Annotated in this window: 54 protein-coding genes and 2 tRNA genes (2 of these 56 cut by a window edge); 25 read left to right on the top strand and 31 right to left on the bottom strand. The window is 39.0% G+C overall.

The window, feature by feature from the left end; all coding sequences use genetic code 11:
• Positions 1-284, bottom strand: partial view of a SanA/YdcF family protein gene (locus CVP05_RS10520; protein WP_243389239.1) — the beginning only. Its footprint begins 427 nt before the window's first position; 284 of the gene's 711 nt are visible here — the first part of the coding sequence; it begins with the start codon at positions 282-284; its stop codon lies off the left edge, out of view.
• Between the two features lie 168 nt (positions 285-452).
• Here CVP05_RS10520 and metX point away from each other — a divergent pair, with 168 nt between their 5' ends.
• Positions 453-1,547: a homoserine O-acetyltransferase MetX gene (gene metX / locus CVP05_RS10515; protein ID WP_100289524.1), complete on the top strand. Its 1,095-nt coding sequence runs from the start codon at positions 453-455 to the stop codon at positions 1,545-1,547.
• A 103-nt stretch (positions 1,548-1,650) separates the two neighbouring features.
• Positions 1,651-2,940 carry a serine--tRNA ligase gene (gene serS / locus CVP05_RS10510; protein ID WP_100289523.1) on the top strand — a complete coding sequence of 430 codons (1,290 nt, stop codon included), beginning with the start codon at positions 1,651-1,653 and terminating at the stop codon, positions 2,938-2,940.
• 88 nt (positions 2,941-3,028) lie between these two features.
• Here serS and CVP05_RS10505 read toward each other — a convergent pair whose 3' ends face one another.
• A complete protein-coding gene (locus CVP05_RS10505; protein WP_100289522.1) occupies positions 3,029-3,751 on the bottom strand; it encodes a 3-deoxy-D-manno-octulosonic acid kinase in 723 nt (240 codons plus the stop codon).
• Positions 3,752-3,984: 233 nt separating this feature from the next.
• Here CVP05_RS10505 and CVP05_RS10500 point away from each other — a divergent pair, with 233 nt between their 5' ends.
• From CVP05_RS10500 to CVP05_RS10475, 6 genes are all read left to right on the top strand, one after another.
• Complete coding sequence (locus CVP05_RS10500) at positions 3,985-4,944, top strand: RodZ domain-containing protein (protein ID WP_100289521.1); 960 nt, start codon at positions 3,985-3,987, stop codon at positions 4,942-4,944.
• 12 nt (positions 4,945-4,956) lie between these two features.
• Complete coding sequence (ispG, locus tag CVP05_RS10495) at positions 4,957-6,060, top strand: flavodoxin-dependent (E)-4-hydroxy-3-methylbut-2-enyl-diphosphate synthase (RefSeq protein ID WP_207761367.1); 1,104 nt, start codon at positions 4,957-4,959, stop codon at positions 6,058-6,060.
• A gap of 52 nt (positions 6,061-6,112) precedes the next feature.
• Entirely contained in the window at positions 6,113-7,390 is a 1,278-nt protein-coding gene (gene hisS / locus CVP05_RS10490) for a histidine--tRNA ligase (RefSeq protein WP_100289519.1), read from the top strand.
• 16 nt (positions 7,391-7,406) lie between these two features.
• Positions 7,407-8,018: a YfgM family protein gene (locus CVP05_RS10485; RefSeq protein ID WP_100289518.1), complete on the top strand. Its 612-nt coding sequence runs from the start codon at positions 7,407-7,409 to the stop codon at positions 8,016-8,018.
• Between the two features lie 335 nt (positions 8,019-8,353).
• Positions 8,354-11,746: an exo-alpha-sialidase gene (locus tag CVP05_RS10480; protein WP_100289517.1), complete on the top strand. Its 3,393-nt coding sequence runs from the start codon at positions 8,354-8,356 to the stop codon at positions 11,744-11,746.
• Positions 11,747-13,051 (top strand): autotransporter outer membrane beta-barrel domain-containing protein, encoded by a 1,305-nt coding sequence (locus CVP05_RS10475; protein ID WP_100289516.1) that lies wholly within the window; start codon positions 11,747-11,749, stop codon positions 13,049-13,051.
• A gap of 82 nt (positions 13,052-13,133) precedes the next feature.
• On the opposite strand, the gene sodA is transcribed toward CVP05_RS10475, so the two are convergent.
• Both sodA and CVP05_RS10465 read right to left on the bottom strand, forming a co-directional pair.
• A complete protein-coding gene (gene sodA, locus CVP05_RS10470; RefSeq protein ID WP_100289515.1) occupies positions 13,134-13,769 on the bottom strand; it encodes a superoxide dismutase [Mn] in 636 nt (211 codons plus the stop codon).
• A 155-nt stretch (positions 13,770-13,924) separates the two neighbouring features.
• Positions 13,925-16,195, bottom strand: coding sequence for an NADP-dependent malic enzyme (locus CVP05_RS10465; protein ID WP_100289514.1), 2,271 nt, complete (start codon positions 16,193-16,195; stop codon positions 13,925-13,927).
• Positions 16,196-16,350: 155 nt separating this feature from the next.
• Here CVP05_RS10465 and rsuA point away from each other — a divergent pair, with 155 nt between their 5' ends.
• The gene (rsuA, locus tag CVP05_RS10460; protein WP_100289513.1) at positions 16,351-17,043 is read left to right on the top strand and encodes a 16S rRNA pseudouridine(516) synthase RsuA; all 693 of its coding nucleotides are present in this window, start codon (positions 16,351-16,353) and stop codon (positions 17,041-17,043) included.
• Positions 17,044-17,052: 9 nt separating this feature from the next.
• Positions 17,053-17,289 (top strand): zinc ribbon domain-containing protein, encoded by a 237-nt coding sequence (locus CVP05_RS10455; protein WP_100289512.1) that lies wholly within the window; start codon positions 17,053-17,055, stop codon positions 17,287-17,289.
• Positions 17,290-17,305: 16 nt separating this feature from the next.
• Here CVP05_RS10455 and rhaM read toward each other — a convergent pair whose 3' ends face one another.
• From rhaM to rhaB, 5 genes are all read right to left on the bottom strand, one after another.
• Positions 17,306-17,623, bottom strand: a complete 318-nt coding sequence (gene rhaM / locus CVP05_RS10450) for an L-rhamnose mutarotase (RefSeq protein ID WP_243389238.1) — start codon at positions 17,621-17,623, stop codon at positions 17,306-17,308.
• A 7-nt stretch (positions 17,624-17,630) separates the two neighbouring features.
• A complete protein-coding gene (gene rhaT / locus CVP05_RS10445) occupies positions 17,631-18,665 on the bottom strand; it encodes an L-rhamnose/proton symporter RhaT (protein WP_100289510.1) in 1,035 nt (344 codons plus the stop codon).
• 97 nt (positions 18,666-18,762) lie between these two features.
• Positions 18,763-19,581: a rhamnulose-1-phosphate aldolase gene (gene rhaD / locus CVP05_RS10440; protein WP_100289509.1), complete on the bottom strand. Its 819-nt coding sequence runs from the start codon at positions 19,579-19,581 to the stop codon at positions 18,763-18,765.
• A gap of 10 nt (positions 19,582-19,591) precedes the next feature.
• Entirely contained in the window at positions 19,592-20,842 is a 1,251-nt protein-coding gene (locus CVP05_RS10435; protein ID WP_100289508.1) for an L-rhamnose isomerase, read from the bottom strand.
• An 18-nt stretch (positions 20,843-20,860) separates the two neighbouring features.
• Positions 20,861-22,324 carry a rhamnulokinase gene (rhaB, locus tag CVP05_RS10430; protein WP_243389237.1) on the bottom strand — a complete coding sequence of 488 codons (1,464 nt, stop codon included), beginning with the start codon at positions 22,322-22,324 and terminating at the stop codon, positions 20,861-20,863.
• 220 nt (positions 22,325-22,544) lie between these two features.
• Here rhaB and rhaS point away from each other — a divergent pair, with 220 nt between their 5' ends.
• Complete coding sequence (rhaS, locus tag CVP05_RS10425) at positions 22,545-23,354, top strand: HTH-type transcriptional activator RhaS (RefSeq protein ID WP_165773153.1); 810 nt, start codon at positions 22,545-22,547, stop codon at positions 23,352-23,354.
• A gap of 162 nt (positions 23,355-23,516) precedes the next feature.
• Here the strand turns inward: rhaS and CVP05_RS10420 are convergent, their stop codons facing one another.
• The 8 genes from CVP05_RS10420 to ung all read right to left on the bottom strand — a co-directional run bounded on the left by CVP05_RS10420 (position 23,517) and on the right by ung (position 32,204).
• Positions 23,517-24,608 carry a metallophosphoesterase gene (locus tag CVP05_RS10420; RefSeq protein WP_100289505.1) on the bottom strand — a complete coding sequence of 364 codons (1,092 nt, stop codon included), beginning with the start codon at positions 24,606-24,608 and terminating at the stop codon, positions 23,517-23,519.
• A gap of 108 nt (positions 24,609-24,716) precedes the next feature.
• On the bottom strand, positions 24,717-27,323 hold the full coding sequence (acnB, locus tag CVP05_RS10415) for a bifunctional aconitate hydratase 2/2-methylisocitrate dehydratase (RefSeq protein ID WP_100289504.1): 2,607 nt from the start codon (positions 27,321-27,323) through the stop codon (positions 24,717-24,719).
• A gap of 192 nt (positions 27,324-27,515) precedes the next feature.
• Complete coding sequence (gene nanQ, locus CVP05_RS10410; protein ID WP_100289503.1) at positions 27,516-27,989, bottom strand: N-acetylneuraminate anomerase; 474 nt, start codon at positions 27,987-27,989, stop codon at positions 27,516-27,518.
• 166 nt (positions 27,990-28,155) lie between these two features.
• Entirely contained in the window at positions 28,156-29,121 is a 966-nt protein-coding gene (pfkA, locus tag CVP05_RS10405; protein ID WP_100289502.1) for a 6-phosphofructokinase, read from the bottom strand.
• Between the two features lie 89 nt (positions 29,122-29,210).
• Positions 29,211-30,146: a cation diffusion facilitator family transporter gene (locus tag CVP05_RS10400; RefSeq protein ID WP_100289501.1), complete on the bottom strand. Its 936-nt coding sequence runs from the start codon at positions 30,144-30,146 to the stop codon at positions 29,211-29,213.
• The gene (locus CVP05_RS10395) at positions 30,143-30,745 is read right to left on the bottom strand and encodes a hypothetical protein (RefSeq protein WP_243389236.1); all 603 of its coding nucleotides are present in this window, start codon (positions 30,743-30,745) and stop codon (positions 30,143-30,145) included. Before CVP05_RS10395 ends, CVP05_RS10400 begins: the two co-directional genes overlap by 4 nt.
• Before the next feature lie 3 nt (positions 30,746-30,748).
• A complete protein-coding gene (gene yaaA, locus CVP05_RS10390) occupies positions 30,749-31,525 on the bottom strand; it encodes a peroxide stress protein YaaA (RefSeq protein ID WP_100289500.1) in 777 nt (258 codons plus the stop codon).
• A gap of 10 nt (positions 31,526-31,535) precedes the next feature.
• A complete protein-coding gene (ung, locus tag CVP05_RS10385) occupies positions 31,536-32,204 on the bottom strand; it encodes a uracil-DNA glycosylase (protein ID WP_100289499.1) in 669 nt (222 codons plus the stop codon).
• Positions 32,205-32,512: 308 nt separating this feature from the next.
• On the opposite strand from ung, the gene grcA reads away from it, so the two are divergent.
• Positions 32,513-32,896 (top strand): autonomous glycyl radical cofactor GrcA, encoded by a 384-nt coding sequence (gene grcA, locus CVP05_RS10380; protein ID WP_100289498.1) that lies wholly within the window; start codon positions 32,513-32,515, stop codon positions 32,894-32,896.
• 34 nt (positions 32,897-32,930) lie between these two features.
• On the opposite strand, the gene cpxA is transcribed toward grcA, so the two are convergent.
• The 4 genes from cpxA to ampD form a co-directional block, all read right to left on the bottom strand.
• Positions 32,931-34,349 (bottom strand): envelope stress sensor histidine kinase CpxA, encoded by a 1,419-nt coding sequence (gene cpxA, locus CVP05_RS10375; protein WP_100289497.1) that lies wholly within the window; start codon positions 34,347-34,349, stop codon positions 32,931-32,933.
• Positions 34,350-34,447: 98 nt separating this feature from the next.
• Positions 34,448-35,155, bottom strand: a complete 708-nt coding sequence (cpxR, locus tag CVP05_RS10370; protein ID WP_100289496.1) for an envelope stress response regulator transcription factor CpxR — start codon at positions 35,153-35,155, stop codon at positions 34,448-34,450.
• A gap of 362 nt (positions 35,156-35,517) precedes the next feature.
• A tRNA-Ser gene (locus CVP05_RS10365) sits at positions 35,518-35,607 on the bottom strand.
• Positions 35,608-35,667: 60 nt separating this feature from the next.
• A complete protein-coding gene (gene ampD, locus CVP05_RS10360; protein WP_100289495.1) occupies positions 35,668-36,243 on the bottom strand; it encodes a 1,6-anhydro-N-acetylmuramyl-L-alanine amidase AmpD in 576 nt (191 codons plus the stop codon).
• 133 nt (positions 36,244-36,376) lie between these two features.
• Here ampD and CVP05_RS10355 point away from each other — a divergent pair, with 133 nt between their 5' ends.
• Genes CVP05_RS10355 through CVP05_RS10340 form a run of 4 tightly spaced genes read left to right on the top strand, consistent with a single transcriptional unit; the run spans position 36,377 to position 40,195 of the window.
• The gene (locus CVP05_RS10355; RefSeq protein WP_100289494.1) at positions 36,377-36,838 is read left to right on the top strand and encodes a pilin; all 462 of its coding nucleotides are present in this window, start codon (positions 36,377-36,379) and stop codon (positions 36,836-36,838) included.
• Positions 36,839-38,269, top strand: a complete 1,431-nt coding sequence (locus CVP05_RS10350) for a GspE/PulE family protein (protein ID WP_100289493.1) — start codon at positions 36,839-36,841, stop codon at positions 38,267-38,269.
• Positions 38,259-39,488: a type II secretion system F family protein gene (locus tag CVP05_RS10345; RefSeq protein ID WP_100289492.1), complete on the top strand. Its 1,230-nt coding sequence runs from the start codon at positions 38,259-38,261 to the stop codon at positions 39,486-39,488. Before CVP05_RS10350 ends, CVP05_RS10345 begins: the two co-directional genes overlap by 11 nt.
• Positions 39,489-39,544: 56 nt before the next feature.
• Positions 39,545-40,195, top strand: a complete 651-nt coding sequence (locus CVP05_RS10340) for a prepilin peptidase (protein ID WP_165773152.1) — start codon at positions 39,545-39,547, stop codon at positions 40,193-40,195.
• On the opposite strand, the gene CVP05_RS10335 is transcribed toward CVP05_RS10340, so the two are convergent.
• The 4 genes from CVP05_RS10335 to gloA all read right to left on the bottom strand — a co-directional run bounded on the left by CVP05_RS10335 (position 40,172) and on the right by gloA (position 43,761).
• Positions 40,172-41,131, bottom strand: coding sequence for an AEC family transporter (locus tag CVP05_RS10335; protein ID WP_100289490.1), 960 nt, complete (start codon positions 41,129-41,131; stop codon positions 40,172-40,174). The two genes, CVP05_RS10340 and CVP05_RS10335, sit on opposite strands and share 24 nt — an antisense overlap.
• Before the next feature lie 51 nt (positions 41,132-41,182).
• Entirely contained in the window at positions 41,183-42,541 is a 1,359-nt protein-coding gene (locus CVP05_RS10330; RefSeq protein WP_100289489.1) for a Na+/H+ antiporter family protein, read from the bottom strand.
• Between the two features lie 118 nt (positions 42,542-42,659).
• On the bottom strand, positions 42,660-43,298 hold the full coding sequence (gene rnt / locus CVP05_RS10325) for a ribonuclease T (protein ID WP_100289488.1): 639 nt from the start codon (positions 43,296-43,298) through the stop codon (positions 42,660-42,662).
• 55 nt (positions 43,299-43,353) lie between these two features.
• Positions 43,354-43,761, bottom strand: coding sequence for a lactoylglutathione lyase (gloA, locus tag CVP05_RS10320; RefSeq protein WP_100289487.1), 408 nt, complete (start codon positions 43,759-43,761; stop codon positions 43,354-43,356).
• 313 nt (positions 43,762-44,074) lie between these two features.
• On the opposite strand from gloA, the gene CVP05_RS10315 reads away from it, so the two are divergent.
• The 8 genes from CVP05_RS10315 to yciH all read left to right on the top strand — a co-directional run bounded on the left by CVP05_RS10315 (position 44,075) and on the right by yciH (position 50,295).
• Positions 44,075-44,875 (top strand): hypothetical protein, encoded by an 801-nt coding sequence (locus CVP05_RS10315; RefSeq protein WP_100289486.1) that lies wholly within the window; start codon positions 44,075-44,077, stop codon positions 44,873-44,875.
• 10 nt (positions 44,876-44,885) lie between these two features.
• Positions 44,886-45,560, top strand: coding sequence for a (d)CMP kinase (gene cmk / locus CVP05_RS10310; RefSeq protein WP_100289485.1), 675 nt, complete (start codon positions 44,886-44,888; stop codon positions 45,558-45,560).
• Between the two features lie 101 nt (positions 45,561-45,661).
• Positions 45,662-47,311: a 30S ribosomal protein S1 gene (rpsA, locus tag CVP05_RS10305; protein WP_100289484.1), complete on the top strand. Its 1,650-nt coding sequence runs from the start codon at positions 45,662-45,664 to the stop codon at positions 47,309-47,311.
• Positions 47,312-47,361: 50 nt separating this feature from the next.
• The gene (locus CVP05_RS10300) at positions 47,362-47,646 is read left to right on the top strand and encodes an integration host factor subunit beta (RefSeq protein WP_100289483.1); all 285 of its coding nucleotides are present in this window, start codon (positions 47,362-47,364) and stop codon (positions 47,644-47,646) included.
• 129 nt (positions 47,647-47,775) lie between these two features.
• On the top strand, positions 47,776-48,066 hold the full coding sequence (locus tag CVP05_RS10295) for a LapA family protein (protein WP_100289482.1): 291 nt from the start codon (positions 47,776-47,778) through the stop codon (positions 48,064-48,066).
• A 2-nt stretch (positions 48,067-48,068) separates the two neighbouring features.
• Positions 48,069-49,256, top strand: coding sequence for a lipopolysaccharide assembly protein LapB (gene lapB / locus CVP05_RS10290; RefSeq protein ID WP_100289481.1), 1,188 nt, complete (start codon positions 48,069-48,071; stop codon positions 49,254-49,256).
• 14 nt (positions 49,257-49,270) lie between these two features.
• A complete protein-coding gene (gene pyrF / locus CVP05_RS10285) occupies positions 49,271-49,969 on the top strand; it encodes an orotidine-5'-phosphate decarboxylase (protein WP_100289480.1) in 699 nt (232 codons plus the stop codon).
• An 8-nt stretch (positions 49,970-49,977) separates the two neighbouring features.
• On the top strand, positions 49,978-50,295 hold the full coding sequence (yciH, locus tag CVP05_RS10280; protein WP_100289479.1) for a stress response translation initiation inhibitor YciH: 318 nt from the start codon (positions 49,978-49,980) through the stop codon (positions 50,293-50,295).
• Positions 50,296-50,388: 93 nt separating this feature from the next.
• Here the strand turns inward: yciH and CVP05_RS10275 are convergent.
• From CVP05_RS10275 to folX, 4 genes are all read right to left on the bottom strand, one after another.
• Positions 50,389-50,465: transfer RNA gene (locus tag CVP05_RS10275), tRNA-Ile, on the bottom strand.
• A 201-nt stretch (positions 50,466-50,666) separates the two neighbouring features.
• Positions 50,667-52,034 (bottom strand): prephenate-dependent tRNA uridine(34) hydroxylase TrhP, encoded by a 1,368-nt coding sequence (trhP, locus tag CVP05_RS10270; protein ID WP_100289478.1) that lies wholly within the window; start codon positions 52,032-52,034, stop codon positions 50,667-50,669.
• 145 nt (positions 52,035-52,179) lie between these two features.
• On the bottom strand, positions 52,180-54,207 hold the full coding sequence (locus tag CVP05_RS10265; protein WP_100289477.1) for a hypothetical protein: 2,028 nt from the start codon (positions 54,205-54,207) through the stop codon (positions 52,180-52,182).
• Between the two features lie 12 nt (positions 54,208-54,219).
• Entirely contained in the window at positions 54,220-54,591 is a 372-nt protein-coding gene (gene folX / locus CVP05_RS10260; RefSeq protein WP_100289476.1) for a dihydroneopterin triphosphate 2'-epimerase, read from the bottom strand.
• Between the two features lie 171 nt (positions 54,592-54,762).
• On the opposite strand from folX, the gene xerD reads away from it, so the two are divergent.
• A complete protein-coding gene (xerD, locus tag CVP05_RS10255; RefSeq protein WP_100289475.1) occupies positions 54,763-55,656 on the top strand; it encodes a site-specific tyrosine recombinase XerD in 894 nt (297 codons plus the stop codon).
• 5 nt (positions 55,657-55,661) lie between these two features.
• On the opposite strand, the gene arcA is transcribed toward xerD, so the two are convergent.
• Together arcA and prfC are read right to left on the bottom strand one after the other, a co-directional pair.
• Complete coding sequence (gene arcA, locus CVP05_RS10250; protein WP_100289474.1) at positions 55,662-56,372, bottom strand: two-component system response regulator ArcA; 711 nt, start codon at positions 56,370-56,372, stop codon at positions 55,662-55,664.
• 190 nt (positions 56,373-56,562) lie between these two features.
• On the bottom strand, positions 56,563-57,671 hold the 3' portion of the coding sequence (gene prfC / locus CVP05_RS10245; protein ID WP_100289473.1) for a peptide chain release factor 3. Its footprint extends 472 nt past the window's final position; only the last 1,109 of its 1,581 coding nucleotides appear in the window; its start codon lies off the right edge, out of view; the stop codon is at positions 56,563-56,565.

Genomic DNA, 57,671 nt, shown 5'->3' with positions numbered 1-57,671 from the left:
GCGGCCTCTAAGCGGTGTTGATAAAACAAATTGGGGGTATTTTTAGCAAAATACTTTGAAGTACCAAGTACAAGACCATATGGCCGATAGGGTATGGTTTTGCTATCAGTATAAATCCCTTGTCGAACGTAAAAACCAATGGCTTGGTCAATGAGAATAAGTAAGAAAAAACAAATAAATCCCAGTCCAATAACGCAGCGTAATAGGCCTTTGTAGCGAATAAAAATAGCTGTAAAGTGTTTTATCATAGCGCGTGTTGGAGCAAGGAACAATCTTTTCATCATGATGATTACAATAATGAAAAAGTGCGGTAAATACAAGTGATAATTTTTAAAAGCAGTGGAGAAGTATAGAAGTTTAAAAATCTAGAAGTTTAGATGGCTAAAATTGCTTGACAAGAATATAGGTGCGCGCTAGTTTATACACATAAAAATAACAAGATAGGGAAGCCCATGGCAGTAAAGCACGTCACTCTTTTTACCGAAGAACCATTATATTTGGTATTTGGTGGGCAGCTACAGAATTTAGAAGTTGCTTATCAAACCTATGGAAAACTGAATCAAGCAAGAGATAATATTGTGTTGATTTGTCATGCTTTAACGGGAGATGCGGAACCTTATTTTGATAAAGCTAGCGGTCAAGAAGGGTGGTGGCAACACTTTATGGGCGATGACTTAGCCCTTGATACAACAAAATATTTTTTTATTTGTTCGAATGTACTCGGCGGGTGTAAAGGCACAACAGGGCCGGCATCAATTAATCCAGATACAGCGCAACCCTATGGCAGTTTATTTCCTAAAATTACGGTACAAGATATTGTAAAAGTGCAAAAAGCATTATTGGATAATTTAGGCATTCACCATTTACGTGCCGTTATCGGCGGCTCTTTTGGTGGGATGCAAGCAACCCAATGGGCGATTGATCACCCTGATTTTGTGGATAATGTGATCAATTTATGCTCTTCGCTATCTTTGAGTGCAGAGGCGATTGGTTTTAATCATGTGATGCGACAAGCCATTATTAACGATCCGAATTTTGCGGGGGGCGATTATTATGACGGGCAACCGCCTCATCAAGGGTTGTCGATTGCAAGAATGCTTGGAATGTTGACTTATCGCACGGATATCCAGTTGGCTAAAGCCTTTGGTCGTGTAACGAAATCAGAAGGGCAATTTTGGGGAGATTATTTTCAAGTTGAGTCTTATCTTAGCTATCAAGGAAAAAAATTTTTGACACGCTTTGATGCAAATAGCTATTTACATTTAATTCGCGCGTTGGATCTGTATGAGCCGAGTTTAGGCTATGCGGATACAAAGTCAGCACTTGCGCGTATTAAAGCGAATTATACATTAGTATCGGTGATTAATGATCAATTGTTTAAGCAAACAGATTTACGTAAAAGTAAATTATTACTTGAGCAAAGCGGGGTTAGCCTAACGTATTATGAATTTGCTTCTGATTATGGTCATGATGCCTTTTTAGTGGACTATGCAATTTTTGAGAAGCCAATTATAGAAGGTTTAGCGCGAAAGGCTAAAAATCACTAGGCTATTTTTTTAATCCGATCTAGAATAAAGTCATTCCAAATAAGGTGAGTCAAATCACCTATTCACTAAAAAATCAAATAATAAATATCTAAGTAGGTAAACCATGATTGATCCTAATTTATTGCGTAATAATCTTGCGGAAGTGGCTGAACAGTTAAAAACTAAACGTAATTTTGAGCTTGATGTAGCGAAAATTAGCCAATTGGAAGAAAAACGTAAAGCATTACAGATTAAAACAGAAAATCTGCAAGCTGAACGTAATTCACGTTCAAAGGCGATAGGCGCAGCAAAAGCGCGAGGTGAAGATATTCAATCGTTGTTAGCTGAAGTGGATAATATGGGCGTTGAGTTAACATTGGCAAAAACCCATTTAGATGATGTGCTTGCAGAGTTAAATGAGATTGCACTGAATATTCCAAATATACCGGCGAATGAAGTTCCTTTGGGCAAAGATGATTCAGAAAATAAAGAAATTTTACGTTGGGGAACACCAAGAACCTTTGATTTCGAAGTTCAGGATCATGTGGCATTAGGGGAAAGGTTAGACGGTCTTGATTTTGCCGCAGGTGCAAAATTAAGTGGCGCGCGCTTTGCGGTCATGAAAGGTGCGATTGCCAAAATGCATCGTGCATTGTCGCAATTTATGTTAGACCTTCATACTGAACAACATGGCTATGTAGAAACTTATGTGCCGTATTTAGTGAATCATGCTACGCTGTATGGTACTGGTCAGTTACCAAAATTTGGTGAAGATCTGTTTCACACTAAACCATTAGAGGGTGAGGTACCGTTTGCGTTAATTCCAACAGCGGAAGTGCCGGTTACAAACTTGGTTCGTGATGAAATTATTGACACAGATGAACTGCCAATTAAAATGACCGCACATACACCTTGTTTCCGTTCTGAAGCGGGTTCTTATGGGCGTGATACGCGTGGTTTAATTCGTATGCATCAATTTGATAAAGTGGAAATGGTTCAAATTGTCGATCCTGATAAATCTATGGAAGCATTAGAAGAGTTAACAGGGCATGCGGAAAAAGTATTGCAGTTATTAGACTTACCTTATCGTAAAGTGCTTTTATGTACTGGCGATATGGGATTTGGTTCATGCAAAACCTATGATTTAGAGGTTTGGGTCCCTGCGCAAAACACGTATCGTGAAATTTCCTCTTGTTCAAATATGTGGGATTTCCAAGCGCGTCGCATGCAAGCGCGTTGCCGGAGTAAAGGAGATAAGAAAACGCGTTTAGTGCATACCTTAAATGGATCTGGTCTCGCGGTTGGACGTACGCTAGTCGCGGTGCTTGAAAATTATCAGCAAGCCGATGGCTCCATTATTGTGCCAGAAGTACTAAGACCATATATGGGTGGCGTTAGTGTAATCGGGCAGTAAAAGCAAGGATTTGTATGTTATATGGCGCGCTAACCAAAGGGCATAATCCCCTATTGGTTGGCGCGTTTGCTTTTCGGTTTTGGTTATTTTATGCATAATAGCCAGTTAATAGCTGTGCCCAATCTTGTTCGCCGAATTGAATATGCATACGTGTTTTTTCTTTTTGAAAAGAGCGGTGCAATCTGTTTAAGTTTTCCTGTTTCCAAGAATTTCCTGATTTTTGACCGCACTTATCAAAATCAATTAACCAATATTTTTCATTTACGGAATTGTGCTGCACTAGGATATTGTGTGCGTTTAAATCAGAATGGTGGATTTGTAAATCATGTAATTGACGAATTAAAGCGCCAATGTGTTGCCATGCTTTTTCTGATAGGGAGCGGTGTTGTAAAAGTGCGGTGAGATCTTGGGCATTTTCGATTTTCTCAATTAATATATCGGCGCTATAAAAACCAAAAGGTGTTTTTTTTACGCGTGCGCCAATAGGTTTAGGCACTGGAAAATTAGCGAGATATAGTTGGTTTAACAATGAAAACTCTGCAAAACTACGCGTTTTTTCTAGTTGGTTAAAACGATATTTATCTTGGTTAATCTTTCCGATTAGGCCGCCTCTATAGTAGTGACGTAATGCACAATTGAAACCTAAAATATCTTCTGTGTGTATAAACCATGTGGTGCCTCTCCCTTTGGCTGAACCTATAATGCGACCTTGTTGTTGCCAGAATGTAGCGTCGAACCATTGCTCGGGGATGTCGGGTAGGCTGTCGGTATTAAAGAGAAAATATTGATTATTTTGTTGAAACTCGATCATAGTATTTTATTTTTTATTAAATAAGGTTTTTCTATATTGTATTGTAACAGTTAAAAACTATAACAAAGAGAAAGCACTTTGAACATGATAATAAAAGCAAACCCCGCTTATTTTGTCAATAAAATGAAAATTCACCTTGCTTAGAGCCGTTCAATCAAAGAAAAAGTTGCAAAACGTCATTGAGAAATTTAAACTTTAATCTTTAAACGATGTACTTATTGCAATAAACCATTATGAATAATCCGACAAACTCTCCAGAACTGGCTCCTGTTTCTTTGGGAGAACATTGCCGTCAGGCACGTGAAGCCTTAGGGCTTTCTTTAGATGATGTGTCTGAAAAAATAAATTTACGCACAACTATTTTGCAACACATTGAAAATGATGAATTTATTCATCCTGCGATCCCTGCAACGTTTATGCGAGGTTATGTACGTAGTTATGCGAAATTTTTAAGGTTGCCAGAACATTTACTCAATACCGTATCTTATGGTGAAGCGGAGAAAAATGATCTCGGTAAAAATACGCGAGCGAAAAAAGCGGTGAATAACCATTCTTCTCATGGACGTTGGGTGAGTTATTTAACCTGGTTAATTTTGTTAATTGTGATTGGCATGACGTTATTGTGGTGGTGGCAAAATCACCAAAAAACGACAGCAGAGCGTGACAATTTAGTGGAAAATTACGTTGCGACAACAAATAATGCATCAGTTACTGAGCAGACAGAAAACGTATTAGTAAAAGAAAATCATTCAACTGACGAAGTCGTTGCTACAGACTCGACAAATACTGTTGCGGCACCGGTTGATTTACAACCTATCACTTCGGTTAATACTACAGAATCTGAAGTGCTAGAACCAACTACCTCAACGGAAGCCTTGCAAAGCGAGATGAATCGTATTGATAATGCGGAAGAAAATTCAGCACAAGAAAGCAGCAATACAATAGCAGAGGATGTTGCGGTTTTACGAATTGAGATAACCGGTACTAGCTGTTGGATTAGTGTGCGCGATGGTAATCGAAAAGTCTTGGCTGAGAAAGAATATCGTCAAGGAGAAGTCTTGACTTTTAATGAAGGGGAAAACTATTCATTGATTATCGGTGCGCCGGGTAATGTAAAAATCAGTTATCAAGGGAAAGATGTGCCGTTGAAAGTAGATGGGCGAGTAGCACGTTTTAAATTGCCTCAGCAATAATATGGGAAAATTATGTTAGCAAAACCAGATATTAAACGTCGAGAGTCGACGAAAATCTATGTAGGTAATGTGCCGGTTGGTGGCGATGCCCCTATTGCGGTCCAATCCATGACCAATACCCGTACAACAGACGTCGAAGCGACTGTGGCACAAATTAAAGCTCTTGAACGTGTTGGCGCGGATATAGTGCGAGTTTCAGTGCCAACTATGGAAGCTGCAGAAGCATTTAAGTTGATTAAGCAGCAAGTGAATGTGCCACTAGTTGCAGATATTCATTTTGACTATCGAATCGCGCTAAAAGTCGCAGAATATGGCGTAGATTGTTTGCGGATTAATCCTGGTAATATCGGGCGTGAAGATCGTATTCGAGCAGTGGTAGATTGCGCTAAAGATAAGAATATTCCTATTCGTATCGGTGTAAATGCGGGATCGCTGGAAAAAGATTTACAGGAAAAATATGGTGAACCGACACCTGAAGCGCTGTTAGAGTCAGCATTACGTCATGTCGAAATTTTAGATCGCCTAAATTTCGATCAATTTAAAGTGAGTGTCAAAGCTTCAGATGTGTTTTTAGCTGTGGAGTCTTATCGTTTGTTGGCGAAAGCAATTAAACAGCCATTGCATTTAGGTATTACAGAGGCGGGTGGAGCGCGAGCTGGAGCAGTGAAAAGTGCGGTCGGTTTAGGCATGCTTTTATCTGAAGGGATTGGTGACACTTTACGCGTATCATTAGCGGCGGATCCTGTAGAAGAAATTAAAGTCGGTTTCGATATCCTAAAATCATTGCGAATTCGTTCGCGGGGGATTAATTTTATTGCTTGCCCGACTTGTTCTCGTCAGGAATTTGATGTTATTGGGACGGTCAACGCGTTAGAGCAGCGCTTGGAAGACATTATTACACCGATGGATGTTTCAATTATTGGTTGTGTAGTGAACGGTCCTGGAGAGGCCTTAGTCTCAGATTTAGGTGTGACCGGTGGTAATAAGAAAAGTGGTTATTATTTAGATGGTGAACGTCAAAAAGAACGGTTTGATAACGATCAATTGATTGACCAACTTGAAGCGAAAATTCGTGCTAAAATTGCGATGCAAGATCCGAATCAACGCATTCTTTAGCTAAAACATCGTCATTTTAAAGACAAAATAAATTATATTGAAAGGAAATCTAGTGGCAAAAACAATTCAAGCAATTCGAGGCATGAACGATTGCTTACCAACCGAGACACCTTTATGGCAGTGGGTGGAAAGTAAGATTCGTCATGTATTGGCAAGTTACGGTTATGCCGAAATCAGAATGCCTATTGTAGAAAGTACACCGCTATTTGCGCGAGCAATTGGTGACGAAACTGATGTTGTGAATAAAGAAATGTTTACTTTCCGCGATAATGCAGATGAGCTATTGAGTTTACGTCCGGAAGGGACTGCCGGATGTGTGCGAGCGGGTATTGAACACGGTTTATTATATAACCAAGAACAACGTTTATGGTATATGGGGCCAATGTTCCGTTATGAGCGCCCACAAAAAGGAAGATATCGTCAGTTCCATCAGGTTGGCGTAGAGATTTTTGGTATTGCAAATCCTGAAATTGATGCCGAATTGATTATGTTGACTGCTCGTTTGTGGAAGGAACTGGGTATTTTTGAGCATGTTAAACTAGAGCTTAATTCTATTGGTTCATTAGAATCTCGTCGCAATTACAGCCGTGATTTAGTGGCATTTTTACAGAATCATCTTGATGTGCTGCAGCAAGATCCGGACTGTGTGCGCCGTTTAACAACGAATCCACTACGCATTTTAGATACTAAAAATGCAGCTATTCAGGCTGTGTTAAATAATGCGCCAAAATTGCATGATTATTTAGATGAAGAGGCGCGTGAACATTTTAGTACTTTATGCGGTTTATTAGATGCATTAGGGATTCAATATACGATTAATCCAAAATTAGTGCGTGGTTTAGATTATTATAATAAAACCGTGTTTGAATGGGTGACGACGGCATTGGGCGCACAAGGCACAGTATGTGGTGGCGGGCGCTATGATGGCTTAGTGGAGCAGCTTGGTGGTCATGCAACAGAAGGCGTTGGCTTTGCTATGGGGCTAGAGCGGCTTATTTTATTAGTACAAGAAGTCAATGGGAATATTGTGACGGCAAATCCGGTTGATGTGTATATTGTATACTCGGGTGAAGGGACAACGATTGCTGCATTTTTATTGGCAGAAAAACTTCGCTCAGAAGCACCGCACTTACGCACAATGCTGCACTGTAGCGGTGGGGCATTTAAAAAACAGTTTAAGCGTGCTGATAAAAGTGGCGCTCAATTTGCTTTAGTGATCGGAGAAACTGAGGTACAAGCTCAAAATGTGTTAGCGAAGCATCTCGTTTCAGGCGAGCAAGAGACCGTAGCAGTCGCTGATATTGTGGCTTATTTAACGAATAAATTGTAATTAAGAGGAAAAGAAGATGGCGTATAACGCAGAAGAAGAACAAGAACTTGAACAGTTAAAGAGTTGGTGGAAAGATAATTATGTGGTCATCATTTTAGCTGTTGTCGTTACATTTGCAGGGGTATTTGGTTGGCGTTATTGGCAAGCTCATCAGGCCAATAAAATTCAAGAAATTTCAGCTGAATATGATCGATTAATTTATGGAAATCAAGGCATCGCTGCGAAGGAAGCGCAATTATCAGAATTCTTGAAAAACAATGAAAAAACCAGTTATGCAGTACTGGCATTATTGGATCAGGCAAAACAGGCAGTAGAAAATAAAGACTTTGCTCAAGCAGAAAAAGCCTTAAAGCAAGCGACACAAGAATCGGATGATCACATTTTGCAGTCTATTGTCGCAATTCGATTGGCCGCAGTGGAGTATCAACAAGGAAAATATGATGCTGCGTTGGAGAGCTTGCATTTGGTAAAAGATGCGGCATGGAATAGTCGCAAGCACTTGATGACAGGGGATATTTGGCTCGCGAAAGGCGATAAAATGACTGCAAAAGCGAGTTATGAATTAGCTAAAGAGCATGCGACTCCGTTAGAGCAGCAATGGTTACAAGTGCGGTTAAATAATTTGTAGTTTTTATCTTATTTTAAGCACAATAAAGGTTATTATCAGAGGATAATAACCTTTTTTTGTTGAAAATATCATTTGCTTAGATAATTTGGGTTTGTTTAATCGTTTTTAAATACTATTTGAGCCAGCCTCACCCTCACTTATTATATTATCCGCACCGTTTTGCTTAATCTTAAAATGAATGTATTTGGCGATATAAACGTAGAATAAATAAAAATTTTGCAAGCGAGTTCTCAAAATTGAAAAAATTAAATTGAGTTTTTTAAAAATTTATTTATAGTTTTACTCCAATTTTTGTTGTTTTTTATGAATAAAATGCTTCAATATGGAGGGGAACTATGAAAAAATCCAAGTTAATGCGTAAAACAGCTTTAGCAGTGCTGGTTTCATCTTCTATTATGTCTAGCGCATGGGCAGATCCTATCTTTGACTTGTCTAATACACGTGACATTGCAGTAGTCGATGTAACGGATCAATTTACCCAAGGGAATGCTTTTTCTTTGGGAAGTGGTTCGTTGACGTTTCGTTTTAAAAACGCATCACATACAGGCTATGGCACGTTATTAGGGGTATCTGATCCTGCTGTAGACGATCGTTATGTATGGTTTTATACCAATAGAACTCCACAAGGCGATACATTCGGGATTGAAATTCGTGATGGTAATCATCGCTTAGTACCTAATAATCAACTGGTTACCGCACCGATAGCGAATACAGCCGATGGCTACCATACGGTGACTTATACCTTTGATAAAGACGAACAAAAAATTAAAATTTACGTAGACGGTGTTTTACGTAAAACAGCGAACTCCTCCAAGTTTTTTGAAGATATACCGGGACTAAATACCGCGTATGTTGGTCGTACTCAGCGACTCAGCCAAAACCCAAATCAGTTAGCGGGTAATGTGTTTTATTCTGGCGTGGTCTCAAATGTATTGTCTGAAGATGAAATTGCTGCTCAACATAATGAGCTAGTGGAACGTCAGGCTTATGCTTTTTCTAAAAAACAACATCTCGGTGTATTACACACAGACGCTGAAGGCATGTTTGTTCCGGGCCAAAATGGTTCAAGAAATTATCGTATTCCCTCCTTGTTGACGACTCAAAGTGGCGTTGTCATTGCGGCGATTGATAAGCGTAATGAGCATTCTGCGGACTGGGGAGATATTGATATTGCTATTCGTCGTAGTTTAGATGGTGGGAAAACCTTTGAAACAGATCAGGTGATCATGGATTTAGTTTCTCAGGCGAGTTTAAATGGACAGAATTCAGCATTATTAATTGATGCCGTGATGACACAAGATAAAAATACGGGACGTGTTTTTATGTTAGTGGATATGTTCCCTGAGTCTCAGGCGCTCTTTGGCATGTTTAGTAACTCACAAGCCAGTTTTGAATCTGAAAGTACAGGGCATTTAAAAGTAGGTGATAAATATTATCGTATGTTAACTGATGTGAATGGTAAACGCTTCACCTTACGTGATGATAATATTGTTTATAATTTACTTGGTGAGAAAACCGATTATCGTGTTGTAACAGAAGGTGACCCAAGTATCGCTTTCCGAGATTTAGGGGATATTTATCAAATCAGCACGGGAAACAAGGTTGGTAATATTTTCCTGAAACAAAATGGAAGTAATGCGAATGCGCCGTTTAAAGCACACTATACCAGTTATTTATGGTTAACTTATAGTGATGATGATGGTGCAACATGGTCTAGTCCACAAGATATTACGCCACAAGTGAAAGAAGAATGGATGCGTTTTTTAGGTACTGGACCGGGAACGGGGATTCAGCTTAAAAATGGTAATTTAGTCTTACCGGTCTATTTTACCAATCGTGATAATAAACAATCGGCTGCGCTTATTATTAGTGAAGACGGAGGCAAAACATGGAAACGTGGTGCTTCACCGAACGATGCTTATTTAGATGAAATCGGAGGCGCGCGTTATTTACAAGATAATGCCTATGAATTAACAGAATCACAAGTAATTGAGTTAGATAATGGACAACTCAAAATGTTTTCCCGTAACCGTAGCGGTAGAGTCATTATTTCTACCAGTTATGATGGTGGAATGACATGGGCGAAGAATGAAAGATTTAGAGATTCTGTATTGCTTGATCCATATTCACAAATGTCAGTGATTAAGTATTCCAAGAAAATTCGAGGCAAAGAACATGTAGTATTTGCTAACCCTCATGCAAGTAATCGTACGAATGGTATGGCTTGGTTAGGTGAGGTTCAGGACGATGGTAGTATTGAATGGAAATATAATACGCTCATTTCAGGTGGGGCATATGCTTATAATAGCTTAACTGAATTGCCGAATGGAGATGTAGGATTACTGTATGAAGGCGCAAACGGCCGCATTGAGTATGTCCGCTTTAACTTACAAGATTTACTCTGGCACGATAATTTGATTTATCGCGATGCGCGTAACACTGAAAATCAGAATGTTTCATTAGATAATGATAACCCTGCAAGAGGGGAAGTGTTCTATAAAATTGGCGATGGTGAAATGATTAAAGTCGGTAATGGCATTAATCATGATAGTCTTGTGGTGGAAGAAGGGATTGCCACATTAGCACAGGAAGCCGATGCACAAAACAACAAACAGGCTTATGCAGATGTGTTCGTACTGAGTAAAGGCTTGTTAAGATTAAGTTCAGCCGATCAAATGCCGACAGGAAATATTCATCTTGATGAAGGGACATTAGATTTAAATGGCAACACTTTGGCTATTGCGAATGTGGATGAAACCGATAAATCTGGATTGCATGTGTCTGAGTTAAAAGGGAATATTGTAAACCATAATGATAGCCAAGAGGCTACGTTAGTTTATGAGCAAAGTGGCAATCAGCAAATTACAGGGACAGTAGGTGAGTATGATGCGGGTAAATTAAACCTGATTTATCAGCCAAGTGCGGTGGATTCTGCATTAGTTTTAACGGGAAATAGTGTATTAAATGTAATCGAGGTGAAAAGTGGCTCTGTCAGTTATGCACCAAATACATTCAATACCGCAGAAGTTGCTCATATTCGTTCGCAGGCAAGCTTAAAGTTAGATGGTAATGTTGTGGCAGACATTCGCCAACTCAATCTAGAGCCGAATGCGCGTTTGGAGGCGAATATTCTTGAGGACCAAATGATATTGTTAGATACTGAAACGGTATCAGGCAAAGGGGAGTTTATTAAACGCGGTCAAGGTACTTTGGCATTTGCAGGGACAGTAAATGAGTTAGCAAAAGTTGATATTCAGGCGGGGACTTTCGCCATGATGAAAGATGCTAACGGAAAAGCGCCAGTCATTAATGCGCCTCTGACTCTCGGTGAAAATACGCGTTTTGCCGGCGAAGCAACGGTTACAGGCAAAACGATTTGGTCTAAAGGTTCTGTTATTTCCCCATCAGTGATTGAACCATTTATTGAGTTAAATGATCTCGATCGTTCGACAAATACCTTTGCTCCAAGTGTGCAAACGTTTGGCGATGTGGAAAATCAAGGGACTGCAAGAATTCCATTACGTGTGAATAATAATACGGAAGATATGAGCCAATGGGAATCTGATAAAGTGATTATTACTGGGGATTTAAGTTCAACCGTTGATAATCCAACATCGGTAGATGTTTATTTACTTGGTCAAGCATCAGGGAAATCAGATACCAATAGTAATGGAAAATACGATGCGAATGAAGGAACGGAGTTAATCCGTGTAGATGGTCTAAGCTAGGTGAGTCGTTTTGCTTTAGGCGGCGTGTATGATCGTAATAATCCTCAAAGTGCGGTAAATAGTTTATATAATTTTGAGTTAGTTACGATTGATAAAGGTGTGGTTGACGATGCTTATCACTATCGTCTTTATAATCAATTGATTACCGAAGATGGAAAACCGCTTTCTAATGTGGTACGGAAAGAGGTAGATTCAACGCCAGCGCCAACACCAGCACCGGAACCAACGCCGACACCAGCGCCAACGCCAGCACCGGAACCAACGCCGACACCTGCGCCAACACCGGCACCAACGCCGACACCAACGCCGACACCAGCGCCAACGCCGGCACCAACACCGGCACCAACGCCGGCTCCAGCGCCAGCACCGGAACCAACACCAACGGCACCGGCACGTGAGAGTATTAAAGCCGATACGCCGTCTTATTTAGTCGCACAAACAGCGCTATTTGAGCAAGCTAAGCAGTTGGATCATGTCTTTAGTCAGAATTTATGGCGTAAAGATAAGAAAGGTTTCTATGTGGCACAGCAACATAGCCATGCGAATTATCAATCTAATCTGAATTTTGTCGATTATGGATATGGTTATAAATCCAATAAAAACAGTACGTTATTTGGCGCTTATGTACCATTAAGTGAAAATACGGAATTACATGGAGGTATTGCATTCACGAATAATAAAGTGAAGCCGCAGGCCGCTGATGGAGAAAGTACGACCAAATATAAAACGACCTCATTATTGTTAGCCACTCACCATGAATGGGATAATTATTTGTTGAACCTCAAAGCGGGTTATCACTGGCATAGAGGTGAAGTATCGGCAAATACCCTTGCCCAAAATGCGAAAATCAAAGGTAAAGCATGGCAGTTAGGTGCTGAAGCGGGTTATCGTATTGATCTCAATGCAGTGAAGTTAATTCCTGTTGTGGGGATTAATTATCAACAATTGAAGTTAGACGTTGATAGTCATCCAACATGGAATGTGACAGCTAAGGATAGTACTTTAGTGAGCCCTTATGCGGGAAGTTATGTAAACTGGGCAAATGATGTTGTTGATTTTAAAGTCGGCGCATTTTATGAACAGAATCAACATAAAGGCACATCTGTATCAGTAGATGATGGCACTCAAACAGTACAGTTTAACTCAGGTAAATTGGGGAATGCTTTATTGTTCAGAGCCAATGCAGATGTTGCTTTGTTAGAGCAATTGAAATTGGGAGTTCAGTTTGATCACCGTCATGGTTTATCAAAAGGTAAAGTGAAACAAAGTCAAATTGCATTAAAATTGGAATATCAATTTAAATAATGCCGAGCGCCATAATAAAAGGTCTGGATTTTTCCAGACCTTTTGTATGATAAGCATATAATCAAAATATGTTTATTCGATATTAAGCAGAAGCTTTAGCAAAACGTTCTGCTGCGAAATCCCAGTTAACCACATTCCAGAATTCTTTGATGTAGTCTGGACGACGGTTTTGGAATTTTAAGTAATAAGCGTGTTCCCAAACATCTAAGCCAAAAATTGGATAACCAGAACAACCTGCAATTTCTTTGCCCATTAATGGTGAATCTTGGTTAGCTGTTGAGACAACTGCTAATTTACCATTTTCATAAACTAACCATGCCCAACCAGAACCAAAGCGCGTTGCAGCCGCTTTTTCAAATTCTGCTTTGAATGCATCAACAGAACCGAAATCACGTTCAATGGCTTCTTTTAATGCGCCTTGTAATGTGGTTCCTTTTTTCAAGCTTTTCCAGAATAAAGTGTGGTTAGCGTGGCCACCAACGTTGTTACGTAATGCCGCGAGTTTGTCTGCGGGAACTTTGTCTAAATTACGTAAGAATGAACCAGGGCAACCTGCATTGGCAAGCTCGGTTAATTCTGCTGAAGTTTCTAACACTGCATTTGCGTTATTAACATATGCTTGGTGGTGTTTGCTGTGGTGAATTTCCATCGTTTGAGCATCAAAATGAGGTTCTAATGCATCATACGCATATCCAAGCTCAGGTAGAGTATAAGCCATAATTATTTCCTTTTAGTCAGTTTAACATCAATATGATCTTAACAAAAAAATAGCTTAAGATCACTAATTGTTACACCTTTTTAACAAAAGTGCGGTGAGTATTGGAAAAGAAAATGAGGGGCAGATTAATCAAATACTTCATGCCCCTAACCCATTTAATGATTTTGCGCTTTTACTGCTGCAACGGCAACCATATTAATAATACGGCGTACAGAGGCAACTGGCGTTAATATGTGGGCAGATTTATTTAATCCCATGAGTAACGGACCGATAGTGATAGGGCTATTTGTCCCCTGTAATAGATTTAAGCTAATACGAGCCGCTTCCATATTTGGGAAAACGAGTAGATTAGCAGCGCCTTTTAGTGGACTATCAGGCATAATTTCTTGGCGTAAACTTTCACTTAACGCGAGATCACAATGCATCTCACCATCAATGACTAAGTTTGGTTCTTGCGCTTGTACTAATGCTAAAACTTGGCGCATTTTGACCGCACTTGGTGTATTTGCACTGCCATAGTTAGAGCTGGAAACCAGCGCTATTTGTGGCTCTATACCAAAATTGCGCACTTCTTTAGCTGCCATCATGGTAATCGAAGCCAATTCTTCCGCTGAAGGGTCTTGGTTAACGAAAGTATCTGTTAGGAATAAATTGCCATGTGGCAAAATTAACCCGTTGACAGTGGCGAGGGTGGATACTTCAGATTTTGTGCCTAATACATTTTCTAATACGCTTAAATGGCTATCATAATAGCCCATTAACCCACACAACATCGCATCGACTTTGCCTAAGTTAAGTAATGTCGCTCCTACAACAGTGGGATTCGTGCGCAATTCACGTTGTGCAGAAACCGGTGTCACGCCATGACGTTTGTGGGCTTGGTAGTAATCTTGCCAGCATTCTTCATGATCTGGATTATTTTCAATATCGATAATTTCATAATCTTGATTAATCTGAATTTTTAATCCAAGAGATTTTACCCGCTGCGCAATAACTGCAGGACGGCCGACTAATACAGGGAGAGCAATTCCTAGTGTGGAAATTTCTTGAACAGCGTGTAATACACGTGGCTCTTCGCCATCGGTTAATAATACCCGTTTTTTATCGGCCTTAGCTTGAGCAAAAACCGGTTTCATAAATAAATTAGTTTTATACACAAATTGTGTCAATTTTTCGATATAAGCATCGAAATCTTGAATAGGGCGTGTCGCGACACCGCTTTCCATTGCCGCTTTTGCGACAGCTGGCGCGATGTTAATTATTAAGCGTGGATCAAACGGTTTTGGAATAATATAATCTGGGCCAAACGAGACTTCGCTGTCACCATAAGCCGAAGAAACAACGTCGCTTTGCTCTGCAAGGGCTAAATCAGCAATGGCATAGACCGCCGCCATTTTCATTTCTTCATTAATGGTGGTTGCGCCGACATCTAATGCGCCACGGAAAATAAACGGGAAGCATAATACGTTATTTACCTGATTTGGATAGTCAGAACGCCCTGTACATACAATCGCATCAGGACGTGCAGCTTTTGCTTCCGGTGGGGTAATTTCAGGATCCGGGTTTGCTAATGCCAAAATTAATGGGCTATTAGCCATATTCTTCACCATATCTTGTGTTAATGCACCAGCAGCAGAGCAACCCAAGAAAATGTCAGCGTTTGGAATGGCATCGGCTAAGGTGCGTTGTCCATTATCTTCAATCGCATATAACTTTTTCGTTTCATCTAAATTAGCATCCCGATTTTTGTAAATCACACCTTTAGAATCACATACCGTAATATTCTCACGTTTCATGCCAAGGCTAATGAGCAAATTCAAACAAGCAATAGAGGCCGCGCCAGCACCCGAAGCCACTAAACGTACATCTTCTATTTTCTTATTTACAATGCGTAAACCGTTTAAAATAGCCGCTGCGCTAATAATTGCGGTGCCATGCTGATCGTCATGAAATACAGGAATATTCATGCGTTCACGTAATTTTTGTTCAATATAAAAACATTCAGGCGCCTTGATGTCCTCTAAGTTGATTCCGCCAAAAGTAGGTTCAAGGGAAGCAATGATGTCGACTAATTTATCAGGATCTTGTTCATCAATTTCAATATCAAATACATCAACACCGGCAAATTTTTTAAATAACACCCCTTTTCCTTCCATAACGGGTTTACCAGCTAAAGCCCCAATATTACCTAGCCCTAAAACGGCAGAACCATTTGAAATGACTGCGACCAAATTACCACGAGCAGTATATTTGTGAGCGGAGGCGGGATTTGCTTGAATTTCTAAGCAAGGCATAGCAACACCAGGTGAGTAAGCTAGGGCAAGATCGCGTTGTGTGGCAAGGGATTTAGTTGGGGTAACTTCAATTTTTCCAGGCTTAGGAAACTCATGGAAATCTAGAGCTGCTTGGCGTAATTGTTCATCCATATGGAAAATCCTCATTGTTTAGTCATGAATTTATCGAATAAAAGCAATATTATAGCCATAATTAATCATTCAATTTGTGATATGGTACACATTATTCGCTTTCTGAGTCAAAAATCCTGTAAAATTAACCGCACTTTATGTCAACGGAGAACAGTATGCGATTAGATAAGTTTTTAGCCGAAAATACCGGATTAACTCGCTCACAGGCAGCAAAAGTGTTGCGCCAAAGTGCGGTGACAATTAATGGAAAAGTTGAGAAAAGCGGTGCGGTGAAAGTTAGCAAAACCGATGAAATCCATTATGATGGTCAATTGTTGAACTGGATTGAGGCTGGGCAATATATTTTATTTCATAAACCACAGGGGTATGTATGTTCTCATGAAGAGGGGGATTACCCGACAATTTATCAGTTTTTTGATTATCCTCTTTCTGTTAAATTGCATAGTGCGGGTAGGTTAGATGTAGATACGACAGGGCTTGTGTTATTGACTGATGATGGCCAATGGTCACATCGCATTACTTCCCCTAAATATCATTGTGAGAAAACATACTTAGTCACCCTCGCGGATCCTGTCGAAAGCCATTATCAGGCTGAGTGTGAAAAAGGGATTTTATTGCGTGGAGAAAAAGAGGCGACAAAGCCTGCTAAATTAGAGATTATTGATGATTACAATGTAAATTTAACCATTAGCGAGGGGCGTTATCACCAAGTAAAACGTATGTTTGCGGCTTTAGGTAATAAAGTTGAGGCATTGCATCGTTGGCGAGTTGGGTCGATTGTGTTAGATGATAGTGTGCCTGAGGGAGAATATCGCATGTTGACGTCAGAGGAAATTGCTCAATTTTAAGGAGAAAAAATGGCATTACAACGTTGTCCAGGATGTCGAAAAAAAATCAGTGAAAGTGCGAAGCTTTGTCCACATTGTGCTTTCTCTTTTGCTGAGGCAGATTTGGAAAAATATAAAGCGGTTTTAGAACAACGGCGCCAACATAATGCAGAAATTAACCGTAAAAGTGTTAAATTGCATTTGATTTGGTTTGTCATTTTTGCGGTTGTTATTGGGGTGGCAAGTTGGTGGCAAAATGGGGGATAAAGCCCCCATTTTATTGTTATTCTAGATAAAATACTTGTTCCAGTTCTTCTGAAATCGGGCTGTTATCAGGATTTGATGGCATAATATCTTTCATAAACGCCCACCATTTTTGACAGGCTTGTGTCTGTGCCACTTGATTCCAGCGTTCTTCTGATTCAATTTCCACATAACCGAATAGCAGATTACGTTTCTCATCTAAAAATATCGAATAATTATGGGCGCCATGATCTTTTAATGCTTTTACCAATTCAGGAAAAATTTCGTCATGACGTTTTTTGTATTTCGCGTGGCAATCTGGATTTACCTGCATTAATACACCTTTTCTAATCATCATCTTCTCCTTAATTCGCCATACCTAAACCAACAATATTGGCAGCTAATACGATGATTAAACAGCCAATACATAATACACGCACAGGTTTTGTGCCAGTGTCTTTCCATTCTTTTAAAATTAACCCCACAATACCGCCGCACAATACATAGAAGCTCATATGTAACATCCAACTCATAAAGCCGTAGTCAGCAGGAATGTTGGCATGTCCCCAAGCATAGAAGAAGAATTGGAAGTACCACATCATACCGCCGATTGCGGCGAAAATGATATTTGTCACCAATAAGCCTTTTGCCACACTCATATCTTTACGGAAAGATAATTCAGGTTTAATAATCAAGCGAATAATACAGTAACCAAGGTTAATAATCGCACCACCGCCCATAATCACCACATAACTTGGCAAGGCGACATACAGCGGATCAACGCCTAATTGCGCCGCACTTTCATGCATTGGCACTGCTGCACTCATGGCAAATGACATACCTGCGGAGAAAATACCGCACATCACGGCAAGGGCTAAGCCTTTTTTCAAATTAAATTCCTCCACAGAAATACCGGAAACCCGTTCTTTTAATAAGCCCGCATAAGAGACTACCGCAACCCCAATAAGCGCTACCACGACACCTAGTAAAGTCATTTTTCCGCCTGTTGATGCCAATAATTCACCAAAGCGACCTTGTAGAATTGGGGTCATTAAAGTACCAACAATTAAGGTGATCCCAATGGCAATACCGATCCCCATTGACATACCGAGATAACGCATGGTTAAGCCGTAGCCGATATTCCCCACGCCCCACATGGCGCCAAACAAGAATACGGGTAATAAGATACCCGCACCAAATGAACCATAATACGCCCAGAAGTCAGGTAATAACCAATAGCTGATTCCCCAAGGCAGTAAGATCCAAGAGAATATCCCTGCCACTGACCACATGGTTTCCCAAGACCAATTGGCGACTTTTTTCAAGGGGGCATAGAAGCAAGCGGCGGAAGTCGCGCCAACGAAATGCCAGAAAATGCCTAATAAAATTGAACTACCCATAATATTGCTCCTTTAAAACATTTAAAGTTTGCACCGCACTTTTTATCGTTATTTCTAAACGATGTACTAAAAAGTGCGGTTGGTTTTACGGAAATTTTTACAAAACGCCTTCAATCGGTGTTACCCCAAAGCGTTCTGCCAATAATTTGAAGTTTTCGGTGGTAATAGTTTGTTTTTTACCTCCCATTGACATCACTTTTACGGAGATTTCGGCAGATTTTTCTGCGGTATCAATCAAACCAAAGGTTTCATCTAATGTAGGTCCTGCGCCAAATACACCATGGAATGCCCAAAGCACGAGGGAGTGATCTTTCATTTGCTCTGCGGTGGTATAGCCGATTTCATCTTTACCTGGTACAAGCCAAGGTAAAATGCCGACACCATCAGGAAATACCACCAAGCATTCTGTACTCATTTCCCATAATTCACGGGTAAATACTTTACTGTCGAGTGGTAATACATAGGTCAGCGCAATTAAGTGGGTGGCGTGGCAGTGCATAATCACACGATCTTTGCCGTTCGTTTTCGCCATTCTCACAATGTGAGATTGCAAATGTGCCGCCAGCTCTGAAGTAGCCACACCACCATTCACTAAACCCCATTCCACATAATAGCCTTTGCCTTGTTCATCAACGCGAACCACTGCAAGCGTATCGGCAGGATCTAAAATCACGTTGCGGAAGAACTTGCCCGAACCTGTAACAATGAAGTATTGCCCTTTCAAGGCAGCAAGATCTTGGGTTAACGCGACATGGCGTGGATTCGGATCAAACTCCTGTTTATAAGGCGCCACATCTTCTTCCAACAAACGTAAGCTGATATTGCCGCCGTTACGTTCGTCCCACCCTTTCAACCACATATCATTAGTGGCTTTAATCATGCCCTGTACAAACCAAGAAGAAAGAATTTTTTGCATAATCCGCTCCTTATGCACGTTGGCTTAAAACATTGGTTTCATATTGGCGAACTTGTGCAAGCCAGTTACTGCCTGTTGGCACATTATGGCGTTCACAATACATATCCCAAACCGCTTGCCAAGGTAGTGATTTTTGTTCTTCCAATAAGGCTAAACGGGTGGTGAAGTCACGGTTATTTTCCGCTTCACGCAAGCTCGCCGTTGGCTCTAATAAGGCGCGCAATAAGGCTTTTTTCATATTGCGTGTTCCGATAACCCAAGCAGCGATACGGTTAATGGATGCATCAAAGAAGTCCAAACCGATATGCACGCGATTAAAAAGTTGATTACGGATAATTTCATTGGCAATGGCTTGAGTTTCGTCATCAAGTAATACAACGTGATCACTGTCCCAACGCACTGGACGGCTAACGTGTAACAGTAAATGTTCGACAAACGGCATTACGGCAGAAATTTTGTCAGAAATCACTTCAGTCGGGTGATAATGCCCCGCATCTAAACAAAGTGCGGTTTTGCGTGAAGTAGCATAGCCCACATAGAATTCATTTGACCCTACGGTATAAGATTCCAAGCCGATACCGAATAATTTGCTTTCCACCGCATCTAAATGATATTTCGGATCGATTTTTTCTCTAATAATCTCATCAAGGGCTTCCACCAAACGCTGGCGAGGCGCGGCTTTATCAACGGTTAAATCTTTTGCGCCGTCAGGAATCCAAATATTCATCACAGAAGCCGTGCCAAGTTCTTTACCAAAATATTCTGAAATTTTGCGGCAGGCTTTGCCGTGTTCGATCCAAAAATCACGAATTTCTTTATTGCTATGAGAAAGGGTGGCTTCGGCACTTAATGGGTGAGAAAAATAAGTTGGATTAAAATCTAAACCAAATTGATTTTGTTTCGCCCAATCCACCCAATTTTTAAAGTGCTCAGGTTTCACTTCATTGCGTTCAACTTTGCCTTCTGCTTCCAAATAAGATGCATGCAAATTTAAACGTTTCGCACCTGGAATTAAGCTGCTTGCCAAATCAAGGTCAGCACGTAATTCTTGCGGTGCGCGCGCTTTACCAGGGTAATTCCCTGTGGCTTGAATACCGCCTGTTAATGCACCACTTTGCTTTTCAAAGCCTGCTACATCATCACCTTGCCAGCAATGAATCGAAACAGGCAAGCTATCTAACAGTTGCATGGCTTTTTCGGTATCAACGCCAATATCGGCAAATTGTTGTTTAGCAAGTTCATAAGATTGTTGAATCGTCATAATAAATCTCCTTGGATTTTATTTTGAAAATTGTTGAAATTGTTGCCATTTGCGGTTAAATAGTTCTTTGTCCACAAAGTGCGGTCTGAATTTGAAACGTTTTAACGGGAAGTTTTTACTGACAATTTGACGGAATTCAGCTGCGGTATGCAGTTGATCTAACGCCATTAATTGACAACCCACATTACCGAGTACTGAGGCTTCAATCGGACCGGCAATCACATCAAATCCACAAATATCGGCGCAAAGCTGATTTAAAAATTCGTTCTGACTGCCGCCACCCACAATGTGTAAGCGTGAAATAGGGTGTTTTTGCAACGTACTTAATTCTTCCGCCACTTGGCGATATAACATGGCAAGGCTGTCAAAAATACAACGTGCAAGCTGTGCGGTATTTTCGGGTACGGTTTGTTGATGTTCGCGGCAATATTGTTGAATAGCCTCTACCATTGATGGTGGATTTAAGAAACGTTCGTCATTGGGGTTGATCAAACTTTCAAAAGCGGTTTCTTGGCTTGCTTGTTGCACTAAGGTTGGAATGTCGGCAATATTGCGTTCGGCACATAAGCGTTGGAACAGCCATAATCCCATAATATTTTTGAGAATGCGATAATGCCCGTCAATGCCGCCTTCATTGGTAATATTAGCGTTCATTGCTTGTTCGTCATTACAGACCTGTTTGCGATCTAAGCCCATTAACGACCAAGTGCCTGAGCATAAATAAGCACTGTATTCATCAGACAGCGGACTGGCAATCACCGCACTTGCAGTATCGTGGCTGGCGACAGACATTACGGGCACGGATTGCTGTCCCGATTGCCATTGCCCTACATTACGCCCTGCATGACGAATTTGCCCAAACCAACTGCGTGGCAAGCCGAGATAATCCAATAAATCCTGATCCCAATTGTCCGTATTCACATTTACTAATTGTGTTGTGGTGGCGTTGGTATATTCACGATTTAGTACGCCTGTTAAGCGGAAATTGAGATAATCGGGAATCATCACAAAATCAGCGACTTGCGGTAGCCACTGCGGATTTTCATCCACCATCGCTTTGAGTTGATACAAGGTATTAAAGGTGAGAAATTGAATGCCTGTTTTACGATAAATGGCTTCTTTGCCAAATTCCTGCTGCACTTTGGCCATTACACCTTCTGTACGGGCATCACGATAGGCATAGCTGTCGCCTACAATGTCGCCGTTTTTATCCAACAACACATAATCTACGCCCCAAGTATCAATACCGATACTGTGAAGTGCGGTGTGATTTTGCAGAATTTTTTGCAAACCTGTAACGATTGCATTTTCTAAATAAACTAAATCCCAGCAATCATGTCCGTTGCGGCGATGAAGCTGATTTTTAAAACGATGCATTTCTGTCAAGCTGATTTGTTGCTGTTCAGTATGATAAGTCGCGAGCATGACACGCCCACTGGAAGCCCCTAAATCAACGGCTGCAATATTAAGAATTGTCATCATGCCTCCTTGTGTGTTGGTGTCAGTCTAGTGACTTTTCACCAGACAAACATTCAGCGGAGTGACAACCAAAATCAAAAAGTGGCAATAGAACAAAAGTCCATATGACTAGGATCACAAAATAAAAATTTTGTTAAAAAGAAAGGTTTTTGTAGCACATAAATTCAGTATAGTAAGAAAAATCTGGAAAATTGAACCGCACTTTATGAGGGATAAAATGATAATGAAATTATATGCAAAGGAATTTTTTAGCCAAAAGCAACAATCTCTCAGCATTGAACCAAGAGCGCCACAGGATAACTTCCCTGAACATACTCATCACGATTTTGATGAAATTGTAATTGTAACAGAAGGGAAAGGGCGCCATATTTTAAACGGCTATCCACACGAACTCTATGCAGGCATGATTTTATATATTGAAGCCCAAGATCATCATCTCTATGAAAATGTGGAAAATTTGCATTTAACCAATATTTTATTTCGTGATCTAAACCATTTTCAATTTTTACATAATATCGGTGACTTGCTCGCCACAATGAAACCTGAAAAATCCCTTTATCAAGTGATTAATAAAAAGCACTTAACCAAAGCCTTACCACTGATTGATAAATTATCCACCCAATCACAACTTGAACCATTGCAACAAGAAAGCCAATTTTTTCAATTATTAACCTTAATTAAGCAGCAACAATTTGATATACAAGGTGTGGGAAATAATGAGGAAAAAAGCATGCAAATGCTCAATTTTCTTCAACATAATTTTACTGAAAATATTGAATGGGAAAGCCTTGCACAGCAGTTTTCCTTGCCATTACGCACATTGTATCGTTATATCAAAAATCAGACGGGGGAAACACCGCAAAATTATTTAAATAAACTCAGATTATTTGAGGCTTACTATCAAATTTTGTATACGGATAAAGCCATTACGGATATTGCTTATGATTGTGGATTTAATGATAGCAGTTATTTTTCCACCTGTTTTAAACGAGAGTTTCGGTTAAGCCCTAGAGAGTTAAGAGGGATAAAATAAGTGTTATGGGCTTTATCATTTTTGAGGAAAGCTGTTTAAGAAGATATTTTTAACTGTCTATAAAAAATGGTAGTCAAATTATATGACTACCATTTGAGTGTTATTTAAGCCGTAAATTTCAGTCTTGTTTACGGCCTAAATCAGCGTTGATGTGTATCCAAATTATTTCACATCAATAATAAATACTTCTGAGCGAGAGCCTAAGCGCATTGGCACTCCCCAAAAGCCATAGCCTGAAGTGACAAAGAAATGCCCTTTTTCTATCTTTTCATAGCCATAGTGTAAGCGGTAAATCAGCTTAGTGAGGATAGAAGCTGGAAATACTTGCCCGCGATGAGTATGGCCAGATACTTGAAGATCTATTGGTAATTTAGCATGTTCTTCTATTTCGGTGGGGCGATGATCCATCACAAAAATAGGGAGTTCGGTATCGATATTTTGTAGTAATTGAGCCAAACTCGGGCGAGTTTTCATTAGATCATCATTGCGCCCAACGAGTACAAATTGGTTATTCACATTCAATGTTTGATCCATGAGAACATGAATACCAGCTTTAGTTAATTCTTGGTAAATAGCTTGTTGATGTCCAAATAAATCATGGTTGCCTAAAGTAGCATAAACACCCAATGGCGCGCGTAATTTAGCCAAATGAGGCTGCATATTTTCTGCTAAGTATGCTTCAACGTTATCGTCCATTAAGTCACCAGGCAATAAGATTAAATCAACTTTTTCAGCATTCATGATATCAGCAAGCTTATCTAACTGTTTGTTACCAAAAAGAATACCAAGATGGAGATCGCTGGCTACGCCAATACGTAATGGCTTTGAAAGTGTTTTATCAAGCGTAATACTGTAATGTTTGACGACAGGGGAGTAAGCATTGAATATGCTGAACCCTAATAGTCCTATAAAAACAAAAGGATATAGAATTTTTAAGGTAGTATTTAATTTTTGTTTAGAAACAAAAGATTTTAACAGGTGATAAATGGCAATGGCTCCTATGCTGGTAAAGGCTGCGAATAGGAGTATGAGTAGCATAATGGCGCTAACTCTGAACATGTGCGGAAAAATGCGTAATAAGGTAATAATGATAGTACCGTTTGCGGCAATAAAGAAAAATGCGCTTAGGCCAATGCGTGCTTTTCGGTTGGAGACATCACCGAATAGCCAAAAAATTGTACGGGTAAAAAGGTAAATCAAAAGTTGTAATGTAATGATAACAAGTGCGGTTGTAATATAATAACGATATTCCAAAATGACTTTCCTAATATAAAAAATAAACAATAAAAAGTGCGGTGAATTTTAGCATATTATTCATCGCACTTTTGTTAGTCTGTGTTAACTTAAAAAAACTTTTGTAAGTTAGACCGCGCTTTGGAAAATGACGGTTTCAGCTTTTTTCGTATAGCTATTGATTTGGTCAAAGTTCATGTAGCGGTATGTATCGTCCTTGTCTACTTGTAAGTCTGCGGCATAAGACAGATATTCCTCTGGTGTTGGCAGTTTTCCTAATAGGGCTGAAACTGCAGCTAATTCGGCTGAGGCAAGATAGACATTTGCGCCTTGTCCTAGACGATTTGGGAAGTTACGCGTAGAGGTAGAAACAACGGTCGCGCCACTTGCCACACGTGCTTGGTTCCCCATACATAATGAACATCCTGGCATTTCAATACGCGCACCACTTTTACCATAAATGCTGTAATAGCCTTCTTCCGTTAATAAGGCCGCATCCATTTTCGTTGGTGGCGCAATCCATAAGCGTGTAGGAATGACATCTTTGAATTTATCTAAGAGTTTTCCGGCTGCGCGGAAATGGCCGATATTGGTCATACAAGAACCGATAAAGACTTCGTCAATTTTATCTCCTTGTACTTCGGAGAGCTTGCGAGCATCATCAGGATCGTTCGGCGCACATAAAATAGGTTCTTTAATATCCGCAAGATCAATATCAATCACTGCGGCATATTCTGCATCTGGATCCGCTTCCATAAGTTGTGGGTTAGCTAGCCATTCTTCCATACCTTTAATACGGCGTTCAAGGGTACGTGCATCACCATAACCTTCAGCAATCATCCATTTTAATAAGACGATGTTTGAATTGAGGTATTCAATAATCGGTTCTTTATTGAGTTTGATTGTACAAGCAGCCGCAGAGCGTTCAGCAGAAGCATCAGATAATTCAAAAGCTTGCTCAATTTTTAAATTCTCTAGGCCTTCAATTTCTAAGATACGACCAGAGAAAATATTTTTCTTACCTTTTTTCTCTACGGTGAGTAGACCTTGTTGAATAGCATAATAAGGAATCGCATGTACAAGATCGCGTAGGGTAATACCTGGTTGCATTTCACCTTTGAAGCGCACTAACACAGACTCAGGCATATCTAATGGCATAACGCCGGTTGCGGCGGCAAAAGCAACTAAACCTGAACCAGCTGGGAAAGAAATCCCAATAGGGAAACGTGTATGAGAGTCACCACCAGTACCTACAGTATCCGGCAATAACATACGGTTTAACCAAGAGTGAATAATACCATCTCCAGGACGTAAGCTCACGCCGCCACGATTCATAATAAAATCAGGGAGCGTATGATGAGTTGTCACATCGACTGGTTTTGGATAAGCTGCAGTATGACAGAAAGATTGCATCACTAAATCTGCGGAGAAGCCTAAACAAGCAAGATCTTTTAATTCATCACGCGTCATAGGTCCTGTGGTATCTTGTGAACCAACAGATGTCATACGAGGTTCGCAATATTGACCCGGACGAACACCTTCTACGCCACATGCTCTTCCCACCATTTTTTGCGCTAATGTATAACCGCGCGTGCTGCTTGTGGAATTGACGGATTTGGTAAAGACATCGCTTTCAGGCAAGCCTAATTCTACGCGCGCTTTATGGGTTAAACCACGTCCAATGATCAGCGGAATACGCCCGCCTGCACGTACTTCATCTAATAATACTTGTGTTTTTAAACTAAATTCTGCGAGAACTTCATCAGTATCATGTTTGCAAATTTTACCTGCATAAGGATAGATATCAATAATATCTCCCATATTTAACGCACTTACATCAACTTCAATAGGTAACGCACCTGCATCTTCTAAGGTATTAAAGAAAATTGGAGCAATCTTACCACCCAATACAACGCCTCCCGCGCGTTTGTTTGGAATGTATGGAATGTCTTCACCCATAAACCAAAGCACAGAGTTAGTTGCCGATTTTCGAGAGGAACCCGTTCCGACAACATCACCAACATAAGCTAAGGGGAAGCCTTTGGTTTTAAGATCTTCGAGTTGCTTAATTGGTCCAATATTGCCTGGTTCATCTGGTTGAATACCTTCACGCTCATTTTTTAACATGGCAAGGGCATGTAGCGGGATATCTGGGCGAGACCAAGCGTCTTGCGCAGGTGATAGATCATCTGTATTGGTTTCACCAGTCACCTTGAAGACCGTAACGGTAATTTTATCAGCAAGTTTTGGACGAGATAGATACCATTCAGCATCTGCCCATGACTGTAATACTTGTTGTGCAAATGTATTTCCCGCTTTGGCACGCTCTGCAACATTATGGAAGTTATCAAACATTAATAGGGTAGAGGAAAGTGCTTTAGTTGCAATTGGTGCAAGAGTGTCATTATCAAGTGCTTGGAGAAGCGGCTCAATATTGTATCCACCTTGCATAGTGCCAAGTAATTCTACAGCATATTCTGAAGAGATAAGCGGAGAGCTGACATCGCCTTTAGCAAGTGCTGAGAGGAAAGAGGCTTTGACGTAAGCCGCTTCATCTACGCCAGCAGGAATACGGTTTTCGAATAGGTCTAATAAATATTCATGTTTATCCGCTGGAGGATTTTTTAATAATTCGATCAGTTGAGCGGTTTGTTCAGCATTGAGTGGTTTTGGTACAACGCCAATAGCTGCTCGCTCATCAACATGGTGTTGGTATTCTTGTAGAAAGTTAGACATAACAATTACCTCGTTGTGTAGAGATGTGGGTTTCGTTAGTAGATATTTTTTAAAATTGACCGCACTTATGCGAAATATGCCGTCTTTTTGTTACTAGTTTGTTAAATCATAATACATAAATACAAATTTAACAATGAATAAACATGAATTAAGGCATATCTTGTCAAAACGTCGATATGCCTAAAAACGGTTTTAGAGTAAATCAATCGGGATTTTTACCACAAGCTTTTTGATTTCATATGTTTCGCCTTCCACATTACAACAAGGTTTATGCACCTCATAAGGTAAAAATACGACGAATTGTTTTGGACTTAATGTGAGAGTATTTTTATGTGCTAAATCGTGGGTAAGAGTCAGTTGGTAGTCGTCATCTGAATTATAAGGGGTATAATCCTTATCATCTGGGAAAGCCAGGCTATAATCCAGACTTTCTTTACCACTAATCAGTACTTGTACGTCAATATATTTGCGATGAAATTCGGATTTACGCTTTTCAGCAGCTTCGGTAGTTAAGGTTTGAACGTTCATATAGATGTCGGCTGTTAAATCATGGCGACCAACGGTCAAATCGTCTAAATTCATCGTGTTAAGTTGTTCACAAATATCGACGATAACTTGTGGTAAGCCACGTTTATAGTCTTGACGATTTAAATCTCCAAAAAACATAATAAGCTCCTTTATTATATAAATAACCTCACTTACAGCGCAAAAAGTGCGGTAGTTTTTAGGGATAGTGGACTTGTTTATGTCATGCTGTTACGAGCAACGATAAACAAAGAACAACGAATCCGAGTATTGGGGGCGAAATTGATTTCCCGCCCCTATTTTAGGATTAGAATAGGCGTTTTGAGACGTCTAACCAATCTGATTTAAATGGACGGCGCATATTATTAATGGCATCAATAATATCATGGTGTACCAAGTGTTCATTTTGAATACCGACACAATAACCGGCTTTACCTGCTAATAGTAAGTCAACGGCATAAACCCCCATACGAGATGCAAGGTTGCGGTCAAATGCACATGGCGCGCCTCCACGTTGGATATGGCCTAATACCGTTGCGCGGGTTTCATGATGAACACGTGCTTCAATTTCTTTGGCTAATTCATTTACATCAGTCATTAATTCGGTAATTGCAATAATGGCGTGGCGTTTGCCTTTAGCAATACTGGCTTCAATTTCCTGAATTAGCTCTTCTCGATTAAATGGCATTTCGGGAACAACAATATATTCACAGCCTCCCGCCATAGCTGCCGCTAATGTTAAGTCACCACAGTGTCTTCCCATAATTTCAACAATAGCAATACGTTGATGAGAACTACAGGTATCGCGTAAACGGTCGATGGCAACAACAGCGGTTTCTAGTGCTGTTTGATAACCGATAGTATAATCTGTACCCGCGACATCATTATCAATAGTGCCTGGAATACCGATACATGGGAATCCGTGTTCTTCAGTTAATAGTTTGGCTCCCATATAAGAACCATCTCCCCCAATAACGACGAGCGCATCAATGCCATGCGCGCGTAAATTCTCTGCACATTTTGCCCGCACTTCAGGATTTTTAAATTCAGGGAAGCGAGCAGAGCCTAAGAACGTCCCACCACGGTTGATGATGTCAGATACACTAAAGCGAGTTAATGGTTTAATATTATTGTGGTACAGACCATAATAGCCTTCATAAATACCAAACACATTTAAGCCTTCCGCAATCGCTGCGCGAACAACACCACGAATGGCTGCATTCATGCCGGGCGCGTCCCCACCGCTGGTTAATACTGCAATTGTTTTAATCATATGTTACCTTCCAGTAAATTGAAATAATAAAAATTAAATATTGGCTAAGATTACACTATTCATCTTCTTCTCTCTAGAAAATTTTCATGCTATTTCACTAAAATTTGATCTGAACCAGATTGATTATATCGACAGTTATGTTTTCCCTCTGCTTTGACAATGCTTGTCGGTTCTTGGTGGATCATAATATCGGATAATGGGAAAGCTTTTAATAAACGCTTTTCTACATCATCAGTAATATCATGGGCTTCAATAAATGAAAGTTCATCACCTAATTCTAGATGAAGTTGTATAAAACGAATGGCGCCAGCACGTCGTGTCCGTATATCATGTAGCCCAATCACACGTGGATCGGCCAATGCTATGGTTTCAATTTGTTTAACTTCTTCTATTGGCAATGCGACATCTAATAATAGTTGTACAGATTCAAATACCATTTTACCTGCACTAAATAAAATATATAAGGCAATGAACAGGGCAAATATGGCATCTGCATATAAAAATCCGAATAAACTGAGTAATAAGGAAATCAGAATAGCAATGTTCATTAATAAGTCTGTTTGATAATGGAGTCGATCCGCTTTGATAGCCGGACTTTGAGTGTTGCGAATTACTTTTCCTTGATAGCCTACTAAAAGTGCGGTCAATAAAATAGAAAAAATGGTGACACCAATACCTAATCCGGTATTTGTCAAAGTTTGGGGCGAACTTAGACGATGAATCCCTTGAAGTAATAAGAAAATTGCAGAACCCGAAATAAACGCAGCTTGCGCTAAAGAGGCTAAGGATTCGGCTTTGCCATGCCCAAAAGAATGATTATGATCTGCGGGCATAAGCGCAAAGCGGAGGATTAGCATATTCATGAAAGAAGCTAACAAATCTAAAAGGGAATCAGTGATAGAGGCAAGCATACTGACGGAGCCGGTAAACCACCAAGCAACACTTTTCACACATACGAGTATTAATGCGGTTAATACCGCAAAAACTGTGGCATAACGTACTTCTTTAGAATAACTTTCGGTCATTTCTGCTTCTCTATGCTTAATTGAGGCATTGATGACACACATGCCCACTGCCAATCTGCTTGATGGAGTTTATGTAGCTCTTTATCTACAGCATATTTTTTGAGATAAGCAAACACTTTGTCATCATTGAGGTTACGTAGCTTTTTTGTTTTTTCTATTTTGAGTGAGTATTGATATTGCACAAAGCCGCATTTATCAATATTTTTACCTTTGGCAACGTTGACTTGCCAGTTTGGGTTTTGCTTCGTTGGACGATAGATGACATAACTATATAAAAAACCTGCTTTCTCATAAGTATCGAAGTGTTTGATACCTTGATTGCTATAAACTTTTTTCCGTAATGCAATACGTTCAGCGAAAGTGAGTTTATTTTCACGATCTAATAATAATTCGATAGCACTTTGCCACTGGTTTTCTGTTTTGTTTTTTCCTACGTAGAAATAACGCACGATAGATCCTAAATCACTTTCTTTGATCAAATAGTAGGTTTTGTCATGGTATTTTAATGTTGTAGGGTAATCCAATTGTGTTGGCGTTGTGTTGTATAACGTTGTACAACCGCTTAATAATAAAAAAATGAGGTAAAAATATCTTTTCATGCCCTACTCACTTATATCACGTTTAAAAACCAATTCGGTATCGCTTGAGCTAGCCTCATCAAACCAATAACCGCCTAAATTAAAATCTTTAAGCTGTTCAATATGAGTTAAACGATTTTGAATAAAATAACGGCACATTAGGCCTCGCGCTTTTTTGGCATAGAAACTGATCACTTTATATTGATCATTTTTCTTATCTAAAAAGACCGGTTTAATAATTTGAGCATTCAATTTTGTCGGCTTAACTGCTTTGTAATATTCATCTGAAGCAAGGTTAATCAGAATATTATCCTGCTGAGAATCAAGGGCTTGTTGTAACGCATGAGTAATAACATTTTCCCAAAACGCATAGAGATCTTTCCCTTTTGCATTCTTCAACTTTGTTCCCATTTCTAAACGATAGGGTTGCATAAGATCTAGAGGGCGTAATAAGCCGTATAAACCGGATAGCATACACAAATGCTGTTGAGCAAACTGTATATCCTCTTGAGACAGCTCTTCAGCAGCAAGCCCCGTATAAACATCACCTTTAAAGGCATAAATAGCGGCTCTGGCATTATGCTCATCATGTTGTTTTTGCCATTGAGCAAAACGAGCGGCATTTAAACCGGCTAATTTATCACTGATGTGCATTAATGAACTAATTTCTGCTGGAGATAATTGGCGACAAATATCAATTAACTGTTCACTATAATCAGTTAATTGAGGTTGAGTAAATGTCATTTTAGGAATAGTTGTTTGATAATCTAAGGTTTTTGCCGGAGAAATAATTGCTAACATAATAATCCTTTTAAAGTGCGGTTAAATTCCACTGAATTTCTGGAATTTGGTGCTGACGCAAATAAGTATTCGTTTTCGAAAAATGTTTACAACCAAAAAAACCGCGATGGGCTGAAAGAGGGGAAGGATGTGGGGCTGTGAGTACACAGTGTTTTTGGCGATCAATAAATTGCCCTTTTTTCTGAGCATGGCTTCCCCAAAGTAAAAAAACGAGGTTTTCACGTTGTTCATTTAGACGTGCAATTACATGATCAGTAAAGGTTTCCCAGCCAAATTTAGCATGGGAATGAGCTAAGCCACGTTCAACAGTTAATACTGTATTAAGCAATAAAACGCCTTGTTGCGCCCATTCGACTAAATAACCATGATTCGGCACGATAAAACCATCTATATCATCACGGAGTTCTTTATACATATTGACTAAAGAAGGTGGGGGAGCAATACCCGGTTTTACGGAAAATGCTAAACCATGAGCTTGGTTAGGGCCATGATAAGGATCTTGACCTAAAATAACAACTTTTACTTGATCGAACTCTGTTAATTTGAAAGCATTGAAAATTTCGTGTTGTGGAGGATAAATGGTTTTTCCTTGTGCTTTTTCTTGTTGGACTTGTTGTAGGATTTGAAGAAAATAGGGTTGTTTTTTTTCTTCACCAATAGCATCTTTCCACGTTTTCATTATGCCTCCTATTTTTGTACTGATGACTATTATAAATAACCTTGAAACAAATTCATAGTTGAATTAGGAAATAGATAAGGTAAATAATTTGTTCTGATTTGTTGTAAATTTGTTGTTGTCGCCTTGTGGGTATTGCTAATTTTTTGACATAAATCAAATTTATAAAAAATAATCAGAAAAGTTGATTTCAGGCAGGGGAAAATACCTCAAAATAATTTGAAAAGATAAAATATTTTGATAGACTTACCTCAATTAGGTTAATTAACAATCAAATCATACTCAATCATTCACCCAAATGGAGGAAAACAATGATTAAAGGTATTCAAATTACTCAAGCTGCAAATGATAATTTGTTGCACTCATTTTGGCTTTTAGATAACGAAAAAGGCGAAGCGCGTTGCTTATGTGCAAAAGGCGATTTTACGGAAGATCAGGTTGTTGCCGTAAGTGAATTAGGCCAAATTGAATATCGTGAATTGCCGGTTGATGTGGCTCCAACAGTAAAAGTGGAAGGTGGTCAGCATTTAAATGTTAATGTATTACGCCGTGAAACTTTAGAAGATGCTATCAAAAATCCAGAAAAATACCCACAATTAACGATTCGTGTTTCTGGTTATGCTGTGCGTTTTAACTCATTAACACCAGAACAACAGCGTGATGTGATTACGCGTACTTTTACTGAAAGTCTATAATTTCAATAGCAAAATGGCGGTTAAACCGCCATTTTTATTGCTCAATCCACAACGGTAACATAATAGTGACTTGTAATCCACCTAAGCTACTACGTTGCGCCCAAACTTCTCCTTGATGTTGTTGAATGATATTAGCAACAATAGCTAATCCTAAACCAGTTCCGCCTGTTTCACGGGTACGAGCCGCATCGACACGATAAAACGGTTGGAAGATACGTTCACATTCATCATCAGGTACGCCTGGACCATCATCATCAATACGAATAAAGAGCATTTTATTTTCAATATATATGGTGGCAGTAATCGTATTATTTGTATATTTCAAGGAATTGCGCAACACATTTTCAACTGCACTTGATAACGCAGAAATATTACCGTTAATGGAGTGCTGCTCAGGAGATTGAATTTGTTGGCTAATCGTAAAAGATAATGAACGTTGTTCCGCTTCAAATTCGGCATCAGAAAATATATCTTCCCAAATTTCTTGAATAGGGAAAATTTCTCGCAGTAAATGATTATTGAGTTGATTACGTGATAATAGCAATAAATCATTAATCATTTTATCTAGACGCTCAGTTTCTGTATCTATACGGTATAGTTCAGCATTTTCGCCTTGTCGGCGACGCATAAGGGCGGCGGCTAATTGTAAGCGAGTCAAAGGGGTGCGTAATTCATGAGAAATCGCAGACAGTAAACGTTGTTGATTGGAGATTAATTCTTCCAGCGACTGTGTCATATGGTTAAAGCTGCGTCCTACTAAACGAAGTTCTGTTGCGCCTTGCTGCTCAAGCTTTTTATTAATAGTAAAATCTCCGGAAGCAACAGCGTTAGCAGATAAACGTAGTTCGCGCACAGGTTTACCAATGCTCCAAGCTAGCCAAAGTAGCAGAGGAGAAGAAATAACCATAATGAGTAATAACATAAAGAAAGGGTGATCAAAAATAAAGCTGACAAATTCTTGCTGAGGATCTGCTGTGCGTACAAAATAAACTAAGTGCGATTGTTCATTGACCAAACCTAAATGGACTAAGAAGGGGCCGGATATTTGAATATTATAAAATCGTTTTGTTAAGGGTTTTAGCGGGTTATCGGATTGGTAGATAAATTTTTGTAATTGCAGTACGTCATTTGGTGATGCACCAATAATGTTGCGATCTTTATTGACTAAAACAGGGCGAGGAATGTCACTTCGTCCATCTAAAGGGTGATATAAATCTACCTCTTGTTCACTTTGATGTGTTAACACATTGAGAATACGATTATTACGTAAAGAGATAATCAACTCTTTTTGATAATAACGAAGCTCTTCCCCTTTGAGTTCTGTGTAGGCTCGAGCATCGAGTGTTGGCACAAAAAAGACGATAGCTAATAAAATAGCAAATGTTAACCAGAACAAAGCAAAAATTTGCACGGTTAGGGAATTCGATTGAAGCTTTAGTTTGGGTAAGCGCATAGAAGATAAAAAATTTATTCTCTATTAATTGAACGAATACAAGTAGGGTAAATTCGCCCCTACTTGTAGTATCACAATAAAAACGAAGTGAATTCTGTTTATTTTTCAGTTACTAATAAATAACCACGTCCACGTAAGGTTTTAAACCAAGGTAAATCATCGTTACGTAATGGCAATTTCTTACGAAGATTAGACATATGCATATCAATGGCGCGATCAAATGGAGTTAAACGCTTACCTAAAATTTCCATGCTGAGTAATTCACGAGATAGAATTTGGCCTGGATTACGAATAAGAATTTGTAATAAAGCAAATTCAGTACCAGTTAAATCTAAATCACGACCTTCAAAGATGGCTTGTTGGCGGCCTGGATGTAAAGTGACACCACCAAACTCTAATTGTTTGCGATCGTCTGCGCTATTGATATCAATATCTGGGGTTGCTTTAAAGTTCGTGCGGCGTAAAATGGCTTTAATGCGCGCAACTAATTCACGATCGTTGAACGGTTTTGGTAAATAGTCGTCGGCACCTAGCTCTAAACCTAAAACGCGATCAATATCGTCACCACGCGCAGTTAACATTAAAACAGGCGTTGTATATTTTTGTCTAATTTGTTTAAGCGCTTCAATACCATTTAGCACTGGCATCATGACATCAAGTAAGACTAAATCATAACTTAGATCTAACTTTAATAAGGCTTCTTCACCGTTGTGGGCAACCTCAACGTCAAATCCTTCCATATTAAGTAAATCAACTAATAATTCGGTTAATTCAATGTCATCATCGACCAATAAAATTTTAGGCATAAATTTTCCTTTATTACGTTGTGGAGCAAATCGTCTTTCCCATTTAAGTGTTGTCAATTATTGCAAAATTTGACGATAACTAAAATTTGTGTTCTTTAGCCAGCAGGGCTTTTGTCTATTTTCTTCAAGTTAAAATATAAACAAGATGCAACAGGTTTTAAGACAAACCTTGTCAGAAAAAGTTCATTTTTTTCTTTACAATTTATACGTCTTGTCAGGAATAAACAATAAGCGAAAATGGTTAGTTTTGCAAATAAAAAAGTGACACAGTGTATTTATCTTTGTGTATAGAATATTTTTAAATATTACAGATATGGGAACACGAAAATGCGCGCACTGCTTGGGGAATATTCGCGTTTGAATGGCGGTGAGAGGGGGATTCGAACCCCCGATGCACTTTCGCACATACACGCTTTCCAGGCGTGCTCCTTCAACCACTCGGACATCTCACCGCAGGGAATACTTTTCACTAAAAGTAAGGTCGCAAAATATAAAGGGTTATCTTGTATTCGTCAAGCTTTTTTCGCTGATTTTAGTGATGAGAAGTAATATTTCCAATCAAAATACTGACCGGGATCAATTTTTCGCCCAGGCGAAATATCACAATGGCCAACGATTCTATCTAATGTAATGCGTGGGTAGTGATGCATAATATAGTCTGTCAATTTTACTAAGGCTTGATATTGTGGAAGTGTAAATGGTTGTTCATTACTGCCCTCTAATTCAATACCAATGGCAAAATCGTTGCATTTTTCACGGCCATTAAAGCAAGATAATCCAGCATGCCAAGCGCGATCATTGAAATTGACATATTGTGTGATTTCCCCTTGTCGGTTAATTAAACAATGTGCAGAAACACGCAATTCCTTGATCTCTTCAAAATAAGGGTGGAGGGACGGATCCAACTTGCCTTGGAAAAAATCATCAATATACGTTCCGCCAAATTGTTCAGGCGGCAAACTGATATAGTGAATCACTAATAAGGAAATGTCTTGTTTATCGGGGCGTTGATCGAAGTGTGGTGAGGGAATTTTACGCACATTGGGTAACCAGCCTTGTTCTTCGTTTTTCTTTATGTTTTGTCTCATTATTTTTTCCATTTTGCGATCTAGCTTCCAAAAAGTGCGGTGAATTTTCAAAATATTTTTCTTTTTTTATGGGAAGAGGGCAAGATTTTCGTCATCAAACACCATGTTATTTAACGTTTATTAAGGAATCAGTATGAAAATATCTCGTAATCACAGTCACTTTTATGGCTTTAAAAAAGGTTTTACCTTAATAGAACTGATGATTGTAATTGCTATTGTGGCTATTTTAGCGACTATAGCAATACCGTCTTATCAAAATTATACCAAAAAAGCAGCCGTATCTGAATTATTACAAGCTTCAGCACCATATCGCTCTGAAGTGGAGCTATGCGTATATAACACAAATAGTGTGACTAATTGTAGTGCAGGACAAAATGGTATTCAGACAAATATTACGGATTCAGGGAAAAAATATTTAAAATCGGTCACTACACTCGGAGGAAAAATTACCGTCGCGGGGCAGGGCAGTTTAGACGGGGTGAATTATAGTCTGACCGCTAGTGGAAATGCCTCGCAAGGTGTGAGTTGGTCTGCGACTTGTAGTGAGCCGGAATTATTTCCAGCAGGCTTTTGTACTGTCCCAGTAGGACCGTAGGTGAACGCTGTGGACTATTTGCATAGCGATAATGTGTCTATCATTACGGCAGTAAATGGAGAAGAATTTCAAATTTCACCTCATTTATGGCAAAAAAATCAGCAACAAGAGGCAATGTTATTACGTTATTTAGCATTGCCGCTACGTGAGGAAGAAAATTGCTTGTGGCTGGGTGTAGATTCTTTAACCAATTTAACCGCTTGTGAAACGTTCGCATTTTTAACCGGTAAGATTGTGGAACCGGTATTGCTAGATAATGCCTTGTTAAGAGAGGTGTTACAAAGTTTAAGCAAGCAAGATAATGTTGTTGATGAATCCATACCGATGATTTATCACTCGGAATTATCACATGAGGAAACCCACAAGCCAGATGAACCTGTGATTCGATTATTGGATAATATTTTTGAGAAAGCATTAAAGCTAAGAGCTTCTGATATCCATTTAGAGCCACAGCAGACAAAGATGCAGGTACGTTTTCGGATTGATGGGGTATTACAAGTGCAATCACCGATTGCGAAAAATATTGCCAATCGCGTGATTTCGCGTTTAAAACTATTAGCGAAGTTGGATATTAGTGAAATGCGATTGCCACAAGATGGGCGCTTTCATTTTAAAACAACTTTTTCGGATATACTGGATTTCCGTTTATCTACATTGCCGACAAATTTAGGTGAGAAAGCGGTATTGCGTTTACAGCAAAATAAACCTGTTTCTTTACAATTTTCTGAACTCGGTATGAATGAGTGGCAGCAGCACAAATTCAAACAAGCACTGAATCAGCCGCAAGGATTAATTTTAGTCACGGGGCCAACAGGCAGTGGCAAAAGTATTTCGCTTTATACCGCACTTCAATATTTGAATACATCAGAAAGACATATCATGACAGCAGAAGATCCTATTGAAATTGAATTGGACGGTATTATGCAAAGTCAGATCAATCCACACATCAATTTAGATTTTAGCCGTTTATTGCGGACTTTTTTGCGTCAAGATCCGGATGTGATTATGTTAGGAGAAATTCGTGATGAAGAGAGTGCGGCTATGGCGTTACGCGCGGCACAAACGGGTCATTTAGTGCTATCGACCTTACATACAAATGATGCGGCTTCTGCTATTTCTCGTTTACAACAATTAGGGATTAAATCCCATGAAATCGAGAGTAGTTTATTACTCGTCATCGCACAACGATTACTACGTAAATTATGCGCAAAGTGCGGTGGGAATTGGGAAAAAAATACTTGTGATTGTTATCAAGGTTACGTGGGGCGAATTGGTGTTTACCAATTCTTACAACCAGAGTGGAATAAAGATAAATTTGCGTATAAAACCGACTTTCAAAATTTGCGAACAAGCGCTTTAGCAATAGTAGACAAGGGATTAACGAATTTATTGGAAGTGAATCGAATATTGGGGGCTGTAGATGAAGACTAAATTAAAATTATTTCATTGGAAAGCCATAAACCGTTTGCAGCAAAAACAGCATGGAATCATTATTGCGGAAAGTCGAACCATCGCTGAAAGAGCGTTGTTTTCTCGTCATTTACAGCAAGTTAAATTGCAGCGAGATTGGTCATTTTTTAGCAAACCTAAGCCGTCGGAGATTTGTGATCTTATTTCACAGTTAGCTATTTTGTTGAAATCAGCTGTTTCTTTGAAGAATAGTTTGCAGATATTGAAACAAAATTGTATGAATATCGAACTTAATCAGTGGCTGCAAAATATCTTGCAGAGCATTGAAAGCGGTCTGTCTTTTGCACAAGCATTACAACACCATGCCCGTTATTTAACTCATCAAGAGCGTCAATTGATTCAAGTGGGCGAAATGACAGGCCAATTACCTGAAGTATGTCAGCGCATAGCCAAACAGCAGCAACAGAATGTCGCATTGCAACGAAAGTTGCAGAAAATTTTGCTTTATCCATTATTAGTACTGGGGATTTCTCTGTTATTAACGGGTTTATTATTGCTATTTGTTGTCCCGCAATTTGCAGAAATGTATGCCAATAATCAGGCTAAATTGCCGATGTTCACTTTAATTTTGTTGCAAATTTCCGACATATTACAGCAATACTGGTTTGCTTTGTTAAGTGTATTTATCGTGTCTATTTGGGGAATTCGATGGTTATTACAGCGTTCATTATGGCTAAATAAGCAAAAAGTGCGGTTCATTTCGCAAGTTTTTTTACTCAAAGATATTGTTAAATTGGAGAGATTGATCCGGTTTTCCAATGCATTACAACTTATGTTGCAATCAGGCGTGCCTTTAACACAGGCGTTATTTTCTTTTTTACCGACACAACAAAGCTGGCAACGGCAACAATCTGTTCCACAAGGCGATCTTGTTCTAATTGAAGAGGTGAAACAGATTCTCAATTGGGTTCAACAAGGATATAGCTTTTCTGAAAGTGTCAGTAGTGAATTATTTCCTTATCAGGCACAACAGATGTTGCAGGTAGGAGAGAAAAGTGGCCAGTTGGGACTGATGTTACAACAAATTGCAGTCAGTTATCAGCAACAACTAGAACATAAAGTTGACTTGCTTTCTCAGTTGTTAGAACCCGTATTAATGTTAATTATCGGCGGATTAATTGGTCTTATTATGCTAGGTATGTATATGCCCATTTTTGATATGGGGGCGATGATTCAATGATTATATTTGGCGTGTTATTGGGGGGAATAATAGGAGTATGGATCCGATGGTATTTAATGACATTTTCAGCCCGTTTAATGGACGATATTCAACAAAGTTATCAAGAAATATTTCCTCAAATGCCACCGCACTTTTATGCGTTACAAGCCACGTTATCACCGATTAAGTGCGGTCATTTTTTTACCTATTTTTTTAGTGGTGGGAGTGTTTTTTTACTCCTGTTTTTAGGGATCGATGATTGGCAATTGGCCTTGCTATGTGGTATTTATTGTTGTTTATTATACAGTATTGCAACAGTCGATTGGCATTATCAGTTAATTTCCCCAACTGTATGTCGATTATTACTGAGTCTAGGGCTGTTATCTGCTTGGTATCAAATTAGCCCTTTATCTCTTGATGCTGTGATGACGAGTGTTTCAATCGGATTTACCAGTTTTTATGGCCTGTATTATCTTTCAAAGTGGTATTATCAATATGAGGCTTTAGGGCGAGGAGATTACTGGCTTATGGGAGGATTAAGTAGTTTTGTTGCTTGGCAGTATTTGCCTTTGCTCGTTTTGGTTGCGTGCATATCAGGTTTGCTATATGTCGGCGTGAACGCTATAAAAGGGCGCAAGGTGACTTCCATTCCTTTTGCGCCTTTTCTCTGTTTCGCCGGTTTGATTATGGGGTTGTGGTCATTATTACATCCAACCCAATTGGCTTAAAATCACAATTCCAATAGCAGAAATAAATAATGAACCGATAGTTGTTAATCCGATAATATTCGCTGCAATCGTCGCATTTCCACCCATGCTACGCGTCATGACATAACTTGCAGAAGCAACAGGGGTGGCAGAGACTAAATAGATAATACCAAGACTCATTCCTTCCAAGCCCATGGCTTTAGCCATAAACACAATGACTAAAGGCGCGATAATAACACGCCCGATACTTGACCACACAGAGACAGCAGATGTGCTAAACAATCCTCTAAAATTGAGACTTGCACCAGCGCAAAGTAAGGCAAGTGGCAGTGTGATATTCGCAAGATAATTTGCTGTGCTCAATAATGGTTTTGGCAAACTAAAGTGCATTTTATTGAAAAATAAAGCAATAATAATCGCGATAATGAGAGGGTTTTTAATCAAGCTTTTTAGTATGGCAAGAATATTGGTTTTCCCTTGCTCTGAAAGGGAGCGAGTTAAGGTTAAAACGGCCAATACATTGTAGAGTAAGGTAATTAATGCTACATAAACAGCTGCGGCAGCAAGCCCAGCAGTGCCATAAGCATTGGCACATAGCGATAATCCCATAATCCCAGTATTCCCACGAAACACGCCTTGTACAAAGATGCCCCGTTCTTTGCGATTAGGGATCATTTTAGCCGCAATAAACTCAGCGCCAAAAAATAACAATAATGTTGTAAGGACTCCCACTAAAATACTGAGGGCTTGTGTGTGGTAGTTTATTGGGTTTGTGGCGATACCTAAAAATAACAATAACGGAAGTGTGACATTAAAGACCAATCTAGAGGCTTGATCACAAAATTTGTCATCAATTAAGCGACGATTGCGCAAAAAAATGCCGAGTAATAGCATTAAAATATTTGGCAAAAAAACAGTGGCTGAAAACCCTAGTGAGTCAAGAAGTTCTGCATTCATTGTACACCCTATATAGAAAAGAGGGGATTGGTACAACAATCCCCATGGGAATTATAAAGTCATCGCAGCAATCCAACCAAAAATCATTAATGGGATATTGTAGTGAATAAAGGTTGGAACCACTGAATCCCAAATATGATCATGTTTACCATCAGCATTTAAACCTGAAGTTGGACCTAATGTTGAATCTGAAGCAGGAGAACCCGCATCGCCCAGCGCAGCTGCTACGCCAATGATGGCAACAGTGGCTAATGGCGAAAAGCCAAAAGATAAACAAAGTGGTACATAAATGGAGGTAATAATTGGCACAGTGGAAAAAGATGAACCGATTCCCATTGTGATAAGTAATCCAATGAGTAGCATTAAGAACGCGGCTAAACCTTTGCTGTCTGAGCCTAAACCTTGACTGAAAGATTCAACTAGCTCAGAAACGCCACCGGTTGTATTGATGACATTTGCAAAGCCAGAAGCTGCGATCATGACAAAGCCGATCATCGCCATTAAGCGTAAGCCTTGTTGGAATACATCATTACTTTCTTTTAATTTAAACACGCCTCCAGCAGCAAAAATAATTAAGCCGACCATTCCCCCAATAATGGTAGAACTGGTAAAGAGTTGGATAGCGAAGGTGGCAATAATTGCAAGGAAACTAATACCGATATGGAATGGTTTAATATTGGCAATATGGGCTTCAAGATCCGTAGTTGTTAATTCAGTATTCATCGCAACATAGTCACGTGGTTTACGATAGCTAATAAATACCGCTGTGAGTAAGCCGATAATCATACCAATAACAGGGATCAACATCGCTAAGGAAATATCAGATACAGAGGTTTGTAGCCCTAATGGTGCGCCGACTTGATTGATGTTTTTCATCAGTACACTTTCAATAAAGATTTTTCCAAAGCCGACAGGCAATAACATATAGGTAGCCGTCAAACCAAAAGTCAGTACACAAGCCACTGCTCGACGATCAAGGTTCAATTTATTAAAAATATTTAATAATGGAGGGATCACAATTGGGATAAAGGCAATGTGTACCGGTAAAAGGTTTTGTGAGGAAATAGCAAATAGTAGTAGAATCGTCAAAATAAGGTATTTAAAACGAAAAACGGCACGGCTACTTGGTGTGTGGCCTAAGCGTTTGATAACTTTGAATGCTAATAAATCGGTAATGCCTGATTTGGATATAGCGACAGCAAAAGCGCCTAGAATGGCATAGTTCATGGCAACTTCAGCGCCACCACCTAAACCATTGGTAAAAGATTTGATGGTTTCTGATATATCTAGTCCACCACATAACCCGGCAGTAATCGCGGAAATAACTAATGCGAGTACGACATTAATACGCAGCAAGCTAAGTATTAGTAATACCATGATTGATATAACAACTTCATTCGAAAATAGCATTGAGGCTCCTAGGATAAAATAAAAGTCTATGTTTAAATGTACTAAAAAAAAATGGTTTGTCTAGAAGTTTGAAAAAAAAGACCGCACTTTTATGTTAAAAAAACAGTCTATTGATTTTTTAGCTTAGGGGAAAGCCTCCTAGCGTTTTTAAACGGTTGACCATAAAACAAAATAATTCTGCTGTTCGCTCGGTGTCATAAAGAGCGGAGTGCGCTTGTTTGCCATCAAATTCGATTTGTGCCGCTTGACAGGCCTTGACTAATACGGTTTGCCCAAACATAAAACCGCTGAGTGTTGCAGTATCGAACATGGAAAATGGGTGAAATGGATTGCGTTTAATTTGTGTCCGCTCAGCAGCAGCCATAAGAAAACTTTGATCAAAAGCAGCATTATGAGCGACGATAATTGAACGCTGACATTCAGCGCTTTTTTGCGCTTTGCGTACCATTTTGAACAGTTCGCTTATTGCAATATCTTCGGGTACCGCACCGCGTAGCGGATTATGAATATCAATTCCATTAAATTTTAGAGAATCAGGGTTAATATTTGCCCCTTCAAAAGGTTGAATATGGAAGTGACATTTTTGATCAGGGGATAAAATGCCGTGTTCATCCATTTTTACAGTGATCGCCGCTAATTCCAGTAGGGCATCTGTTTTGGCGTTAAATCCTGCCGTTTCAACATCAATAATCACAGGAAGATAGCCACGAAAGCGATTTTTTAACAAATTAAAATTAGTTGGTTGTTCGTTAGTCATAGTATCAAGAAAGCTCCGCATACAACATATAAAAAGAGGTATGCGGAGTATAAGATTAATTACCTAATGCGGATTTGGCGCTTTTATTTTCAATAAACTCAATTTTATAACCATCTGGGTCTTCCACAAAAGCGATAACGGTTGTTCCGCCTTTGACAGGGCCGGGCTCACGGGTAACTTTCCCGCCAGCAGCGCGTACGGCTTCACAAGTTGCATAGATATCGTCGCAACCAATCGCGATATGGCCAAATGCAGAACCATGATCATACTCCGTGACACCCCAGTTATAGGTTAATTCGATAACCGCAGATTTGTCTTCATCTTCATAACCTAAAAATGCGAGAGAATATTTATATTCAGGGTTTTCGCTTGTACGTAGTAAACGCATACCGAGTACATCTTGATAAAATTGAATAGCGCGTTGTAAATCACCAACACGGATCATAGTATGTAAAATTCGCATAATAAATATCCTTTTAGTTGAGAGAAGATCAAATTCATAGGAATTATGGCATAGTTTTACTAATAAACCTATAACTAAAATTGTCTGTCAAGGTAGGCGGTTTATGGCAGTCCATGTCTGTAGAGAAAACCGATATTACGGTTCTGATGAAGAAACAAGATGTCATGATTGTAGGCGAAGGAGTATGACAAGCCTGGTATAAGTATGTCTTTTCAAAAGGAAAATGAATCTATTTTTGCACTCAATTATTTAGAGAGTTTTATAAAATTATGGCATAATTAGTGCAATAAATTCGTTTTTAATGGAAACATTTATGTCAGATGAAAAAACTTCGTCATTTTTGACCGCGCTTTTTGGGATTTTTCCCGTGTTATTCTTACTTTGCTTAGATTTGGTTGCCATGTTAGAAGGGTATACTTTTGAGCGTGCGTTATCCCATTTTGCTTTTGCGATTTTAGTTGGACAGTTAGTTTGTCAAATTGTATTTTGGAAAGGGGACATTTGTCTTGGGCAACGAGGACGTTTGAGTAAGATTTGTCGTGGATTTCTCTTGTTTTGGGGAATTTGGTTTGGAATCAGCTTATTTTCGAATTACCATTTTGTCCTGACAGATGTGATGTGTTTGTGTGGCGTGGTGATGAGTTTAACGATATGGAAACAACCACAAGAAGAGAATGTACGTAATAACGTTTTAATGATGGGCTTTATTGCGGGTATTTTTGGTATGGCGGCATATTTGTTAATGTTAAGTTTATTACCGAGTCTAGCCTGGTTGCAATTTAACCCATTAACACAAGCAATCACAGGAATCATCTTAGCTTATATTGCATTAGTTTTATCTAAAAATCGCTTACAAGCTTTCATTGCGTTGTTGCCGTTTATTGGCGTAATGTTGCTATTATTGAATGCGGTGATGACGTTAATTTTATTATGGCTCAGTGCTGCGGAGGTTTCACAATCTTTTGGCCTCTATGGTGGGTATTTTGGTTTACACCTGATTTTATTAGCTTTTTTCACACTTCCTATCTTGAAAAAAACGCAGCTTAATTATACCGCACTTTTATTTACTTTAGGTGTGTCGGTATGTTTACCCAATATACTTATGTTAGTTTAGGAATTAAAGCATGAACGTGATTATTACAGTCGACGGGCCAAGTGGTGCGGGTAAAGGAACACTTTGTTACGCATTGGCAGACAAATTAGGTTTTAATTTGTTAGATTCAGGGGCAATTTATCGTGTCACAGGGTTAGCAGCTTTGAAAAAAGGTGTTGCATTAGATGATGAAAAGGCTTTGGCTGAGGTTGCCCGTCATTTGGATTTACAATTTATTCCCCAAAATGGTGAAGTGACAGTTTGGCTTAACAGCGAGGATGTGAGTCAGCAAATTCGTACGCAGGAAACTGCGGATGCCGCATCACAAGTAGCTGTTTTTCCATTGGTGCGAGCTGCTTTATTACAGCGTCAACAAGATTTTGCCACTGAAAAAGGATTGGTGGCTGATGGTCGAGATATGGGAACGGTAGTCTTTCCTCATGCACAAGTGAAGATTTTTTTAGATGCGAGCGCAGAAGAAAGAGCAAAAAGACGGCTCAAACAGTTGCAAAACAAAGGAATTAATGGTAACTTTGACGAGATTTTAGCCGAGATTAAGGCGCGAGATTTTCGTGACCGAAATCGTGCGGTCGCGCCATTGGTTCCAGCCGATGATGCATTGTTGTTAGATTCAACGGTATTATCTATTGAACAGGTGATTGAAACAGCCCTGAATTATATTCATCAACAATTAAAATCACTATAATCTAACCCGTTTATTCATGGAAGGATAGACATTTATTATCAGCCCCACTTTTAATGGAATGTAGAGTGGACGTTATTATTTATTAAAAAGAAGATTAAAAAATGACTGAATCTTTTGCTCAACTATTTGAAGAATCATTAAAAGACCTTGAAACTCGTCAAGGTTCAATCGTTAGCGGTACTGTTGTTGCTATCCAAAAAGGCTTTGTACTTGTTGACGCTGGTTTAAAATCAGAATCTGCAATTCCTGTCGAAGAGTTTTTAAATGCTCAAGGCGAATTAGAAGTACAAGTTGGCGACGTTGTTAATGTAGCTTTAGACGCAGTAGAAGACGGTTTTGGTGAAACAAAACTTTCTCGCGAGAAAGCTGTACGTCATGAATCTTGGATTGAATTAGAAAAAGCATACGAAGAACAAGCTACTGTTGTCGGTTTAATCAACGGCAAAGTGAAAGGTGGTTTCACAGTTGAGCTAAACGGTGTTCGTGCATTCTTACCGGGTTCTTTAGTGGATACTCGCCCAGTGCGCGATACTTTGCATTTAGAAGGCAAAGAATTAGAATTTAAAGTAATTAAGCTTGATCAAAAACGCAATAATGTCGTGGTTTCTCGTCGTGCGGTTATCGAATCAGAAAATAGCCAAGATCGTGAAGAAATTCTAGCGAACTTAGCGGAAGGCGCAGAAGTGAAAGGTACAGTTAAAAACTTGACCGATTACGGTGCATTCGTTGATTTAGGCGGTGTTGATGGTTTATTGCATATCACTGATATGGCTTGGAAACGTGTTAAACACCCAAGTGAAATTGTTAATGTTGGTGATGAGATCACAGTTAAAGTATTGAAATTTGACAAAGATCGTACTCGTGTTTCTTTAGGTTTAAAACAATTAGGTCAAGACCCATGGGTTGCGATTGCTGAAAATCACCCAGTAGGTAGCAAATTAACTGGTAAAGTAACTAACTTAACAGATTATGGTTGCTTCGTTGAAATTTTAGACGGTGTTGAAGGTTTAGTTCATGTTTCTGAAATGGATTGGACAAATAAAAACATTCACCCATCTAAAGTTGTGAGCCTTGGCGATGTTGTTGAAGTGATGGTGCTTGAGATTGATGAAGAGCGTCGTCGTATTTCATTAGGTTTAAAACAATGTAAACCAAATCCATGGCAACAATTTGCTGAGACACACAATAAGAATGATCGTGTTGAAGGCAAAATTAAATCGATTACTGACTTTGGTATTTTCATCGGACTTGAAGGCGGTATTGACGGTTTAGTACATTTATCTGATATTTCTTGGAATGTACCAGGTGAAGAAGCGGTTCGTTCATACAAAAAAGGTGATGAAGTTGCCGCTGTAGTATTACAAGTTGATGCAGTAAAAGAACGTATCTCTTTAGGTATCAAGCAATTAGAATCAGATCCATTTACTAACTTTGTAAATGATACTAAAAAAGGTGCAGTATTAAGCGCGAAAGTAGTTGAATCTGATAGCAAAGGTGCTAAAGTTGAATTAGATGCAGGTGTTGAAGGCTTTATCCGTGCAGCAGACTTAACTGATGAAGTTAATGCTGGTGATGTAGTTGAAGCAAAATATACTGGCGTTGATCGCAAAGCGCGTATTGTTCACTTATCTGTTCGTGCAAAAGATCAAGCTGAAGAAGCAGCAGCGGTTGCAAATGTGAATAACAAACAAGAAGAAGTTGCTATTCCAAATGCTATGGCTGAAGCTTTCAAAGCTGCTAAAGGTGAGTAATTAACGTTCGATTAACGGGTGTAACTCACTCGCTATATGAGGAGAAAATTATGACTAAATCTGAGCTTATTGAAAATCTGGTGGCTAAAAACCAGAATCTCCCGATGAAAAGTGTTGAAAATGCTGTAAAAGAAATTCTTGAACAGATGTCTTTATCACTGGAAAAAGGTAGCCGCATTGAAGTGCGTGGTTTTGGTAGCTTCTCATTACACTTTCGTCAACCGCGATTAGGACGTAATCCGAAAACGGGTGAACAAGTGAAATTAGAGGCAAAATGCGTGCCACACTTTAAAGCGGGAAAAGAGCTGAGAGAGCGCGTTGATGCGCAAGCATAATTTAACTCACTAATAAAAACGACACTTTAGGGTGTCGTTTTTTGTTTTTATTATCATTTTTTGCTATAACCTTGTAGCTATTTTTGGCATAATGAAGCTATTATTTGTGTTATTTGAAAAGGGGACAATATGTTGAAGTATATTTTAAGCTTTGTGATCGTATTAGCCATTATTCTTGTTGCCGTGACAATTGGCGCGAATAATGATCAAGTTATTCATTTCAATTATATCGTGGCGCAAAGTGAACTTCAGCTTTCAACTCTCGTCGCTATTCTATTTGGCTTAGGGCTTATTCTTGGTTGGTTGATTACTGGATTCTTTTATTTAAAACTGAAGATTAAAAATATGGCATTAAACCGTCAGGTCAAACGCCAATCACAGCAAATCAGCGAACTCACTACAGCGCGTAAGGCTGCGTAGTGATGCTTGAATTACTTTTCTTGCTTTTGCCTATTGCGGTGGCCTATGGTTGGTACATGGGACATCGTAGTGCAAAGCGAGATCAGGAAGATATTAGTAATAAACTATCCCGTGATTATGTCACAGGTGTGAACTTCTTGTTATCTAATCAACAAGAGAAAGCTGTTGATTTATTTTTGGATATGTTACAAAAACAGCAGTCCGAAAATGAAATTGATAGCGGTTCACAGTTTGAAGCAGAGCTGACATTAGGTAATTTATTTCGTTCGCGTGGTGAAGTTGACCGCGCTTTGCGGATTCATCAAGCTTTAGATCGTAGCCCTGATTATAGTTTTGAGCAAAAATTGTTAGCAAAACAACAATTAGCAAAAGATTTTATGACGGTAGGTTTTTATGATCGTGCTGAAAGTTTATATATTATTCTAGTAGATGAGCCGGATTTTGCGGAAGGTGCTTTACAGCAACTTGCTAAAATTTATCAAAAAACAAAAGAATGGAAAAAAGCAGTCAATGTGGCTCAAAAGTTAGCACAAATAGCGCCAAAAGAGAATAATATTGAATTAGCGCATTATTATTGTGAATATGCTAATGAGCTGCTGAGAAATGGAACAGGTGAGCCTAAAACACTATTAATAGAAGCGCTCAGAGTTTCACCTAGCTGCGCCCGAGCTTCTATGTTACTTGCTTCGGTGTTGATTAAGGAAAGTGACTATCAAAGTGCGGTCAAAAACTTAGAAAATATTTTACAACAAAATCCGGCTTATATTGGGGAGGTATTAGATACCTTAAAATATTGCTATCAACAACTTGGGCATTTAGAAAATTTTGAGTTATTTTTAATTCGCGCGAGTCAGCAAGTGAGTAATAGCAGTATTGATCTAGCATTGGCTGATTTAATTGAAGAGCAAGATGGACGAGCTTCAGCACAAGCAAAACTTTATCAGCAATTGCATAAAAATCCAAGCATGTATATTTTTCATCGTTTTATCCAATTCCAAATTGATGAAGCAGAGACTGGGCGAGGAAGAGATAGCCTGATCTTGTTGCATAAGATGGTAGGAGAACGTATTAAACAAAGCTTTAGTTATCGTTGTACGACTTGTGGCTATCACAGCCATAAACTCACTTGGTGTTGTCCGTCTTGTCGTCAATGGGAGAGTGTTAAACCGATTCGTGGTATAGAGAATTAATTAAGAGGAAAATCATGGACAGTAAAGTTATTGTTGCTTTAGATTATGAAACCGAACATGAAGCTTTAGCATTAGTTGACCAAATAGATCCTAGCTTATGTCGATTAAAAGTGGGTAAAGAAATGTTCACAACCTTAGGTACTGAGTTTGTTAAACAGTTGCACAGTAGAGGGTTTGATGTATTTCTTGATTTAAAATATCATGATATTCCAAATACGGTAGCAAGAGCAGTGCGCTCAGCGGCAGATCTTGGGGTGTGGATGGTTGATTTACACGCTAGTGGTGGTTTGCGTATGATGGAAGAAGCCAAGCGTATTTTAGAACCTTATGGTAAAGATGCGCCTTTGTTGATCTCAGTCACAGTGCTGACGAGTATGGAAGATGTAGATTTATTACAAATTGGTATTAATACTTCTCCAATGGAGCAAGTCATGCGGTTAGCTCGCCTTACTCAGCGCGCAGGGTTAGATGGTGTAGTGTGTTCTCCACAAGAAGTTGCCATTCTACGTGAAATTTGTGGCGCAGATTTTAAATTAGTCACGCCGGGTATTCGTCCTGAAGGAAGTGATGTTGGCGATCAACGTCGAGTGATGACCCCTTCAGAAGCTATTCAGGCGGGTTCTGATTATCTTGTTATTGGACGTCCAATTACCCAGTCAACCACGCCAGTGGAAGTATTGAAGAAAATTAATGCGTCTCTTGGGTTAAGCTGAACAATCCTATGACGAGCGAATTAGTATATTCTACGGAAAGCGGGCGTATTAAAACCAAAGCGCCCGAAACTCCGCGCCCTAAAGGTGATGGTATTGTACGTATACAACGCCAAACCAGTGGAAGAAAAGGCGCGGGTGTTTCATTAATTACTGGATTAGATTTATCGGATAGTGAACTTAAGCTATTAGCAGCTGAACTTAAAAAACGCTGTGGCTGTGGTGGTTCGGTGAAAGGTGGAGTGATAGAAATTCAAGGTGAAAAGCGAGATTTGTTAAAACAGCTATTGGAACAAAAGGGATTTGTCGTTAAGTTAGCTGGTGGATGATGATTCTCTCATTTTATTACTATAGCCTCGTAATGACATTACGGGGTTTTTTATTATTTAAGGGAGAATGACTGAAAACGTTAGAAGCTAAAATGGTGCCCCCAACAGGACTTGAACCTGTGACCAATCGATTATGAGTCGACTGCTCTGACCAACTGAGCTATGGGGGCTTATCAGTGTGATAAGTGCGGTCATTATAGTGAAAGTTTTATGTGAAGTCTAGGTGATGTTTTTTGAATGATTGAATTTCAAGCAAAAAAAAAAGCCTTTCCAAAAAGAAGAAAGGCGAAATATTTGGAGTCATACTTTTTTAGGGTATGGACTTCATTATATACATTTCTGTAACATTTGCAATGAATTTTTTTAACTTTTTATGCATGAGGGTTTCTTGTATTCGTGTTAACAAGATTACGCATTAAAAGCGCGTAATCTAAGGACATGTCTTCAGGAATATCAAGAAAAACAAAATGTCCATCACCTAATGCAGCTTCGACCGCCTCACCTTTTCGATTGATCATATGTTGAATTTTAAATACGATATTACCTTGTGGTGTCATCATTTCCACTTCGTCACCTAGCAAAAATTTATTCTTAACGGCAACTTCGGCTAGACCGTCTTTACGCACACCGGTAAACTCACCGACGAATTGTTGGCGTTCAGAAATAGAATAGCCATAATCATAGTTTTGATATTCGTCATGGGTATGACGACGCAGAAAACCTTCGGTGTAACCGCGATGGGCTAAAGATTCAAGGGTGTCCATTAAACTTTCATCAAATGGTTTGCCAGCTGCTGCATCGTCAATTGCTTTGCGATAGACTTGAGCTGTGCGAGCGCAGTAGTAGAAAGATTTCGTACGGCCTTCGATTTTTAGTGAATGCACACCGAGCGCGGCCAATTTTTCTACATGTTGTACTGCACGTAAATCTTTAGAGTTCATGATATAAGTACCATGTTCATCTTCAAAAGCGGACATTTGTTCTTCTGGTCGTTGGCTTTCAGCTAGCAGAAACACTTTATTCGTGGTATTACCTTCTCCCAGAGTTGGTGCGACATTTTTGATTGGGATTTGTTCGTTATGCTCAACGATATTACCCACTTCATCTTCTTTAGCTTCGCTTACACTGTATTCCCAGCGACAGGCGTTGGTACAAGTACCTTGATTCGGGTCACGTTTATTGATATAGCCAGAAAGTAGGCAGCGGCCAGAATACGCCATGCATAGCGCACCGTGTACAAAAATTTCCAATTCAATATCTGGGACTTGTTGGCGGATTTCTGCAATTTCTTCCAGTGATAATTCGCGGGAAAGGATAATACGAGTTAAGCCCATTTGTTTCCAAAACTTAACTGTAGCCCAATTGACGGCATTGGCTTGAACCGATAGGTGAATATCCATATGAGGAAAATGTTCACGCACTAACATAATCAAGCCAGGATCTGACATAATAAATGCATCAGGATTCATGGCAACGATGGGTTCAAGATCTTTGATGAAGCTTTTTAGTTTAGAATTATGTGGCGCAATATTCACCACTACGTAGAATTTTTTGCCTAATGCATGGGCTTCGTCAATGCCAATTTTTAAATTAGCGTGGTTAAATTCATTATTGCGGACACGTAAGCTATATCGCGGTTGTCCCGCATAAACGGCGTCTGCGCCATAGGCAAAGGCATAACGCATATTTTTGAGTGAGCCAGCTGGTGAGAGTAGCTCTGGTTTAAAATGAGTAGTCATAATGTTCTCTTAGTCTGATGTCAGGTCAGTTTTTTCCATAAAGGAAAAATTTTTCTAAAATAGACCGCACATTTTAGGCTTATTTGTGGATTTGTAAATAGATTATGAGACAAAAAACAATGGAAGGCATTGCCTTCCATATAAGTTAGTTCCCTTTTTGCACTTCGCTTTCACGAATGGCTTCTAGTGATTTTTGGTTAATCTGAATATTCCCTTCTTTTTGAATATATTCAGAAACATAGGCATCATCTTTTAACTCAAATATAGGGTTAATGGCGTTATTATCGGTCTTGATGAGATGATACAAACTAAGCCATGCATTACTTTGCATTTTAAGTTTTGTACTTTCTGACTCTGAATCTGTAAACATATCCTGAATTAAGGAAGCTGGAATATTGAGTTGAGCGCTTAGATCGGTTTTTTCTAATTTATCTCCAATGGCTAAGAAGTCTGCTCGTTTTTTATTAGGAATTGCCTTAACAGAAGCGGTTAATGAGGCTGTGATAGGTGGATGTTTTTGGCTTGCTGGTAGCGTATCCATTTCGGTAGAAAAATGAGCGTCTGGAATATCGAGATGAAAATCCGTAATGGCTTTGCTAATAAAGCTATCATAGGTATTTTGACCAATATTATTGGCACAAGTTAGAGCAAATAGATTATTTGTACAATAATATATTGGATAAATGGTTGAAAGCGGGCCTAGATTTATAGGAATAGTGCTTGTTAATTGCGTGAATTGAACGTTTTCATTTTTTAATTCTAAGGAATCAATGAGAAAATGGAGTTTTAATTCAAGCTGATCGTTAGAAGAGACTTTATCTGAATAGTCAAAATTGAGATTTTTTAAAGAAAACTCATCGTCGATAGCAATAGATTTTACTGCAATTTTTGATTGATTCTGGGCATGATATTCTTGGATTAATGCGGTTAAATCTTCAATAAACGCAGGATTATCTTTTTTGAAAAAATTTTCAGTATCGAAAGGAACTTGATTGTTTTGATCAAATAGATATTTTTTTAGCATACTAAGATGCGCACTTAAATTTAACTCACTAATTTGATTTTCAACGGTGATATCTTGAATTTGAACTTTCTTATCAGAATGCTCACCTGTGACAAAGCTATCTAGTGTGAATTTAGATGTAATTTGTGCTTGCTGTTTTTTTTCATTGTTAATATTTAAACGTAGAGATGGGTTTTTCAAGGTAGAAAGATGCATTTCTTTATCATTGATCCGCCATTCTTTAGCGTTTATTTTCCACTCAGATTGCTTATTTTCAAATAAATAATCTAATCCGGTTAACACTAAATCTTTAAGTGAACTTTCTTCATTAAATTGTTTAAATTTCTCATAGAAATTTAAATAATTAGGAATCTCAACCTGATTTGCCGTAATGGTTGAGTTTTGTATTTCGAAGTTTTTCTGTTTGCCTGAAAAAGTGAATTTATCATAATTCAATGCTAAATTGAGATTATAAGTCTGTTCATTAAATGATTTATCAAATTGATAATTGAGTTTATCAAAATCAAATTTATTATTTTCGCCATCGGTTAAATTGAGTTTATCAATGGAGATATTGGCTTGAATTAAATCATAGCGATGCTCACCCATAGGCTCTAATGTATAGGTACCGGTCAATTTACCAATTTTTGTCACCGAATTATAGTTAAACGCGGAGAGTGCGGTTTTAATTTCAACAAATTTGGTTTTTGCAGCAAAATTTAAATTGGTTTCTAATACTTGGTTGATATTGGTAAAATCACGAAATTTAGTTTGCATAGTAGACTGTAAGTAATTACCAACAACAGAAAACTTACTGTGGATACTATTTTCATCAATAGTAATATTTAATTTTTCATTTAGTTGTTTAATTAGTGGCGCAGGCAGTTCAGAATTCGCAATGATAGCAAAAGGTAGCGCAGTCAATTTGGTGGAGATAATCTCGGTTTTGGCATGATCTTTATCTTGTAAATTCTCAAGGCTAAAAACAAGCTCACGAGAAAAGAAAGTATTTTTTGGCTGTGTGACATGAATAATAAATTTATCACTGAAATAATAAGGGAATTGTTGTAGTGTTTGATTAATTTTGTAGTTGGTATAAAACTGTGCGCTGACCGCAAGAAGGGTAGCGATAATCGATAAATTTAATGTGATTTTCGTTTTTTTGTTCATAAGATGTCTCAATTAAATTCGGGTATATTCCATACTTAATGCAACAGAATCGGCATAACGCAAAGCAAATGGTTTCGCAATTTCTACTTCAGCCCAGTCTACCCAAGTATGTGTACTGACAATTGCCAATACTTCTTTGACCATGCGTTCTAATAAAGCAAAGCGGTTGTTTTCAACATGTTCAATAATATGTTTGGTTATCGTGCGATAATTAAGGGCATCGTCAACATTGTCGCTGATGGCTGCTTTATGTGCGTTGTATTTGATACGCACTTGAATGATGACATCTTGCTTATTCTTGATTTCTTCTTCTTTGATACCAATAAATGTACGTAAACGTAAATTTTTAATTTGAATGGTCGCGATGGAAGTGGGCTGGGTCATAACACGATTTTCTCCATTGAAGATTCCATTTATATTCAGTATAACGAATTCTACGCTTAAATTCATTACTGTGATAAAAGTTTTTAGAAAAAGCCCGCACTTTTAGTGAACAATCGCTTTCGTGCTATACTATAGGCATAAAGTGAATAATAGATCATGTGGAAATGTAATATGAAAGACATGAGTTTGGTTGAGCAGTTTTTGACGGAGTTATGGATCGAAAAAGGTCTCTCTGAAAATACAGTAGCCTCTTATCGATTAGATCTAACGGCATTGTGCAGTTGGCTTGAGCAACAAAGTAAGACATTATTATTTGTGGATGCGGTTGATTTACAAACCTTTATGGGCATGAGATTAGAGAAAGGGTATAAAGCAACCAGCTCAGCACGGATGCTAAGTGCTATGCGTAAGTTATTTCAATATTTATATCGTGAAAAATATCGTCAGGATGATCCAAGTACGGTATTAAGTTCTCCTAAGTTACCAAGCCGTCTACCCAAATATTTAACCGAGCAACAAGTAAGCAATTTATTAAACGCACCAAGTCCTGAGATAGCTTTAGAGCTACGTGATAAAGCCATGTTAGAACTATTATATGCGACAGGATTACGGGTGACAGAGCTGGTTTCTTTACAAATGGATAATATTAGTTTGAACCAGGGGGTTGTACGTGTCATTGGTAAAGGAAATAAAGAACGCTTAGTACCGATGGGGGAAGAGGCCGTAGATTGGATTAAAGCATTTATGGTTTATGGGCGAGGACAATTGCTTAATGGGCAAAGTTCTGATGTGTTGTTTCCAAGCCGCTTAGGGGGACAGATGACAAGACAGACCTTTTGGCACCGTATTAAATATTACGCAGTATTAGCGGGTATTGATTCCGACAGTTTATCGCCTCATGTTTTACGTCATGCATTCGCAACCCATTTAGTTAATCATGGCGCGGATTTGAGGGTGGTACAAATGTTACTAGGACATAGCGATTTATCCACCACTCAAATTTATACTCATGTAGCTAAAGAAAGATTAAAGCGCCTACATGAACGCTTTCACCCTCGCGGTTAGCAAGGTTATTCAATATCACCACAAAAGCGATAGCCTTCACCATGAATAGTAGCAATAATTTCCGGAGTATCAGGATGATCTTCAAAGTGTTTGCGAATACGACGGATAGTGACATCAACCGTACGATCATGTGGTTTTAGTTCACGTCCGGTCATTTTTTTCAATAAGTCATCACGAGTTTGTATTTTGCCTGGGTTTTCACAGAAATGAAGCATTGCCCGAAACTCACTGCGAGGTAAGCGAAACGCCTCACCCTCAGGGTTAATCAATGCGCGGCTATCGACGTCTAAAACCCACCCGTTAAAACGGTATTGTGCAATATGTTCTTTAGGATTTTTATCTTTATCAGACATTGTTCTCTGCAGCAAATTACGCGCACGAATAGCGAGTTCTCGAGGGTTGAATGGTTTGGTAATATAATCGTCCGCACCAATCTCTAGACCTAAAATTTTATCGACCTCGTTATCGCGTCCCGTGAGGAACATCAGTGCGGTATCTACATTTTCACGCAACTCGCGAGCCAACATTAATCCATTTTTGCCAGGTAGGTTAATATCCATAATGACTAGATTAATTTGTTGGGAAGAAAGAATCTTATGCATTTGTGCACCATCTGAGGCTTCAAATACTTCATAGCCTTCAGCCTCAAAAATGCTTTTTAATGTATTACGTGTAATGACTTCATCTTCGACAACGAGAATTCGTGGAGCTGTCATATTTTTTCCTTTTAGAATATCGGTCTCTTGTTTTGTTTGACCTGTAAAGTTTGTTATTGTTATTTTCAAGGTTGATTGTATAGCCAGTCTGATCTGAGTACAATCAAAAATGTTACAAATGTTAAATTAGTGTTCAATATTATGATCTACGTCATAAAAAGATAAAAAATAATACCTTTAAATAAATAGATTAATGTTCACGTGTTTTGAAGAAACTGACATCAGGATAACGTTCTTGAGCAAGATTAAGATTTACCATCGTTGGTGCAATATATGTGAGGTTATCACCACCATCTAATGCTAAATGTTGCTCATTCTTACGTTTAAATTCTTCAAATTTTTTATTATCGCTACACTCAACCCAGCGGGCAGTGGCGACATTCACGGTTTCATAAATCGCTTCTACATTATATTCCGATTTTAAGCGGGAAACTACCACATCAAACTGTAATACCCCTACCGCGCCAACAATCAGATCGTTATTCATCAATGGACGGAATACTTGTACCGCGCCCTCTTCGGAAAGTTGAACCAAGCCTTTGAGCAATTGTTTTTGCTTGAGTGGATCTTTTAATCGAATGCGGCGGAATAATTCCGGAGCAAAATTAGGAATGCCGGTAAATTTCAGCTCTTCACCCTGTGTAAAGGTATCACCGATTTGAATGGTACCGTGATTATGCAAGCCAATAATATCGCCAGCGTAAGCTTCGTCAGCATGGGTACGATCGCCCGCCATAAAGGTTAAGGCATCAGAAATCACCACATCTTTGCCGATGCGTACATGTTTGAGCTTCATACCTTTCTCGTATTTGCCTGACACAACACGCATAAAAGCGACACGATCTCGATGTTTCGGATCCATATTGGCTTGAATTTTAAATACAAAGCCCGTGAGTTTATTTTCGTTAGATTCAACTAAACGACTGTCAGCTTGGCGTGCTTGTGGCGCTGGCGCCCATTGAGTTAGACCGTCTAACATATGATCCACACCAAAATTACCTAAGGCAGTGCCGAAAAATACAGGTGTTAATTCACCGGCCAAGAAGCTATCTAAATCAAATGTATTACTTGCGCCTTGCACTAATTCTAATTCATTGCGTAATTGTTGAGCTAAATCTTCGCCAACGGCAGCATCTAATTCAGCGTTAGCTAACCCCTTGATAATACGCACATCTTGAATGGTATGTCCTTGTCCTGTTTGATATAAATAGGTTTCATCTTTGTAGAGGTGATACACTCCTTTAAACAATTTTCCGCAACCAATCGGCCAGGTAATTGGCGCGCAGTGAATATTCAATA

This window comes from Conservatibacter flavescens (genome assembly GCF_002795425.1).
Taxonomy (GTDB): Bacteria; Pseudomonadota; Gammaproteobacteria; order Enterobacterales; family Pasteurellaceae; genus Conservatibacter; species Conservatibacter flavescens.
This window is presented reverse-complemented; position numbering and strand designations above follow the sequence as displayed.

Coding starts and splice junctions, on each gene's coding strand:
- CVP05_RS10395 (WP_243389236.1), bottom strand. CDS start 30,745: ATGAAAAGATATTTTTACCTCATTTTTTTATTATTAAGCGGTTGTACA.
- ispG (WP_207761367.1), top strand. CDS start 4,957: ATGTTAGCAAAACCAGATATTAAACGTCGAGAGTCGACGAAAATCTAT.
- cpxA (WP_100289497.1), bottom strand. CDS start 34,349: ATGCGCTTACCCAAACTAAAGCTTCAATCGAATTCCCTAACCGTGCAA.
- CVP05_RS10485 (WP_100289518.1), top strand. CDS start 7,407: ATGGCGTATAACGCAGAAGAAGAACAAGAACTTGAACAGTTAAAGAGT.
- sodA (WP_100289515.1), bottom strand. CDS start 13,769: ATGGCTTATACTCTACCTGAGCTTGGATATGCGTATGATGCATTAGAA.
- cpxR (WP_100289496.1), bottom strand. CDS start 35,155: ATGCCTAAAATTTTATTGGTCGATGATGACATTGAATTAACCGAATTA.
- acnB (WP_100289504.1), bottom strand. CDS start 27,323: ATGTCTAACTTTCTACAAGAATACCAACACCATGTTGATGAGCGAGCA.
- CVP05_RS10300 (WP_100289483.1), top strand. CDS start 47,362: ATGACTAAATCTGAGCTTATTGAAAATCTGGTGGCTAAAAACCAGAAT.
- CVP05_RS10400 (WP_100289501.1), bottom strand. CDS start 30,146: ATGACCGAAAGTTATTCTAAAGAAGTACGTTATGCCACAGTTTTTGCG.
- CVP05_RS10455 (WP_100289512.1), top strand. CDS start 17,053: ATGGCATTACAACGTTGTCCAGGATGTCGAAAAAAAATCAGTGAAAGT.
- rsuA (WP_100289513.1), top strand. CDS start 16,351: ATGCGATTAGATAAGTTTTTAGCCGAAAATACCGGATTAACTCGCTCA.
- ampD (WP_100289495.1), bottom strand. CDS start 36,243: ATGAGACAAAACATAAAGAAAAACGAAGAACAAGGCTGGTTACCCAAT.
- CVP05_RS10265 (WP_100289477.1), bottom strand. CDS start 54,207: ATGAACAAAAAAACGAAAATCACATTAAATTTATCGATTATCGCTACC.
- rhaS (WP_165773153.1), top strand. CDS start 22,545: ATGAAATTATATGCAAAGGAATTTTTTAGCCAAAAGCAACAATCTCTC.
- CVP05_RS10330 (WP_100289489.1), bottom strand. CDS start 42,541: ATGCTATTTTCGAATGAAGTTGTTATATCAATCATGGTATTACTAATA.
- CVP05_RS10340 (WP_165773152.1), top strand. CDS start 39,545: ATGACATTTTCAGCCCGTTTAATGGACGATATTCAACAAAGTTATCAA.
- CVP05_RS10295 (WP_100289482.1), top strand. CDS start 47,776: ATGTTGAAGTATATTTTAAGCTTTGTGATCGTATTAGCCATTATTCTT.
- CVP05_RS10465 (WP_100289514.1), bottom strand. CDS start 16,195: ATGGATGAACAATTACGCCAAGCAGCTCTAGATTTCCATGAGTTTCCT.
- CVP05_RS10480 (WP_100289517.1), top strand. CDS start 8,354: ATGAAAAAATCCAAGTTAATGCGTAAAACAGCTTTAGCAGTGCTGGTT.
- CVP05_RS10345 (WP_100289492.1), top strand. CDS start 38,259: ATGAAGACTAAATTAAAATTATTTCATTGGAAAGCCATAAACCGTTTG.
- rhaT (WP_100289510.1), bottom strand. CDS start 18,665: ATGGGTAGTTCAATTTTATTAGGCATTTTCTGGCATTTCGTTGGCGCG.
- yciH (WP_100289479.1), top strand. CDS start 49,978: ATGACGAGCGAATTAGTATATTCTACGGAAAGCGGGCGTATTAAAACC.
- gloA (WP_100289487.1), bottom strand. CDS start 43,761: ATGCGAATTTTACATACTATGATCCGTGTTGGTGATTTACAACGCGCT.
- rhaB (WP_243389237.1), bottom strand. CDS start 22,324: ATGATGACAATTCTTAATATTGCAGCCGTTGATTTAGGGGCTTCCAGT.
- rhaM (WP_243389238.1), bottom strand. CDS start 17,623: ATGATGATTAGAAAAGGTGTATTAATGCAGGTAAATCCAGATTGCCAC.
- nanQ (WP_100289503.1), bottom strand. CDS start 27,989: ATGTTTTTTGGAGATTTAAATCGTCAAGACTATAAACGTGGCTTACCA.
- folX (WP_100289476.1), bottom strand. CDS start 54,591: ATGACCCAGCCCACTTCCATCGCGACCATTCAAATTAAAAATTTACGT.
- xerD (WP_100289475.1), top strand. CDS start 54,763: ATGAAAGACATGAGTTTGGTTGAGCAGTTTTTGACGGAGTTATGGATC.
- trhP (WP_100289478.1), bottom strand. CDS start 52,034: ATGACTACTCATTTTAAACCAGAGCTACTCTCACCAGCTGGCTCACTC.
- grcA (WP_100289498.1), top strand. CDS start 32,513: ATGATTAAAGGTATTCAAATTACTCAAGCTGCAAATGATAATTTGTTG.
- metX (WP_100289524.1), top strand. CDS start 453: ATGGCAGTAAAGCACGTCACTCTTTTTACCGAAGAACCATTATATTTG.
- ung (WP_100289499.1), bottom strand. CDS start 32,204: ATGAAAACGTGGAAAGATGCTATTGGTGAAGAAAAAAAACAACCCTAT.
- CVP05_RS10315 (WP_100289486.1), top strand. CDS start 44,075: ATGTCAGATGAAAAAACTTCGTCATTTTTGACCGCGCTTTTTGGGATT.
- cmk (WP_100289485.1), top strand. CDS start 44,886: ATGAACGTGATTATTACAGTCGACGGGCCAAGTGGTGCGGGTAAAGGA.
- pfkA (WP_100289502.1), bottom strand. CDS start 29,121: ATGATTAAAACAATTGCAGTATTAACCAGCGGTGGGGACGCGCCCGGC.
- CVP05_RS10335 (WP_100289490.1), bottom strand. CDS start 41,131: ATGAATGCAGAACTTCTTGACTCACTAGGGTTTTCAGCCACTGTTTTT.
- rnt (WP_100289488.1), bottom strand. CDS start 43,298: ATGACTAACGAACAACCAACTAATTTTAATTTGTTAAAAAATCGCTTT.
- rhaD (WP_100289509.1), bottom strand. CDS start 19,581: ATGCAAAAAATTCTTTCTTCTTGGTTTGTACAGGGCATGATTAAAGCC.
- CVP05_RS10505 (WP_100289522.1), bottom strand. CDS start 3,751: ATGATCGAGTTTCAACAAAATAATCAATATTTTCTCTTTAATACCGAC.
- CVP05_RS10435 (WP_100289508.1), bottom strand. CDS start 20,842: ATGACGATTCAACAATCTTATGAACTTGCTAAACAACAATTTGCCGAT.
- yaaA (WP_100289500.1), bottom strand. CDS start 31,525: ATGTTAGCAATTATTTCTCCGGCAAAAACCTTAGATTATCAAACAACT.
- CVP05_RS10355 (WP_100289494.1), top strand. CDS start 36,377: ATGAAAATATCTCGTAATCACAGTCACTTTTATGGCTTTAAAAAAGGT.
- lapB (WP_100289481.1), top strand. CDS start 48,069: ATGCTTGAATTACTTTTCTTGCTTTTGCCTATTGCGGTGGCCTATGGT.
- rpsA (WP_100289484.1), top strand. CDS start 45,662: ATGACTGAATCTTTTGCTCAACTATTTGAAGAATCATTAAAAGACCTT.
- pyrF (WP_100289480.1), top strand. CDS start 49,271: ATGGACAGTAAAGTTATTGTTGCTTTAGATTATGAAACCGAACATGAA.
- serS (WP_100289523.1), top strand. CDS start 1,651: ATGATTGATCCTAATTTATTGCGTAATAATCTTGCGGAAGTGGCTGAA.
- arcA (WP_100289474.1), bottom strand. CDS start 56,372: ATGACAGCTCCACGAATTCTCGTTGTCGAAGATGAAGTCATTACACGT.
- CVP05_RS10500 (WP_100289521.1), top strand. CDS start 3,985: ATGAATAATCCGACAAACTCTCCAGAACTGGCTCCTGTTTCTTTGGGA.